Source organism: Williamsia maris (assembly GCF_024171815.1).
GTDB classification, from domain to species: Bacteria; Actinomycetota; Actinomycetes; order Mycobacteriales; family Mycobacteriaceae; genus Williamsia_A; species Williamsia_A maris.
Genome location: NZ_JAMTCJ010000002.1, coordinates 168235 through 224523, shown reverse-complemented (window position 1 = coordinate 224523; position 56289 = coordinate 168235). Strand labels below are relative to the sequence as shown.

The window sequence follows — 56289 nt, the reverse complement described above, 5'->3', positions numbered from 1 at the left end:
CCATAGGCCTTGGAGAACGTCCGCAGCACGACGAGGTTCCGGTAGCGGCGATGCAGTTCGATCGCGTCGTAGCGCTGCTCGGCCGACGGGCGCAGGTACTCGATGTAGGCCTCGTCGAGGGCGACGACGACCTCGGGCGGCACGCGGTCGAGGAACGCGATGAGGTCGTCGGCGTCGACGACGGTCCCGGTGGGGTTGTTCGGGTTGCAGACGAAGATCAGGCGCGTCCGCTCGGTGATCGCGTCGGCCATCGCGGGCAGGTCGTAGGTGTGGTCGCCGGTCAACGGGATCTGGACCGGCGTCGCACCCACCACGCGGGTCGCGAGCGGGTAGGTCTCGAACGACCGCCATCCGAACAGGACCTCGTCACCGGGCGCGCTGGTGATCGCGATCAGGTTCTGACACAGACTCACCGACCCGCAGCCGGTCTGGATGTTGTCCGGGGTGACGCCGAGTCGCTTGGCCAACGCCTCGGTGAGCGCCACCATGGCGTTGTCGGGGTAGCGGTTGAGGCCGGCCGCGGCGTCGGCGATCGCGGCGGCGACGCTGGGCAGGGGACCGAAGGTGACCTCGTTGCTCGCCAGCTTCACCGCGCCCGGAAACGTCTTGCCGGGAACATAGGCGGGGAGGGTGGCCAGATCGGGTCGGATGCGCGGTGTCACACCGTCAAATCTAGGCGGGTGTCCTGCGGGTTACCAACCGGTTTGCTCCGTGCGACGCACGCTGTGTAACCTTTGCTCTCGGCAGTTCGTAAGGACTCCGCTGGAGGCGTGCCAGAGCGGCCGAATGGGATTCACTGCTAATGAATTGTCCCGCTAAAACGGGACCGGAGGTTCAAATCCTCTCGCCTCCGCCACGGCACCAGCGGCCGTACAACTGAACACGCACGACCACGCGCCCGTAGCTCAACGGATAGAGCACCTGACTACGGATCAGGAGGTTAGGGGTTCGAATCCCTTCGGGCGCACAACGAAGTCCCGCCGCATCTGCGGCGGGACTTCTCTGTTGTACGGCTGCGTCAGAACGGCAGACGCGCGTTCGTTCGACGATGGCTACGGCGCGGCGGCCATCGCCCGCTCGGCGACACGTTCGGCGTCGTGGGTGTTGATGTCGATGCCGGCCACGATCGCGCCGATCCGCTCGGCCTGATCGAGGGCCGAGAGTTCGGTGGAGCGGTAGGTACGACCCGCCTCACGGGCGCTGTCGCGGACCAGTGTGGTGCGGTCGCGGCGCAGACCCTCATAGACCCGCAACCGCGCCGGGATGTCGTCTGCGGCGCAATCGCGCAGGACCACGGCGAGCGTGGCGGCGTCCTCGATGGCCTGATTCGCGCCCTGACCCAGATGCGGCGTCACCGCGTGCGCGGAGTCGCCCAGGAGTGCGACGCGATCGGTCGACCACCGGTCGAGGGGCTCGCGGTCGTAGATGCCCCAGCGGAACGTGGTGTCCATCGTGGCGATGATGTCGAGGACCCGCTGATCCCACCCGGCGTAGGAGGCGGCGAGTTCGTCGACGTCGCCGGGGGCCGTCCACGACTCGACGACGTCGAGGTTGGTCGGCGCGAAGGCCACCACGTTCAGCAGCGAGCCGGCCGAGACGGGGTAGGCCAGGAAGCTGCGCTGCGGTCCGAGCCACATCGCGCACATGCTCATGTCGACGATGTGCTCGACACGCTCGGTGGGGATGAGTCCCCGGTAGGCCATGACGCCCTCACTGACCGGCTCTGCAGGCGTGCCCACCAGCCCCTGCAGCCGGGAGTGGATACCGTCGGCGCCGATCACCAGATCGGCCTCGACGATGCTGCCGTCGGCGAACTCCACCGTCACGCCGCTGTCGTGTTCGGTGACTGCGACGACCTTGTGGCCCAGCCGAAGCGCATCGGTCGGGAGTGCGTCGGAGAGCACCTGTTGGAACTCGCCGCGATGCAGGAACAGGGTGTGCGCGGGATCGCCGAAGGACAACTCGGACGGCTCGCCGGCGATCGGATCGCCCTGCCAGGTGCGGAACGCATACTGCGTGAACCTGCCTGCGACCGCGCGGAGCTGCTCCCCGAGCCCGAGTCGGGTCAGGATCCGAGAGCCGTTGGTGGCGATGGAGACCCCGGCGCCCAACGCCGTGAGCTCTGATGCCTGCTCGTAGACGACGGCGTCGATCCCTTCGGCACGCAGCGCGATGGCGGCGCTCAGTCCTCCGATGCCGGCTCCCACGACCGCCACGCGGAGTGTTCGATCCCGATTCACGATCCGACCTCCTCCTGGATGCATATCTGTACCGATCGGCACACCATTGACCGTAGGCGTACCGATCGATACATTCAAGCAATGCCTCGAATGCCCGATCTGGACAAGCGCGCCGAACTCCTCCGCGCGGTGGTGGGCTATCTGGAGGACAACGGTGTCAGCGACCTGTCGTTGGCGCCGATGGCCGAGGCGTTGGGCACGAGCAAGCGAATGCTGTTGTACTACTTCGGCGATCGCGGCGGCCTGCTGTCGCAGGCGTTGGACGCGGCCCGACCCGACGCCGGCGAGATCTTCGCCGATGTCACCACCGAGGAGGAGTTCGTCGCCGCAGGGAGAACGCTGTGGCGTGCGATCACCCGGGGCGAGCAGCGCCGCAGCGTCAAGATGATGCTGCAGGTGCTGAGCCTGGCCAGCACCGACCCCGACACCTACCAGCAGTACGCGCGCATGACGGTAGAGGTGATGCTGGGCCCGATCGCCGCGGCGTTGGTCGCACTCGGGCATCCGCGTGCCGATGCGAGAGTCCGCGCCACGCTGGTGGTCTCCGGGCTGCGTGGACTGTGCCAGGACGGGCTGGTGACCGCGCAGCGCACCCGTGTCGACGCGGCGGCCGAACTCGTCATCGCCGCTGCTGTTGCTCCGGTGCGCTGAACCGGGTCAGGGCAGCGTGTGCCCGGCGGCGCGGAAGATCCGGTACCACTGCTCGCGGGTGAGATCCACGTCCGAGCCGGCGGCGGCATCGGCCACGCGAGAAGGGTTCGTCGTGCCGAGCACCACCTGGATTCCGGCGGGGTGCCGCGTGATCCAGGCCGTCGCGATGCCCGTCGGGGTGAAGCCGTACTCGGACGCGAGCTCGTCGAGCACGTCGTTGAGTTCCGCATAGTTCTCGCGGTCGCCGAAGAAGACGCCGTCGGAGGTGCCCTTCTGGAACGGTGACCACGCCTGCAGCGTCATCCCGTGAACACGCGAGTAGTCCAGGAGCCCGTTGTCGCGGCTCACGGACTGGTCGAGGCCGCCGATGTTCGCCGCCACACCCGCGGCGACGAGAGGTGCATGGGTGATGCTCAGCTGCACCTGATTCGCCACCAGCGGCTGCGTCACCGCGGTCTTGAGCAGCTCGATCTGCCCGGGGGTGTGATTGGAGACGCCGAACGCACGCACCTTGCCCGCCGACTGCAACGCGTCGAAGGCGGCGGCGACCTCGGCCGGCTCGACCAACGTGTCCGGGCGGTGCAGCAGCAACAGGTCCAGGTGGTCGGTGCGCAGCGCGTCCAACGACTCGTCGACCGTGTCGAGGATGTGCCGGGTGGAGAAGTCGTAGAACCCGTCGCGGATACCGACCTTGCTCTGCAGCATCACCCGCTCGCGCTGCGACGCCGTGAACGACACCGCAGCGCCGAATCTCCGCTCGCAGGCGTGCCGTTCGCTGCCGTAGATGTCGGCGTGATCGAAGACGGTGACGCCGGAATCCATCGCGGTCCCGACGAGGGTCCGGATCTGTTCGTCGTCGAGCGGCTCGATCCGCATGAGGCCGAGGATCACGGACGAGGCGGGTGCGGTGACGGAGTCCATCTCGACAAACTTCATGTCACCAGCATGCCTGCCCCGCCGTCACTGCCCAACTGGCGGCGGTACGTGCCCAACTGGCGGGCTTTTGTGCCCACCTGGTGGCCGTACGTGCCCACCTGGCGGGGCGGGGTCAGGGGTTCGAGTCCCCTGACCCCTCGGCGGTGACGGTGTCCGCGGGCATCCGGTCGGCGCCCCAACTACGTTCGATGAACCCGATGATGCGGTCGATGTCCTCGGCGGGCACGTTCTCGGGCTCGCCGTTCTCCAGCGGGTCGGCGTGGAAGATGTAGAGCCGCGACGCGAACTGGTCGAACGGCAGCGATCCCTCGCCGGCCCGTTCGCCGTTGCCCGCGGTGCCGACGACGACGCCGTCGCCCCAGTCCTGGCCACTGTCGTTGTTGGGGTTGAAGAAGTAGACCCGCATCACGCCGTCGGGGTCGGCGGCGACGCGCAGGATCGTGATCGCGTGCCAGCCGACGTAGCGGGCTGCGCTGTCGGTCACGGCGACACCGGCGGGCTGCGGGTGGATCAACGGCTGATCCCCGTTGTACGCCGGGTGGTACGACGCGTGGAACTGTCGTAGGAAATCGTCGAGATCGATCAGGTTGCCGGTCTCCACATCGACGTCGATGTGGAATTCGCGTGCGGCCCACCAGCCGTGGAACTCGGGGTTGACCCAGCGATGCGGATCACCCGGCCGTCCGGCACACCGCCGGACCATCTCGGCGTAGATCCGGTCGAGGTGCGGGACCAGCAGCAGCGACACCGGGTCGAGGTCGATGGGGTCGCTGGTCGCGACACCGCCGACACTGTCGGTCGACGACAACGGCTGACCCTCGAAGTGCATGACGATCTCGTCGTCGCGCGCCGCCCAGACCACCATCTGCAGCAGGTAGTCCGGGTCGTTGTAGGCCCACATCGACAACGCCCGCGCCGACTGGCAGGTCGGGTTGTCACCCTGTCCGACGCCCAGCGGCTGACCGAGCATGGACAGCAGCCCGCCGAGCAGCCGGGACGCGGGGTCGGGGGAGGGCCCGAACGCCAACGTCATCCGCTCGCGGACGGCGGGGGAGAGCTTCAGTGCGATCTGACGCCACAGCGACGGCACGATCGGCGGCTGGTGCAGGATGCCGCGGTCGAGCAGCAGTGCGAGCCCGTAGAGGCACTGCGCGGTCTCGGGATGCACGGCCTCGAGAACGAGGCGGTGGACCAGCTCGGGATAGCGCTGCAACGAGATCCGGCCGGTCTCGGACAAACCGAGGGCCTCGGGCAGCCCGTAGGAGTTGTTCTCCACGAGGAACCGCACCAGCGTCGCGTGGTACGGCGAGACCAGCCCGGTATCGTGCATCGCGCGCGCGAAGCCACCGGCCTCGAACTGCAGGGCACCGGCGTCCATGTTCTCCAGGCGTGACCGGTAGACGTCCACGCCGGGGTCCTCGCGACAGGAGTCGGTGGTCCCGAACAGGGCGGTGATCAGGCGGTCGAGGCCCTGACCGGAGTTGCCCAGATCGACGCTCGGGTCGTCGCGGTAGATCGCGATGCGGGTGACCATCGAGGTCACCTGCTCGACCTGGATCGGGCGCTGCCGCAGGATGCGCCAGATCTCCTCGACGAGTTCGTCGAGGACGCTGTCGTAACCGATCTGCTCGGCCACGTACGCGAACAGGTCGCGGATCAGATACGCCGTGCGGCCCAGACGAACCCGCTCGGACTCCGACGGCGGCGTGAACAACACCTCGAGGTTCATCGCGAGAACCTGCGACAGGAACCGCCGCGCGTCGTCCGCGGAGATCGACGGGTGGGTGAACTCGCCGGCGGCGATGGCCACCAACCGCAGTTCGCTGGTCGCCTCGAGCACGACGGTGTCGTTCTGGCCGCTGCGCAGGCTCGGCCCGACGAAGCCCGGGACGAGGATGTCGGGCTGCGACCAGTCGGTGCCCTCGAACAACCCGGCACCGTCGAGTTCGGCCGCGCGTTCCCGGATCGCCGCGCACCCGCCCTTCTGTGCCAGCACACGGTGCAGGGAGTCGAGAACGCGCCGCACCTTGGAGTTCTTGGTGAAGCTCGGCGCGTCACGCAGTGCGGCGGTCGCATGGTCGAGCTGCGCGAGCCGCGACGTGAGAGCCGGATCCTGCGCAGGCGTGGGATCCCCCTCTGTCGAGGAGGCATCCATCGTCTGCGTCGGTCCGGTCAGGTCGTTCCCGAGTTCCTGCTTCACACGTAGAAGTCCAGTTCTTCCTGTTGTTTGAGCAGGTCCCGCATCCGATACGGGTCCTCACCGAAGAAGTACAACAGACCCCAGTGCGTCCCGAAGGCGGTCCGCTTGGTCACGGTCTCCTCCAGCGGCGGGGCGAGGTCGTTGGTCTCGTAGTAGTCGTCGTCGAGGGTGACCTCGGGGATCTCGAGGTTGCTGACCACGCGGCGACGCGGGTAGACACCGAAACACCCTGCGACACCGGCGGCGTCGACGACCTCGCGCGGGAAGAACGCGTCGATCTCCTCTTCGGTGGTCTTCGGGTCGAAGGCCAGCGCGAGCCCCTGGTAGGCGTTGAAGCCGTAGGCGCGCTCGAGGAGTTCGAACACCTTGAAGCCCGGCGGCCGGTACGCCACCTCACCGAAGTACATCTCGCCGTCGCTGGTGACGAAGTACTCGGGATGCACGAAACCGAACTCGATGTCGAAGGTCTTGATGAGCTTCTCGATCTGCTCGGTGATCGCCGGACGGTACTTCTCCAGTTCCGGCGTCGCCGGGACGAACACCGAGTACCCGAGCGTCACGTACTCGGAGATGTTGAGGAACTTGATCTTTCCGTTGTGGATCCACGCCTCGACGGCGAACTCCCAGCCGTCGAGATGTGACTCCATCAGCACCGGGAACTCTTCCTCCGGGATGGAGTCGACCTCGTCGGGGGTGCGGATGACGCGGTGCCCGAGGCAGCCGGCCTTGTCGAACGCCTTGAGGTGGATCGGGTCGTTCGGATCGCCGTCGAGCTTGAGCAGCGTCTGGTTGACGCGCCGCAGGAACCGGATGACGTCCTCGCGGTCGTGCGCCTCCTCGAAGATGCCGACGCGGATGCCGCCCAGCTGGGCGCGCCGCTTCATCAAGGCCTTGTCGCGCAACAACATCGCCTGTCCGAACAACCGCGGGTTGTCCAGCAGTACCGAGTTGATGGCGCCCGCCCACTCGACGGTTTCCTCGTACAGCGGGATCGCGACATCGACGCCCTTGTCGCGCAACGTCTCCGCGATCTCCAACGAACGGTCGTTGAGCCGTTCGAAGTTCCACGGCAGGAACGGGATGTCGTTCGCGGTGCAGTACTCCTCGGCCCATTCGGGGGCGACGACGAGGTATCGGCGATCGAAGTTCTCGAGGGCTTCCACCGCGGCGAGACTCCAACCCAGCAGGGCGACGTAGCCCTTGTCCGGGTTCTTCGGCAGCTTTGTGGGCTGCGACATAAAGATCCTTCCTTCGCGTCGAACGGTCGGAGATGATCGTTTTCAACGGTACAGAAGGCGTTTTGTCGGCCCGGGGCCCACCCGACCGCAGGTATAACTCGGTTCATGTATTCCGCCGACCGGCTCGCCCGTGACGCCATCGCGACGGTCGGGACCCACCGACGCGCGATCCTCGGTGTCGCGGGTGCACCCGGCGCCGGCAAGACGACCCTGGTCGAGGCGCTCGTCGCCCGCATCGACGAACTGCGGGGGCCGGGCTGGGTGGCCCACGTCCCGATGGACGGCTTCCACCTGGGCGATGCTCAGCTCCGGCGGCTGGGCACCCTCGACCGCAAAGGCGCGCCGGATACGTTCGACGCCGCCGGCTACACCGCGCTGCTGACCCGCGCGCGCCAGGAGACCGAGACACCGCTCTACGCACCGGGATTCGAGCGCGAACTCGAACAGCCGCTGGCCGCGGCGCTGGTGGTGCCGCCGACCGCCCGACTCGTGATCACCGAGGGCAACTATCTGCTCCTCGACGAACCGGAGTGGCGTGCGGCGCGCGCCCGGATGGATTCCGTGTGGTTCGTGACGACCGACGATCGAACTCGAACCGACCGCCTCGTCGCGCGGCACGTCGAGTTCGGCAAAGCACCCGACGACGCCCGCGCGTGGGTCGCCGAGGTCGATCAACACAACGCCGATCTGGTCTCGGCGACGGCCACGCGCGCCGATCGTGTCATCGCCGGCGACGACGACGGATGGGACGACAGCGGGTGGTCGTCCCGATGAACTCCCTGGTCAGGGCTTCGCGCGCCACTCGTCGGTGCGCTCGTTGCTCGCCTCGGCGAGAGCCGCGCGAACCTTATCGGCGTTGTAGTCCTTGCCGTAGACGGGCGTACCGGGCTGCTGACGCCATGAATCGGTGATCGACCCGGCGTCGACGGGATCGAAACCGATCTGATCGACGAGGTCGGAGACGATCTTCTTGTGGTCCACGTCGTCACCGGCGATGGGCAGTGCGATCCGGCCGTCGGTGCCGGCGTCGACACCCTTCTCCAGCAGGTGCTTCCAGTAGATCCCGTTGAACACCTTGATGACCGGTGCGCCGATGTGCTCGGAGACCCAGGCGCTCTCGGGCTGCCCGTCCTCGATCGCGGCGATGAGGCCGTCCCGCTGCTGCGGGTAGTAGTTGTTCGTCTCGATGATCGGGGCGCCCGGCTTGCGTGCCGCGAACAGGTCGTCGGCGAGGTCGGGGACGTTCTTCTGGGGGATTGTGAGGATGACGAGGTCGGCGTCGGCGGCCGCGTCCTTGGCCCAGACCGCCGTCGCGCCGGTCTCCGATGCGAGGTCGGCCAGCGTCTCGGGGTCACGCGAGTTGGCGACCGCGACCTCGTGCCCCACGGCCGTCAGGCGCCGCGTCAGCGATCCGCCGATGAAACCTGCTCCGATGATTCCGATCTTCATATGCCCTGCTCCTGTGGTTCGACGACGTCATCTGGTGTCGCTTCTCCACAGCATCGTGAGCAAGCCGAATATTCCGGCCGGGTCAGGCGTCCCGCGCCTCAATCGCCGGTGCGGGTGAGTGTCGAGGCAAACCGGACAGTGCCGGCGCACGCTCCCGACCAGGTGAGTGTGGACTCGCTGTCCATCCTCGCGATCGGCGATGACGCATCCTCGGGGACCGTCGTTCGAGACGTGACGGTGGGGCGGTATCGATCGGGCCTGCCCGGACACTGCCGCTCCGGCAGCGTGGCGGTCTGGGTGAACCCGTTGTCGGTGTACGCGACGACCGTCTGGCCGGGTGTGGACGGTTTGTCGAGCATCACCACGACGCACTGCTTGCCGTCGCGTGTGCAGGTGGACGTGGCCGAGATGTCGGTCGTCTGCGTCGTGGGGCGCGAGATCAGCGACGGCGGATCCCACGACACGACCGTGGTGCTCTGTCGATAGGACCCACGGAACCCGTTTCCCGCTGTGGTCGCGGCGTCGGGGACCGAGACGGCGTCGAGGTCCGGCGTGCCCGCGGGCAGATCGCCCTTGCGGGTGAGCGTGACGGTGCCCTCGCTCACGCGGGAACACGAACCGCCCTGGATCGAGCTCGTCGGACCGGACAGGGTGGCGGGGGCGCCGCCGGACGGTGACCCCGAGCGCGGCGTCACCGTCGTGCTGTCCATGGCCACCCACGGCTCGTCGACCGGTGCGGTCGTACCGGGCAGGACGCACGTGCGCTCCGGCGGTACCGCGACCCGCGACCAGGAACCGTTGCCGAATACGAACTCCATACGGTCGAGGTCGAGGCCGGAGGAGGCGTTCGGCGCTGTCGACCGCGCGACCGCGACACACGTCCCGTCGTCACACCGCGACTGCACCACCCAGGTCGAGGTCGCCGGCTTGGCGTCCGCGCCGGTCGGAGGTTCCCGATTCACCGAGGAGGTGGTCCGGAACATCGCGTACGTGCCCTCGAACACCGCGCCCGACGATGCCGTCGCGGAGTCCGCGCCGTTGTTCGTGTCGGAGCCGCCGCACGCACCGAGTGATCCGGTCACGACGACGGCGGCCAGGCAGGACGTGACAACCCGGCGAAGGCGCATGCTTCGCAAAGTAGGCGAACCGGCCGCCGGGTGCAGGGGTAAGCGGAGAACTGCCCGCCTAGGGTGGGTCTGCCGGCATGTCTCCCGGCGTCGTCGATCCCAGGAGAACGCGATGCACATCGATCTGTCCGGGCGCACCGCGCTGGTCACCGGCTCCACACAGGGCATCGGAGCGGCCATCGCCGCCGGTCTCGCTCGTGCCGGCGCGCGGGTGGCGATCAACGGTCGCAGCGGCGACTCGGTCGACTCGGCCATCGCCACTCTGCGGGACGAGCTCCCCGACGCCGAACTGATCGCGGCGCCCGCCGATCTCGGCGACGCCGACGCGGCCGACGCGTTGTTCGAGCAGCTGCCCGGAGTCGACATCCTGGTGAACAACCTCGGGATCTTCGGGGCCACACCGGCCCTGGAGATCACCGACGACGAGTGGCGCCGCTACTTCGAGATCAACGTCCTGTCCGCGGCCCGACTCATCCGTCTGTACCTCCCCGGGATGATGGAGCGGCGCGACGGTCGGATCGCCAACATCGCCAGTGACTCGGCGCTGGTCATCCCCGAGGAGATGATCCACTACGGGATGTCGAAGACCGCGCTGCTGGCGGTGTCGCGGGGCTACGCGAAGGAAGCTGCGGGCACCGGCGTCACGGTGAACTCGGTGATCGCCGGCCCGACGCACACCGGTGGCGTCGAGGACTTCGTCTATCAACTGGTCGACAAGGATCTCCCGTGGGACGAGGCGCAGCGCGAGTTCATGCGCAAGCACCGACCACAGTCGTTGCTGCAGAGGCTGATCGAACCGGAGGAGATCGCGAACCTCGTCGTCTATCTGAGCTCGCCGTTCGCCTCGGCCACCACCGGTGCCGCGGTGCGGGTGGACGGCGGATACGTCGACTCCATCGTTCCCTGACCTGGCTCGTCGTCAGGCCGCGGCGGGAAGCACGCCGCTTCGGACTGCACCCACCGTGCGGGCCGCGACGACCGCCCAGGCGGTGAACAGCAGGACGTAGAGCACCACGGCGGTGGTGTGGATCTCGCCGACCCCGGTGGCGGTGCCGAGCGCGGTCGCACCGGTGACGCAGGTGCCGACGGGGAAGGTGAAGCTCCACCAGGTCAGCGAGAACGGCAGACCGGAGTGTGCCGCCCGAGCGGTGACGGTGGCCGACACGATGAATGCGACGACCCCGAGCATGCCGACGAAGATCCCGTAGGCGACGCCCGCGGTGTGCAGATCGGTGGCAACGGATGCGTGTGATCCGGTGAACTCACCCCTGCTCGCGGTACCGAGAGTGATTGCTGCGGTGATCGACTGGCCGATCATCCCGAGCGGGATCCACACGGTGGGAACCGCGGCGCGGGCGGGCAGGCCCACGCGGATCATTCGTCGGTAGACGAAGAACGCTGTGACAGTGCCGAACACGAAGCTCAGCAGGAACATCGCGTAGCAGAGCATCAGGAAGGCGGTTCGCATGTCGGCGCCGGCGATGTGGGGCACCAACAGAGCGCCGGTGGATGCGGACACCATGGGTGCCACCACCGACATCATCCGTGCGGGAAGGGCCTCACCGCCCCGATCGGCGCGTGTCAGCAGGCGAACGGCCACGAATCCGACGGCCACGACGCCGATGACGGTTCCGATCGTCCAGAGCGCCGCATCGATCCAGACGGCGGCATCCAGACCGATCAGGTCCTTGCCGAAGAGGAGGGTGCCTGCGCCGACTGTGAGGGCGGCCATCGCGGGCGCGCCGTAGAAGTGCGAGACCACGGTGTGGTTCAGGTAGCCGCGAGCGTTGTCCCGGTGCAGTACCCAGTGGGCCGCGAACGCGCTGCTCACCAGGAGCAGAGCGACCGATGCAAGGATCCAGACGACCGTCGCGACGGTGTGCAGCCCCGTCACGTGCGCCGGCAGGGTTGCTGCGGCGGTCGCGACTATGCCGGTGCCCATCACGGTGGTGAACCAGTTGGGCTGGATGTGTGCGAGACGGGCCCACCGGGTGCCGTCGACGGACTCGATGGACATCGAGCTGGGCGGCGCTGTCGTGGTCATGTCCTCACTGTCGTCGGATCGGGATTCCGCTGGTAGATGCCTCGATGTTGTGGAGACACAAACAACGGTTGTACCCACTCGGTGTCGGCTGTAGCGTCGGCGGTGATGGCCGTACCCGCGCACGTCCCCGAACTCGCCACCCTCGACGCCCTTGTCGCGGTCGCGGTGGCCGGCAGCATGAGCGCCGCCGGACGCGCGCTCGGCATGAGCCAGCAGGCGGTGAGCGCTCGTGTCCACAGCGCCGAACGGGAGATCGGGATCGCGGTGTTCCGGCGATCCCCGTCCGGTGTCGAGCCCACCGCGGAGGGTGTCCTGATCCTCGAGTGGGCGGGCGCGGTGCTCGAACGGGCCGAGCGTCTCTCGGTCGGCGTCGATTCGCTTCTCGGACATCGCAACGCGGAGCTGACCGTCGCGGCGTCGATGACCATCGCCGAGTACCTCGTCCCGGAATGGGTGGTGGCGCTGCGTCGCGCGAGCCCCGACGTGAAGATCCGGGTCCGCCCGATGAACAGCGCCGACGTGATCACCCGCGTCGTCGACGGCTCGTGTGACGTCGGTTTCGTCGAGGGATCCGGCGACCTCCCCAACCTTCAGGAGCGTGCGGTCGCGACCGATGAGCTCATCCTGGTTGTGCCGCAGGGGCATCCGTGGGCGCAGCGGGCGAGCGTCACCGCGGCTGAACTCGCCCGGACGGCGCTGGTGCAACGCGAGCCCGGGTCCGGGACACGGGTGGTCTTCACCGAGTCCCTCGCCGCTGCGGGTTACGAACCGGCCGAACCCATGCTCGAACTCACGTCGGTGTCGGCGGTGCGGGCGGCCATGCTCAGCTCCGACAGCCCGGCGGTCCTGTCGTCGATGTCGGTGGCCGACGACCTGCGTCGTGGCACGCTCGTCGCGGTGCCGATCGACGGCATCACGATGCCGCGGCGTCTACGTGCGGTGTGGGATCGCGACCGTGGTCTGCGCGGTCCCGCACGCGACCTCGTCGACATCGCCATCCGCCATGCCGAGCCCGGAAGTGTGTAGTTCCGGCGACGCCGACCTGGACTCCTTATCGCCGAAACCGCACATCATCGGAGTACGGACGGCCGCCCGAAACGCGTGCGGACGCCCGGCGAGAACAGGGCGCGTAGACGCTCCCCGGCCGGTTCGACACCGCTCGCCTCGAGCAGGTCGTCGCGCAGTTCGACCACCTCGGCGGCGTGCAGCGGCCACGGGTCGTGTTCGTTGGGCACCCACCACGTCCGGCCGGCCTTGCGGGTGTGCGCACCCCAGCGCGCCGTCAACCAGACCTCCAAGGGGGTCGGGTCGACCGGGTCGCCGATGCGCACCGTCACCCGGCTGCGCAGGCCGCGGTTGGGCCAGCGTCGGACGCTGTCATAGGTGATGAGGTCGCTGTCGCGGGTCAACCGCATCTTCGCCCAGGTGTAGGGGATGCCGAGTCCGATACGGGTCATCGGGACCACGGCCAGTCGTTCGGTCTCCAGCGACCGGAACAGCACGCCGTGCCTGCCCGCGTCGTCGACCGAGTAGAGGCGGATGTTCGTCTCGAGGAACGTCCCCAGGTACGGAACCGGCCGCGACGGTCCCAGCCCGATGCCACTCATCGCGAACGGCACCAGCGCCACGTAGGTCATGCCGTCGGCGAAGACGTCCGGTCGGGTCCCCTCCGGGAACAGGTGTGCCACCGACTCGGGGTCCACCGGCCAGTGGACGAAGGTCAGGTCGCCCCACGTCTGGTCGAAGACGACCGGACGCGGCAACGTCTCCGGGGTGACGGGATAACCGGCGAGGGCGTCGGGAGCGGCGTCCGGCCGGGCTGCGGGGTCGGGCGCGACGGTCATCAGTCCATCGTGGCACGGGTCGGGGATGTGCGACGTGTGCGTCCGGACACTGTTCGCCCTGCGCGAAGTCGCAGGTGACGGGCCAGAATCGGCGCGCGCGTGCGGTGCGGCGAGTCCATACTGGACCAGGTTCACCTGCGCGATGAGAGGCTCTTCGTGTCCCAACCCGTTCCCGGCAAGCCCGCACTGCTGACCGTCGACGACGATCCGTCGGTGTCACGGGCGGTTGCCCGCGATCTGCGACGTCGCTACGGCGAGCGCTATCGCATCGTCCGAGCCGAGTCCGGCGACGCGGCCCTCGAGGCGCTGCGCGAGCTCAAGCTGCGCGGTGGCGCGGTCGCGCTGATCCTCGCCGACTACCGCATGCCCGGCATGAGTGGCATCGAGTTCCTCGAGCAGGCGATGGACCTCTACCCGATGGCGCGGCGCGTCCTGCTGACCGCCTACGCCGACACCGGTGCCGCCATCGACGCCATCAACCTCGTCGATCTCGACCACTACCTGCTCAAGCCGTGGGATCCACCGGAGGAGAAGCTCTACCCGGTGGTGGACTCGCTGCTCGAGGCATGGGCCGCGTCCGATCGCCGCCCGGTCGACGAGACGCGGGTTGTCGGACACCGATGGTCGCCGCGGTCGTCGGCGGTGCGAGAGTTCCTCGCGCGCAACCAGTTGGCCTACACCTGGTACATGTCCGACGAGTCGGAGGGACGTCGCCTGCTGGCCGCCGCCGACATCGACGACCGCTCGCTTCCCGTGGTGATCTGTGCCGACGGGACCGTCCTGGTCGAGCCGACCGACACCGAACTCGCCCAGCACCTGGGGTTGCGCACCGATCCGTCCGGCGATTTCTACGACCTGGTGGTCGTGGGTGGTGGCCCGGCCGGCCTCGGCGCCGCGCTCTACGGTGCGTCCGAAGGACTTCGGACCGTGCTCGTCGAACGCACCGCCGCCGGCGGTCAGGCCGGGCAGAGCTCCCGCATCGAGAACTACCTCGGATTCCCCGACGGCGTGAGTGGATCTCAGCTGGCCGACCGAGCCCGCCGCCAGGCCACCCGGTTCGGCGCCGAGCTGATCACCACCCGCGACGTCATCGCTCTGGAGTGCAACGGATCCGCGCGCAGCGTGCGCTTCGCCGACGACACCCGGATCCATGCGCACACGGTGATCCTGGCGACGGGTGTCGCCTACCGCAGCCTCGCCGCCGAGGGGCTCGACGAATTGACCGGTCGGGGTGTGTATTACGGCTCGGCGGTGACCGAAGCGGCCCGATGCGCCGACCAGGACGTCTACATCGTCGGCGGTGCGAACTCGGCGGGCCAGGCCGCGCTGTACCTGGCGCGTGGCGCGAAGTCGGTGACCATCGTGGTGCGCGCACCGTCGCTGACCGCGTCGATGTCGCACTATCTGATCGCGCAGATCGACCAGACCCCCGGCGTGCACGTCCGGACCTGCAGCGAGGTCGTCGGGGTCGCCGGATCCGACCATCTCGAGTCGATCCGGTTGCGCAACAACGCCACCGGTGAGGTCGAGACGGTCGACGCGGGATTCCTGTTCCTGTTCATCGGCGCCGCACCCCGCACCGACTGGCTCGATGGTCTCGTCGCCCGCGACGATCACGGGTTCATCCTGTCCGGCCCCGATCTCGTCGAGGACGAGAAGGCGCACGCCACCTGGCCGTTGGACCGCGCGCCGCACCACCTCGAGACCAGCGTTCCGGGGGTGTACGCCGCGGGCGACGTCCGCTCGCAGTCGGCCAAACGCGTCGCGTCCGCGGTCGGTGAGGGAGCGATGGCCGTGATGCTCGTACATCGCTACCTGGGACAGCTGTGAACGATACCCGCACTGGGACAACAGAAATCAGACGATCATGACACGAACGACGTGCAGCCCGGACGAACTCAGGACGCTCTTCCTGTTCGAGAAACTCCGTGACGACCAGCTCCAGACGCTCTGCGAGAACGGTCACGTCGAGTGGATCGAACCGGGGCCGGTCTACGCCGAGGGAGAACCGGCGACGTGCTTCTACGTCCTCATCGAGGGCGAGATGATCATGAGCAAGCTGTCCGGCGGCGAGGACATCGAGATCAGCCGCACGACGCAGAGCGGCGTGTACTCCGGTGCCTGGCAGGCCTATCTGGGTGACCGCGCCTCGCAGACCTACCCCGCATCCGCGCGGGTGCTGGTCCCGTCGCGGTTCTTCGTCCTCGACGCCGACGTCTTCGGAACCCTCGTCCGCGACTGGTTCCCGATGGCGGTGCACCTGCTCGAGGGGCTGTTCTTCGGCAACCAGAACTCGCGACAGATCGTCGACCAGCGTGAGCGCCTGCTCGCGCTCGGCTCCCTGTCGGCTGGACTCACCCACGAGCTGAACAACCCGGCCGCCGCGGCGGTCCGGGCCACGTCGTCGCTGCGGGACCGGGTGTCGCACATGCGACGCAAGCTGGGGGTCATCGCGTCGGGTGTCTACGACCACGACACCATCGCCACCCTGATCCGTCTGCAGGAGGAGGCGGCCGAGCTGGTCGCGAAAGCGCCCACCCTCACCCCGATGGAGGCGGCCGACCGCGAGGACGAGCTCGGCGAGTGGTTCGACGAGCGGCAGATCAGCGGCGGATGGGATCTTGCGCCGTCGTTCGTGCAGGCGGGAATCGACGTCGGCTGGCTGAACAAGGTGAGCGCAGGCGTCGACAACGACGAGATCCTCGAGAGCGCCATCCGGTGGTTGAACTACACCATCGAGACCGAGCTGCTGATGAACGAGATCGCCGACTCCACCACGCGGGTGTCCACCCTGGTCGACGCGGCCAAGCAGTACTCCCAGATGGATCGCGCGCCGTATCAGCGAGCCGACCTGCGGGAGCTGCTGGACAGCACGTTGGTGATGCTCGGTCGCAAGATCGGTGGATCCATCACGGTCGTCAAGGAATACGACCAGTCGCTGCCCGCCATCCCGATGTACGCCGCCGAGCTGAACCAGGTCTGGACCAACCTCATCGACAATGCCGTCGCGTCGATGGAGGGTGTCGGGACACTGACGATTCGCACCCGCCGCGACGGCGAACAGGCACTCATCGAGGTGGGCGACACCGGGCCGGGGATCCCCGAGGACATCCGCACCCGCATCTTCGAGCCCTTCTTCACCACCAAGCCGGTGGGGCAGGGGACCGGGCTCGGTCTCGACATCTCGTGGCGGATCGTCGTGAAGAAGCACCGCGGGAGTCTGCGGGTGGATTCGCAACCGGGACAGACGGTCTTTCAGGTCCGCATCCCCATCGAGCCCCGCGTGGAGGAGGCCCCGGTCGCCGAGACGACCGATACCATCGCCGGGTGAGCCGACCCCACGACGCCGATGCCAGCCGCCTCGCGGCCCGATCCCTCGCCCGCGGTGACGTGACCGGGTGGTTCGAGGATCTCTACCTCGAGGCCGCGGGCGGTCACGCCGTGGTGCCCTGGGACGCGCCGGAGGCCAACCCGATGATCGTCGACGCGCTCGCCGACGCGGGCGCGGCGGCCGGACGATCGGCGCTGGTGGTCGGGAGCGGACTCGGCCGCGACGCCGAACACATTGCGTCGCTGGGTTACCGGACGACCGCGTTCGACGTGTCGCCCACCGGTGTCGACGGCGCTCGCGCCCGGTTCCCGGAATCCGCAGTCGACTACGTGGTCGCTGATCTGCTGGATCTGCCGAGCCGGTGGCACAATGCCTTCGACCTCGTCGTCGAGTCCATCACAGTGCAGTCGATGCCGCCCTCGGTCCGCGACGACGCGATCGCAGCGGTCGCTGCCACCGTCGCACCGGGCGGCCGGCTCCTCGTCATCTCCGGCGTGCGCGCCGACGGAGTCGAGATCGACGGCCCGCCCTGGCCGCTGACCCGTGCGGAGGTCGATTCCTTCGCGGCCGGAGGACTCACCACGACGTCGATCGAGCAGATCGAGCGCGCCGACATCCCCGGCGCCCGCCGTTGGCGGGCCTGGTTCGGTCGGGCCTGACCGCCGACGCCGCCGTACGGGCACCCGATAGTGTGACGGCATGTCGTCTCCGATGGAGTGGTCGCGTGGTCGGTACGAGGCGGTTGCGGAACGTATCGCCGCGATAGCGGGCGAGGTGGTGTCCCGCACCGACGACGTGAGTCCACTCGAGGGTGCCGATGTCGTCGATCTCGCGTGCGGCACCGGAAGTGCAGCGCTGGCCGCGCACGAACGCGGCGCGCACGTGACCGGTGTCGATCTGACGGGCGAGCTCGTCTCCATCGCCGAGGGCAAGGCGCGCGACGCCGGCGCCGACATCGCATGGATCACCGCGGACGCCTCCGACACCGGCCTGGACACCGACTCGTTCGACGGCGTCGTGTCGAACATGGGGATCATCTTCGTCGACCCCGACCGACAGCTCGCCGAACTGGCCCGGCTGCTGCGGCCGGGCGGCGTCCTCGGCTTCTCGGCGTGGGTGCGCGCCACCCACAACCCGTTCTACGACCCGATCGTGTCGGTCCTCGGCCGACCCGCGCAGACCGGGCCGTCGCCGGACCAGTGGGGCGAACACGACACGATCCACGCCCGCCTCGCCGACGACTTCCAGGACGTCGACGTCGTCACCCGCACCCACACATGGGAATTCGAGTCCCTCGAGTCGGCGCTGACGTTCATCTCCGATGAGTCCCCGATGCACGTCAACGTGCTGCACCAGATCAACGAGATGCAGCACGACCGGTTGATGTCGGCGTTCGAGGTGGCGTTGACGCGGCACGTCGGCAGTGACGGCCGGGTCGCGTTCGAGTCGCCCTACGTGATCGTGACCGCCCGACGACAATGACGCCCGATCCCCGCGCGCGGGCAGGTGCAGTCGTGTTTCATGGTGGGGTGGGGACATCTCTGAACCGATCGCACCTCCGGCACGCGGTCATGGTGGTGGTGCTGGTCCTCGTGGCGGCACTGGCCACCGCGTGCTTCGATCCTCTCAACCGTGCCGGATCCCGCGACACCGATCCGAACCACATCAGTGTGGGCTCCGGCGGGGTGCTCGAAGCGCAGATCATCGGCCAGATCTACATCGATGCACTCGAGGCCAACGGCTTCGTGGTGACCGATCAGCTCAACTCCGGGACCCGCGAGCGCTACATCCCCGCGCTGCGTGCCGGCGACATCGACCTCGTCCCCGACTTCGCAGGCAACCTGCTGCAATACCTGGCCGCGAACACCCCGACGATCAGTGCGCAACGCGCCGAACAACTCTCCTCCGTCACGAGCCTTCCCGAGATCACGAAAGCCTTCCCCGAGGTGCTCGGCGACGATCTGGCGGTACTGACCCCCGCACCCGGGTCGGACGCCGACAGCGTGACCGTGACGTCGGAGACCGCGAAGCGGTACGGGCTGAAGTCGATCGCCGACCTGGCAGAACTCTCGAAGAGGCAGACCGTGAGCTTCATGGCGAACAGCGAGTTCGCGACGCGCTCGGTCGGTGTTCCCGGGCTCGAGAAGAACTATGGCCTGCGAGTCGATTTCAAACCCAACAACGACAGCGGCGGGCAGGCCACGATCAACGAGTTGACCAGCGGACGGGTGACCGCGGCCGACATCTACACCACGACCCCGGCCATTGCGACCGAGAACCTGGTGGTCCTCGAGGACCCGAAGAACAACTTCCCGGCCAACAACATCGTGCCGCTCATCGCGAAATCAAAGGCGACGCCGAAGGTGTCGAAGGTGATCGACGCCGTGTCGTCGAAGATGACGGTGGAGGAGCTGCGCGATCTCAACTACGCGGTGTCCGGTCCCCGCAAACTCGAGGTGGAGCAGGCCGCCTCGGAGTGGGTTGCCAAAGAGAACCTCGACAGGTCGTTCGCCTGACGTCGGCCCAGCGCCGTCGGAGAAGACAAGGATGTCCATGATCACGTTCGATTCGGTGACGAAGACCTACCCGGACGGCACCACCGCCGTCGACACCCTCGATCTCACGATCGAAGAGGGGTCGTTCACCGCGTTCGTCGGACCGTCGGGCTGCGGCAAGACGACGTCGATGCGAATGATCAACCGGATGATCGAGCCCACCAGCGGCACGGTCAGTGTCGGCGGGAACGACGTGTCCACGGTGAACCCGGTGACGCTGCGTCGTGGCATCGGGTACGTGATCCAGAACGCCGGGTTGATGCCGCACCAGCGGATCGTCGACAACGTCGCGACGGTACCGGTGCTGCAGGGTGTCTCACGCAAGCAGGCCCGCAACGACGCCATCGGGCTGCTGGAACGCGTGGGACTCGACCCCGGCCTGGCCAACCGTTTCCCGGCTCAGCTGTCCGGCGGGCAGCAACAGCGGGTGGGGGTCGCACGAGCCCTGGCCGCCGACCCGGCGATCCTGCTGATGGACGAGCCGTTCAGTGCGGTCGACCCGGTGGTTCGCGAGGACCTGCAGAACGAGATGCTGCGTCTGCAGGGCGAATTGCGCAAGACCATCGTGTTCGTCACCCACGACATCGACGAGGCGGTCAAGCTCGCCGACCGGATCGCGATCTTCGGATCCGGTGGCCGACTGCACCAGTTCGACACCCCCGAGCGCCTGTTGGCTGCTCCCGCAGACGATTTCGTATCCGGTTTCGTCGGCCGTGACCGCGGATACCGGCTGCTGCAGTTCAGCTCCGGCAGCGACATCGTCCTCGACCCGCTGACGCCGATCACCGAGTCCGGTATCGACGCCCTCGATCTCGGCCCGGACGAATGGCGCCTGGTCCTCGTCGACGGGCGACCGTTCGGATGGGTGGATGCCGACGGGGTCCGCGCGCACGCCGGCGGTGCCGGGATCTACGACAGTTGTTCGGCGGGTGGGTCGCTGTTCGTCGAGGGCGGCACCCTGCGTCAGGCGCTCGACGCCGCGCTGTCGTCGCCGTCGGGTCTGGGCGTGGTCGTGGATTCCGGCGGCACGGTCACCGGCGGGGTCCGCGCGGCCGACGTCCTCGGAGTCATCGAGCGCGAACGGAAGTCGGCGCGATGACCTACCTGTTCACCCACTTCGACAAGGTCTGGAGCCTGCTGCTCGAGCACCTCAAGCTCTCGCTCATCCCGATCGTCGTCGCGTTGGTCATCGCGATCCCGCTCGGTCTCGCGGTGCACCGGTCGTCGGTGGCCCGCCGGATCGCGGTCGTCGTCGGATCGGTGGTGTTCACCATCCCGTCGATCGCGCTGTTCATCGTCCTGCCGTCGCTGATCAACACCCGCATCCTCTCCGACATCAACGTCATCGTGGCGCTGGCGTTGTACGCGACCGCGCTGCTGGTCCGGTCCATCCCCGAGGCACTCGATGCGGTCCCGGCCGCCTCCCTCGACGCCGCCGAGGCGGTCGGCTACAAACCGTGGGAACGCGTTGTCAAAGTGCAACTACCGCTGGCGATCCCAGTACTCATCGCATCGATCCGGGTCGTGTCCGTCACGAACATCTCGATGGTGTCGGTCGGGTCGGTGATCGGGTTCGGCGGACTGGGCAAGCTCTTCACCGAGGGATACAGCCGCAACTACACCGGGGAGATCATCGCGGGTATCGTCACCACGGTCGTCCTCGCCCTGGTGATCGACGTGATCCTGGTGGCGATCGGACGTGTGCTGACCCCGTGGTCGCGGGCATCGCGTCCGACTCGACGACTGCGCCGCCGCGCGGTCCCGGCGACGACACCGCAGACCACCGGCATGGCCGCCGAGGGGGCCACGGCATGAGCGGAATCCTCTCCGACACCGTCTCCTACCTGACGACCGGTTCGAACTGGTCGGGCACCGCCGACGTCGACGGACTGGGGCTGCTGATCGGCCAGCACCTGGAGTACACCGTGATCGCGGTGGCCATCGCCGCCGTCATCGCGGTGCCGCTCGGCCTACTGGTGGGCCACACCGGCAAGGGCGAGGTGGTGGTGGTCGGGCTGGTCAACGTGATGCGATCGCTGCCCACACTCGGACTCCTGCTGCTGTTCATCCTGTGGATGGGCCTGGGCCTGACCCCGACGATGATCGCGCTGATCCTGCTGGGCATCCCACCGATGCTGGCCGGCGCCTACTCGGGCGTCGCCAACGTCGACCGGATCGTGGTCGACGCGTCGCGCGCGATGGGACTCAGCGAACTACAGGTGTTGCTGCGGGTGGAACTGCCCAACGCATTGCCACTGATCCTCGGCGGCCTGCGCAATGCGACCCTGCAGATCGTCGCCACCGCCGCGATCGCCGCGTATGCCGGACTCGGTGGACTCGGTCGCCCGATCTTCGACGGCCTCGCCACCTACGACTACCCGCCGATGATCGCGGGGTCGCTGCTGGTCACGATTCTCGCCCTCGTCCTGGATTCGCTGCTCGCCGGGTTGGTGTGGCTGTCGATGCCGGGAACAGGGCGTCTTCGGCCCGCACCCACGCTGGTCCGCGGCTGATCCGACGGGTTCTGCGGACGGTTGGTCGATATGTCCGGCAGTCGCCTACCGTAGGGGCGTGAGTTCTTCTCAGGTTTCCCCAGCCGGCGGTTCCGTCCCCGCCGGCGGCTCGGCTCGGTCAGCCCCGACCGCGAGCGACGCCGCCGGCTCCTCCGATGACTTCAAGTCCATCTTCACGTGGCGGGGGGCGAACAAGACGCGCCTCGAGCAGGCACGTGTGCAGGTCACCGGCGACCGGATCAAGGTGTACGGCCAGATCATCGGCGCCGCGACCGACGAGCACGAGGCGTTCAGCGCCACCTACGACCTGCTCACCAACGACGCCGGCATCACGCGCCGGCTCGCGGTGCACCTCATCCGGGCGAGTGGCGAGACGCAGATCTCGATCACCCGCGACGGCGAGAACACCTGGTTGGTGCAGACGCCGCAGGGAATGGAGCGCGGCGATTTCGACGGGGCCGAAGACGTCGACCTGGCGCTGAGCCCGCTGTTCAACGCGTTGCCCATCCGCAGGCACAACCTGCACCGCGAACCCGGCGAGGTCGAGGTGCCGGTGGTCTACCTCTATCTCCCCGAGGCGACCGTCACCGCCGCGACGGTGCACTACACCGCCACCGCGGACGCCATCACCGTCGTGTCGCCGGTCTCGAACGGCGCCACCATCACCGTCGACTCGACCGGATTCGTGCAGGACTACTCGGGGCTCGCCGACCGCGTCTGAACGCCGCGCCACACCCGGCCGAGATGCGCCTGATGTCGTAGATCGCCGGTCCATCCCGGAGCGCCGATCTCGACCTCGACGATCGGGTCGGGTTCGTCGCCCGCCATCTCCTCGTAGCGCAGCCGTGCCCGATGTCCGTTGTCGGCGACGACCTGCACCGACCCGTGATTGCGCAGGTCGTCCCGCGCGCGGGTGAGCCGATCGATGGTCTCGCTGAGCGTGATCAACAACGCCGGCGCATTCGCCTCGAGCATCGCCCGCTGCAACGGAACCGCGGTCCCCGCGACCCGGGTGCCGTCGCGGAAACTCCCCGCGGCCAGTCGTAGCGCGAGCGCACCTTCGCCTCCGCCGACGGCCGCGGTCACCGCCGCCGTGAGGTGCGGCAGATGCGAGATGGCGGCAACCGCCCGGTCGTGGTCGTCGGTCGCGACCGGCACCACGACCGCGCCGACGTCGCCGGCCAGAGCCGAGACCGACTGCCACACATGCGGGTCCACGCCGTCGTCGGTGCCGACCACCCAGGTCGCCCCGGTGAACAGTGCCGGATCGGTCGCCGCCCAGCCCGACTCGGCGGTCCCGGCCATCGGATGTCCACCGACGTAGCGAGTAGACAGACCGTGCGCAGCCACCGCCTGTGCCACAACGGCTTTGACGCTGATGACATCGGTCAGTGCGCAGTTCGGCGCGCAGCGGACGATCGCGTCGAGGATCGGGTCGAGTGCGGTGACCGGTGTCGCGATCACGATCAGCGCGTCCTGTGCCGCCGCGCGGGCGAGGACCGCGTCGAGATCGCCGTCGGCGTCGAACCCGGCGGCGCGTGCCTCGTCGACGGTCGCAAGCGACCGGTTGTAGCCGAAACCGACACGTCCGGCCGCGGTGGCCGCGCGCAGCAGCGACCCCCCGATCAGACCGAGTCCGAGTACGCAGATGCTGTCGTTGGCAGACATGGCTCCTACAGTGGCACATCGACGCCGCCGCCCGAACGCGGCGGCTCGCGCAGCCCCAGCTCACAGGCCCTTTTCGATTCCGGATGAGGCGCTGATGACTTGGGATAACTCCAGCGGTGCGACTACGGTACGGACATGGCTGCTGCGAGTTCGGACGAGCTGGATGGTTTTGCCGTTGCTGTGGTCCGCGAAGAGGGCAAGTGGACCGTCACGGCGATGGACAACAAGTCCCTGTCGAGCCTAGAGGACGCCGAGAACCTGCTGAGGGAGATGCGCAGCGCCGGAGCGGTGTTCGGTCTCCTCGACATCGATGACGAGTTCTTCGTGGTCATCCGTCCAGCCCCGTCGGGATCGCGTCTGCTGCTGTCGGATGCGACCGCGAGCATCGACTACGACATCGCCGCCGACGTCCTCGACGCCATGCACATCGACGTCCCCGACATCGATTCCGACGACCTCGACGACGTCGAGCCGTGGGAGGAGGGCGACCTCGGTCTGCTGGCCGATCTCGGGTTGCCCGAACCGGTGATGAGCGTGATCGTCGGTGACACCGACCTCTACGCCGACGAACAGATCGGCATGATCGCCGCCCGTCTGGGTTTCGCCGACGAACTGTCGCGCGTGCTGGACACCCTCGGGCACTGACCGACCGAACCGGTCACCGATGGCGCACACCGATCCCGACCTGATGCTCCTGGCCCTCGAGGCCGCGAAACTGTCCGGCCCGCAGGACGTCCCGGTCGGTGCCGTCGTCCTCGATCCGCACGGTGTCGAACTCGCGCGCAGCGGCAACACCCGCGAGCGTGACGGCGACCCCACCGCGCACGCCGAGGTCCTCGCGCTGCGCGCGGCGGCCGCCCGCCACGGGGACGGTTGGCGTCTGGAGGACTGCACGCTCGTCGTCACCCTCGAGCCGTGCGTGATGTGCGCCGGCGCGATCACCATGTCCCGGATCGGCCGTCTGGTCTTCGGCGCCTGGGAACCCAAGACCGGAGCCGTCGGATCCCTCTGGGACGTCGTCCGGGATCGGCGGCTGACCCATCGGCCCGAGGTGATCGGTGGGGTCCTGGAGGAGCAGTGCGCCGAGATGGTGCGGGCGTTCTTCGTCGAACGCCGTACCGACCGAGCCTGAGCGGACCGCCCGACCGATCACGGTGATCACATGGTGGCCGAGTCCGCACACCGTGTGGCACGGTTGATGGCGGGTGGCAGTCGTCACCCCGAGCGCCGTGGTGGAAAAGACCGCCGAAGAGCACTCGAGAAGAACGGCCCGGCGATCGTCGGGCCCTTCGAATTCAAGGAGTTGCGCCAATGGGTATCGCAGACGACGCGAAGAACAAGGCCGAAGAGCTCAAGGGACGCGGCAAGGAAGCAGCCGGCAGCGCCACCGACAACGACGACCTCAAGGCCGAGGGCAAGGGCGACCAGGCGTCGGCCGAGACCAAGCAGAAGCTGACCGACGCCGCCGATGCAGTCAAGGGCAAGATCGACGACGTCAAGGACAAGCTCACCGGACACTGATGACTCCTCCGCAGGTCTGTGACCAGACGATTTAGGGGTCAACCGGCCCTGCGGTAATGTCTTCGGCGGTGGCGTGTCCGAGCGGCCGAAGGTGCAACACTCGAAATGTTGTGTGCGGTTACCCCGTACCGGGGGTTCGAATCCCCCCGCCACCGCCACAATCCCCCATCTGCTCCCGAGCAGGTGGGGGATGTGTCGTTTCCGGGGGAGAACGCGGAGTCCGTCGCAACCGATGCGAACGACTCGTATGGTTGAGCGATGCGCGGTCTTGTCGATCCTAAAGACGCACTTTTCTGGCTTGGAACCACTGACGCGATGCCGACCGACCAGTATTTCGTGTTCGCCTTCGACGCCCCGGTGCCCGAGCACGCACCGTCGTGGGACGAGGTGTGCGCCCACATCAAGACCCGGTCGGCCGCGATCCCGGCGTTCAACAAGCGACTCGTCGAATCCCCGTCCGGCGTCGACTATCCCGTCTGGGTGCGCGAGGAGATGTCGGTCGAGGACTGCGTGACCCGACTCGGAGCGCCCGACGCCACCTGGGAGTCCTGCACCGGCGCCATCGCCGAGATGCTCGAGTCGACTGTCGACGCGACCGTCACCCCGTGGCAGCTGCACGTGGCCGAGCGGGTGCGCGGCGTTCCCTATGCGACCGGGACCTGCACGGTCGTACTGGTCCGATTCAGTCACGTGCTCACCGACGGACTCGGTGGCGCCGCTCTGCTGCGCGCGTTGTTCGGTCGCTCGCCTCGGCCGGCCGACGTCGATGTCGCGGCCGACGCGTCCACGGTCACGCCGCACGGGATCGCGTTCTGGCTGCGCGCCTGCGGCCAGGCCGGCGCGAAACTGATCCGCCTGCTCCCCGCGCTGGTGTCGGTGACCGGCGCCGGCCGACGGGCCGCGGGACTAGTCGCACGCGGCGACGTCGTCGCACCGACCCCACACCCGCGGCTGTCGGTGAACCGGTGCGCGGAATCTGATCGTCGGGTCGCGGTGATCCCGGTGCCGGAGAACTTCACCGGGTCGTCGGAGTACACCGTCACCCAGCTGGCGTTGACTGCGGTGTCGCTGGCCACGGAGAAGCTGTTGCGCGGCCGCGGGGAGAACGCGGACTCGCTGACCGCCATGATGCCGGTGGCGTTCGGGCCCGACGCCGACTGGCGGGGCGCGAACCGGTTCGCGACCGGGATGGTGTCGATGGGCGGTGGGGCCGACGACCTCGCGGCCCGCGCCCAGACGGTGCGGTCATCGATCACCGCCGAACGCCGTAGGCTCGCGATCCCCGACATCGTGAAACAGTTCCGACTCGTGGAGACCGTGCCGTGGCCGATCCTGCGTAGAGTCCTGCGTCGGCGTCAGCAGGCCGATTCCGGCGAGGTGGCCGCGAATCTCGTGTTCACCAGCGTCAATTGCGGCGACGGCGACATGGAGTTGCTGGGCTCGCCCGCGGTGATGGTGGCGGGGTTCCCCTGCCTGTCGGAAACCCTGGGGATCGGCGTCGGTCTCTACGGGATCGGTTCGGCGCTCACCCTGGGTGTGCTCACCGCCCCGAACGCGGTAAGCGCCGACGACGGTTACGTCGAAATGCTGGAGTCGGCGCTCCACGACGTCGCCGGGATGGTGGCCCCGAGCCGACCGGGCCGTTAGCTCCCCACCGATCAGTCCCTACTGGGGGATGAGTCCGAACGAGTCCGACCCGCGGGTGCACTTGGCGAGCACGCCGGCGGTCTGCGACGGGCCACAGTTCCAGCCGTCGACGGTCTGGTTCCGCCCGGTCGAGATCATCGGTCCGTACTTCTTCGCGACGGGCATGACGGCCCCGCACCCGGCAGACCCGCCGGGGAAGACGACCACGCGCAGAGCGCCCTCGGGTCCGTTGGCCGTGTCGCAGCGGGTCCCCACGATGTTCGGCCCCTGCTTCGACGGCGGCACCGCGGTCGCGGCCGGCAGCTGCGGGCCGGGAACGGCCTCGGCGTTGGGGTCGGTGGTGGTCGGGGCGTCGGGGTCGAGCGCAGGCGCAGACGACGAGGGCACCCCCGGTGCCGACGACACCGGCGCGTCCGTGGTGTCGGCGACCGACGACGAACTCGCGCCGGAGGCGGTGGACGAGTCGCTGTCGCCACACGCGCCGAGTCCGACGGTCAGTGCGGCCGCGGCGCAGAGCAGGGTTCCGGTTCGCCTCAGATGCATGATTGCCACCGTATCGAACGGGGATCCGAGACCCCGCGCATGAGCGGGCCCACACCGTGGTCGTCGAGTGACGCGTCTCATATAACTTCACTCGACTGAAAAATTGCAGACGTGCGCAAGTTCTTCTACGGTTGCGTCATGACCTCAGCCGGACTGCGCGAGACGAAGAAGGCGGCCACCCGCCAAGCTCTTGCCGTCGCAATGCTGCGTCTGTCGGCGCGCGACGGTTTCGACACCGTGTCGGTGGAGGCCGTCGCGGCCGAGGTCGGCGTCTCCGCGCGCACCTTCCACAACTACTTCGCGGGCAAGGAAGAAGCGCTGCGCTTCTATCTCGCCGAGGTCATCAGCGCGATCTTCTCGGCCCTGGAGGCACGTCCCACCGACGAGAGCTTCTGGGACTCCACCGCCGCCGCGTTCATCGAGGTCGTGTGCGACCGCGCCGAGGACCCGCGGGAACTCGTCCACCTGATGACCCTGATGGACACCGAGCCCAGCGTCGCGATGAAGAAGAACGGCGACGACGTCGACGGAGACGCCGTGGTCGCCCGATTCGAGGAGCTGTGCCGCAAGCGGTCCATCGACTCGGCCGGTGTCGGGTACACGCGTCTCGTACTCGGTTGCGCCGCAGTGGGAGTGCGGGTCGCACTCGAGAGCCACGTCGATGTCATGCCGTCGCGCGCAGAGCTGCGCATCACCCTCCAACACACCTTCGACCAGATCCGGTCGGGTCTCGGGACTCCGTTACCCACCAACTGATCGACCCCTCGCTCGTCGTCCCCCCGCGGCTCACGCCGTCGAACAGGAAGAAATCTCATGGCCACATATCTGTACCGAATCGGTAGGTGGGCGTTCACCAACCGGTTCAAGGTGATCGGCATCTGGCTGCTGATCCTGGTCGGCATGGGCGTCGCGGCGTCGACGCTGGCCGGGCCCACCAGCTCGAGCTTCTCGATCCCCGGCATCCCGTCGGAGAAGGCCCAGGATGCACTTGTCGAGAAGTTCCCGGAGAAGCCGAAGTTCTCCGAGGACATCAACCTCAAGTACGTCATCAAGGCGCCGGCGGGCAAGACGCTGCTCGACTACCAGCCGGCCATCAACACGATGGTCGCCTCGATGAAGTCCTTCGACGGCGTCAAGTCCCCGGACACCATCATCAACCCGTTCGTCCCCGAGGCCTTCGGTACGCCGAACGCGCCGGGTGAGGTGACGCAGGCCGCCATCGACTTCCAGCAGAAGACCTTCGGCAAGTCCGCACAGGAGGCGCGCACCGATGCGGCGGCGAGTTCGCCGATCAACCCCGACGCCACCGTCGCGCAGTTGGGGGCGTCGTACAACGTCACCGAGGCCGACAAGGTCACGCAGAAAGCGCACGATCAGCAGACCGCGGTCGCCGACGCGGCACGGCAGGCCGGGTTGACCGTCGAGATGAGCGGAACGGCCCTGCCGCAGCCCGCGATCGGTGCCACCTCCGAGCTCATCGGTGTCGGCGTCGCCATCGTGGTCCTGATCATCACGTTCGGGTCGTTCATCGCCTGGGGCATGCCGATCCTCACCGCCCTGATCGGTCTCGGTATCGGTCTGTTGGCCGTCACCGCGGCGTCCGGGTTCTTCACGCTCAGCGCCGAGACCCCGATCCTCGCGACCATGATCGGTCTCGCGGTCGGTATCGACTACGCGTTGTTCATCGTCTCGCGTTATCGACACGAGCTGTTGACGGCCAAGTCCAGGGCTGATGCCGCCGGACGTGCCGTGGGTACCGCGGGATCGGCGGTGGTGTTCGCGGGCCTGACGGTCATCATCGCGCTGTCGGCTCTGTCGATCGTCAACATCCCGTTCCTCACGGCAATGGGTCTGGCCGCTGCGGTCACGGTTCTGGTGGCGGTGCTCGTGGCCCTGACCCTGCTGCCCGCGGTCCTGGGACTGTTCGGCAGCAAGGCATTCGGCGCGTCCATCTCGTTCCTGAACGCACCGGACTCGCCGAAGTCGGCGAAGGCCACCACGCCCCGGGTCTCGAACGGCACGCGGTTCGTCAAGCAGATCGTCGCCCGGCCTGCCATCGCATTGGTTCTCGCGATCGTGGTGCTCGGCGTGATCGCGGCACCCATGGTCGGCCTCAAGCTCGCCCTGCCCAACGACGGCACCGGCGATCCCTCGACGACGCAGCGCAAGGCCTACGACCTGGTGGCCGAGGGCTTCGGAGCCGGCCAGAACGGTCCGCTCGTGGTCGTCCTCGACGGCACGAATGTGGCTGCGGCCGATCGCACCTCGACGTTCAACAAGGTCGTGAACGACATCAAGCGGCTGCCGGACGTGAAGAACGCCCTCATCAGCTCGGCGGACATCAACAAGGCCGGCGACACCGCCGTGGTGTCGGTCCTGCCCAACAGTGGCCCGAGCTCTTCGGAGACGCAACAGCTGGTGAAGGACCTGCGCTCGGCCGAGGGCGGTATCACCGATGAGTACAAGGTGACCTACGGAGTGACCGGTCAGACCGCCATCGAAAGTGATGTGTCTGACCGACTCTCGCAGTCGCTGATCCCGTACCTGGCCATCGTCGTCGGCCTGGCGTTCATCCTGCTGATGCTGGTGTTCCGCTCGGTCCTGGTCCCGCTCACCGCGGCGCTCGGGTTCCTGCTGAGCATCGTGGCCACCTTCGGTGCGACGGTCGCGATCTTCCAGAACGGCGACCTCGGGCTGATGGGCAACCCGCAGCCGATCGTCAGCTTCCTGCCGATCTTCCTGATCGGCATCGTGTTCGGGCTGGCGATGGACTACCAGGTGTTCCTGGTGACCCGAATGCGCGAGGAATACGTGCACGGGGCGTCGGCGCGAGACGCCATCGTGAAGGGCTTCTCGCACAGCGCCCGGGTGGTGGCTGCGGCCGCGGCCATCATGATCTCGGTGTTCGCAGCGTTCATGCTGCAGGACAACTCGCTGATCAAGTCGATGGGCTTCGCGCTCGCCGCGGCGGTCTTCTTCGACGCCTTCGTGATCCGCATGATCGTCATCCCGGCGGCGCTGGCCGTGCTCGGCGACAAGGCGTGGTGGTTGCCGAAGTGGCTGGACCGGATCCTGCCGAACGTCGATGTCGAGGGCGAGAAGCTGGGCGAGTACCTCGCCGAGAAGGACAAGCGTGACGATCGGGACCGTGAGGCCGTCTCGGTCTAGTCCCACCCTCGCGCGAGATTGACGAAGCGACGACGGTTGCGAGCGATATTTCATCGCCGCAATCGTCGTCGCTGTCTGTGTATCGAGGGTTAATCTGCCGCCATGGACACCGCGAGCGTGACGAGACAGTTGACCCGTACGGCGATCGTCGCGATGGGCTGCGCGCTCGCCGCGGTCGCCCTCCCGGCCGGAACAGCGGGTGCGACACCGAGTTCGGGGATCAGCGCGGTGAATCTCGCGCAGGCCGACGTCCCCGCCGGCCTGCTGCCGTTCATCACCGGACCAGGACAGGCGACGGTCCGTGAGATCACCATCGCGCCGGGCGGCACCACGGGATGGCACTTCCACGACGGCCGGCTGGTGGGGATCGTCAAGCAGGGAACGCTGACCCACCCGGGTGCGGACTGCAAGCCCGTCGTCTACCGCCAGGGCCAGTTGATCATCGAGCCCGAAGGTGAGAAGAACACCCACGTCGGACGCAATCTCACGAAGACCCCGGTGGTCCTCGACGTGCTCTACCTGCTGCCCAAGGGCAAGCCGTTCTTCGAGGACGCACCGGCGCCTTCCTGCGACGCTCCGCGGTGACGCGCGTCGGTCTGGCCATCGCCGACGTCTGAGATGATCACGGGCGTGACCACGCCCGACGACACCGACCACGCGCCCGACCGCAGTTTCGAGTTCGGCACCCCGCTGGAGGGGACACTCGGCCGGACGGGTGTGATCCACACGCCGCACGGTGACATCGCGACCCCGGCCTTCATCCCGGTGGGCACCAAGGCGACGGTCAAGACCGTGTTGCCCGAGGCGGTTGCGGATCTGGGGGCCCAGGCGGTGTTGGCCAACGCCTATCACCTCTACCTGCAGCCGGGCCCGGCGATCATCGACGCCGCCGGTGGGCTCGGTCGGTTCATGAACTGGCCCGGCCCGACCTACACCGACAGCGGCGGGTTCCAGGTGATGTCGCTGGGCGTCGGGTTCAAGAAGGTCATCTCGATGGAGGTGCGCGACGCCGAGAACGACGATGTCATCGCGCCGGGCAAGGAGCGGCTCGCGCGGGTCGACGACGACGGCGTGACGTTCAAGTCGCACCTGGACGGGACGACGCACCGGTTCACCCCGGAGGTGTCGATGCAGATCCAGCACCAGCTCGGTGCCGACATCATCTTCGCGTTCGACGAGCTCACCACGTTGATGAACACCCGTCCGTACCAGGTCAATTCGCTGGAGCGCACGCGGCTCTGGGCGATCCGGTGCCTGGCCGAACACAACCGGCTCACCGCCGAGCGCAACCACCGTCCGGTGCAGTCGCTGTGGGGTGTGATCCAGGGGGCGCAGTACGAGGATCTGCGACGGCTCGCGGCTCGGGATCTGATGGAGGCGAGTCGTCGCGATCAGGACGCCGGCGGCCGCGGCTTCGGCGGCTACGGGATCGGTGGCGCACTCGAGAAGGAGAACCTCGGGCGCATCGTCGGCTGGGTCAACTCCGAACTGCCGACCGAGACAGCCAAACACCTGCTGGGGATCAGCGAGCCGGACGACATCTTCACCGCGATCGAGAGCGGCATCGACACGTTCGACTGCGTCTCGCCGTCACGAGTGGCGCGCAACGGTGCGATCTACTCGTTCGACGGTCGTTACAACGTCACCAACGCACGCTTCCGCAGTGATTTCAGCTCCCTGGACCCGGAGCTCGACAACTACGCCACGCAGTACAGCCGCGCGTACATCCACCACCTGTTCAAGGCGAAGGAGGGGTTGGCGTCGACGTTGTGCACCATCCACAACGAACACTTCATCGTCACCCTGGTCGACCGTGCCCGGCAGGCCATCGAGAACGGGACCTACGCCGAGTACCGCGACGGGTTCCTGGCGCGCTACTACGCGGGCAGCCGGTAGGCCGCCCGCGTAGCAACGCCGGCTCAGAGTCGTGCGGTGGTGATCAGACCTTCACGACGCGGGTGCCGCCCGCGAACTTGTCGTGCAGTCCCTGCTTGTTGGGGTCGTTGTTGATGGTCACGCCGATGGCGATGAGCAGCGCCAAGGTGGCCAGCCCGACCAGGAACGGCAGGAAGAAGATGAAGCCGAGCAGCGACGACAGCACCGAGAGCAGCAGCCAGATGTTGCGCTTGAACGCGATGTCCTGTGCGGGGAGGTTGCCGTCCGGTCCGACGGTCCGCAGCTTGAGGAGCTGCTTGCCCAGGGTCGCGCCCTTGCGGGACTCGAAGTACGTGAAGTACGCGATGGCCGCGAAGCTGAGGATGACCGACGCCACATAGTAGGCGATGTTGCCCGCGGCGACACCGATGATGCCCTCGACGATCGCGACCGGGATACCGACGATCAGGCCGTCGATGATGCGTGCACCCAGACGGATCCCGGCACCGGCCGGCTGACCGGCCGTGGAGTAGATGCCCTGGTCGTAGGCGGACTGCCCGACCGGCGGGGGCGGCGGGTAGGCGCCGGGCTGGCCGTACTGCCCGGGCGGTGGGTACTGGCCGGCAGGCGGCGGGTACTGCCCGGGCGGCGGGTAGCTGCCCTGGTCAGGTGCGCCGTACTGCGGCGGCTGCTGGTTCGGGTCGGATTGGCCGTACTGGGGCTGCTGCCCCTCCGGCCCGGTTCCGGGGTATTGCGGTCCGCTCATGTCTGGTCCTCTCGTCGTGACCGACTCCACCCGATGGCGGGGCGGTGCTCCACGAGTCTAAGTCAGACGTAACCGGCATCTCGAGAGTTTGGTGGGGACCTGACCGCAAGTCAGGGCGTCGCGATTCACCAGAGATCGTGCGGATCGAGGATCCACGGGCCGTCCGGGAGTCGTGTCGGGTCAAATCTGTCGAGAAGGGTTGCCGTGGTGACGCTTTCGTCCTTCTTTGCCATCAGTAATGACCTCGCCATGAGGGACAACACCTGAGCGGTGTCGACGCCGACGAGCGCGAGATCGGCCAGGGTGACGGCGCCGTCGCGCTTGGCGAGCCGCTGTCCGGCGGGGTTGAGCACCAGTGGGACGTGCGTGTGGTCGGGGACGGGCAGCCCGAGCAGCGTCGCGAGGTAGGCCTGGCGGGGTGTCGAGGAGAGCAGGTCGTCGGCCCGGACCACCTGGTCGATGCCCTGCGCGCCGTCGTCGACCACCACGGCGAGGTTGTAGGCGGCGGTGCCGTCGCCACGTCGCAACACGAAGTCGTCGACCACGCCGGTGTAGCGGCCGCACAGATCGTCGACGATGGTGAAACGCGATGTGTTCGAACGCAGTCGGATCGCAGGCGAGCGGCCCTCGGCGCGGTGTCGGATGCGCTCGTCGTCGTCGAGATCGCGGCACGTCCCGGGGTAGGCGCCGGGTGGGGCGTGCGGTGCGGTCGGTGCGGCCTGGATCTCCTTGCGACTGCAGAAACACTCGAACGTTCGTCCGGCGGCGGTGAGGGTGTCGATCGCAGCGTCGTGTGCCGTCCGGCGGTCGGACTGCCGCATCGGCTCGTCGTCCCAGTCGATGCCGATGGACCGCAGGTCACGCAGTTGGGCCTCGGCCACGCCTGCCTTTGCGCGGTCGTCGAGATCCTCGATCCGCAGGAGGAAGCGGCGACCGCTGTGGCGGGCGAAGAGCCAGGCCAGCAGCGCGGTCCGGAGGTTACCGATGTGCAGGTCACCCGAGGGCGAGGGTGCGTAACGGCCGGCGCCCGCGGGGTCGCTCGACGTCTCGGCCATGGTGTCGAGGATATCGACGCCACCGCCCAGTCGACGTCCGCATCCGCCCAGTCGGCGTCCACATCCGCCCACTCGACGGGGGAGGTGATGCAACGATGGGGGTGTGGACCTCCCAGTGCTCCCCCCGGTGTCGCCGATGCTGGCCAAGGCCGTGACCTCGGTACCCGACCAGTTCGACGGCGATCAACCCGTGTTCTCGCACGAACCCAAGTGGGACGGATTCCGCGCCCTGATCTTTCGTGACGGCGACGAAGTGGTCATCGGGTCACGCAGCGGCAAGGACCTCGCCCGCTACTTCCCCGAGCTCGTCGAGGCGGCCCGCGTGGAGCTGCCCGATCGCGTGGTCGTCGACGGCGAGATCGGGGTCCAGAAACTGATCGGCGGGGTCCGGCGTCTGGACTGGGACTCGCTGAGCCAACGCATCCACCCCGCCGATTCCCGGGTGCAGATGCTGGCGGAGAAGACACCGGCGATGTTCATCGGCTTCGATGCACTCGCGCTCGGCGACCGCGACCTGACCGGCGAGAGGTTCGACGTCCGGCGCGACGCGCTCACCGAGGCCATCCCCGGGGCAGGCAGCCTGCGCGTGAGTCGCGTGACCACCGACCCGGCCACCGCCGTGGACTGGTTCTCCGCGTTCGAGGGCGCCGGTCTCGACGGGGTCGTGAGCAAACGGATCGCCGGCCACTACCTCCCCGGCAAGCGCGAGATGCTCAAGGTGAAGCACAAGCGCACGGCCGACTGCGTCGTCATCGGGTACCGAATCCACAAGAGCGGCACCGGGCTCGGGTCGATGCTGCTGGGTCTCTACCGCGACGGTGAGCTGCACAGCGTCGGAGGGTCGAGCGCCTTCACCGACGCCAAGCGCATCGAGCTGCAGCAGCAGTTCGAGCCGCTGCGACTGAACCCGGACAAGCTCGCCGAGGGCGAACCCAACCGATGGAATGCGTCCGGAACCGGCCAGTGGGTGCCGATCCGACCGGAGCTCGTCGTCGAGGTGGGCTACGACCAGATGGAGGGCGACCGCTTCCGCCACACCGTGCGGTTCCAACGCTGGCGGCCCGACCGGGACCCGGAGAGCTGCGGCTACGACCAGCTCGAGGTCCCCCTGACCTACGACCTGCACGACGTCCTGGAAGGGGCCGACTGATGGCCAAGACCCCCGCGGCGATGGTCGCCGTCGGCGACCGCGAGGTGCGTGTCTCCAGCCCGGACCGGGTTGTCTACGCGTCGACCGACCGGACGCCGGACATCACCAAACTCGATGTGTGCGAGTACTTCGCGGCGGTCGGCGACGTGCTGATGTCGGCGGTCGGCGAGCGCCCCACCGCGATGGAGCGATGGCCCGACGGGTGGCGCGAGGGCATGCGGTTGGCCACCGGTCCGCAGGACCGCGAGGGCGACGGTTTCTATCAGAAGCGTCTGCCGAAGGGGGCGCCCGATTTCGTCGACACCGTGACGATCGCGTTCCCCAGCGGTCGCAAGGCCGACGAACTGTGTCCCACCGAGCCGGCGTCGCTGGTGTGGGCCGCGCAGATGGGCGCCCTGACGTTCCATCCCTGGCCGGTCCGTCGCTCGGATGTCGATCACCCCGACGAGCTCCGCATCGACCTCGACCCACAGCCGGGGACATCGTTCTCCGACGCTCAACGCGTGGCCGCGGTGGCCGAGGAGTTGTTGGAGGAGTTGGGGTTACGCGGCTTCCCGAAGACCAGTGGCAACCGCGGGATCCACATCTACGTCCGCATCGAGCCGCGGTGGACGTTCGACGAGGTCCGGCACGCCGCCATCGGGCTGGGCCGCGAGCTCGAGCGCCGCGACGACGGTGTGACCACCGCGTGGTGGAAGGAGGAGCGCGGCACGCGGCTCTTCCTGGACTACAACCAGAACCTGCGGGACCGGACGATCGCCAGTGCCTGGAGCCTGCGCGCCCAGCCGGGGGCTCCGGTGAGCACGCCGGTGTCGTGGTCGCGGCTCGCCGAGATCACCGACGCCCGCGACTTCAACCTGACGACCATCCGGGACTATGTGGCCGACGGGGATCCGTGGGCCGAGATCGATGCGGAGTCGTACTCGATCGAACCGTTGCTCGAGCTGTGGGAGTCGTTGCCGGGTGGCGAACTGAACTGGCCGCCGGACTATCCGAAGCAGCCGGGTGAACCGCCGCGCGTGCAACCCAGCAAGAAGGTCGCCGAGCACTGGGACTCCGAGGGCAACCGCATCGAGGAGTGAGCCCCGGCGGATCGGCTCAGGAGAAGAAGCGGTGCAGCGCCTCGTCCCAGAGCACGTCGCGCTTGTGGTCGTAGCGACGTCGGATCCAGGTCATCGTCGCGATGACCGCTCCCATCAACACCCCGAGCAGGACCACGACCACCATCACCGCGGTCACCCCGGCGTCGGCGGGGATCGGGACCGCCGGCCGCGGATTGCCCTGCGCGTCGACGGTGATCGGGAGCCGGGTGCCCGCGTCGGTCCCGGGCGGCACCGTGATGACCCCGGTCTTGTCGCCGCCCTGCCAGGACCAGTGCGCGGCGACCTTGTTGGAGTTGTCGGCGCCGATGGTCGACGTGATCGGGGCGATGGGTGCCGCACCGGCCGTGGTGGTCGCGATGGCGGTGCTGGTCTCGATGCGGGGCGCGTCGTCACGCGTCTGCCAGATCAGGACGCCGGGGGCGATGATCGCGGGCAGCAGGAAGATGGCGAGGATGAAGACGAGCTTCTGCAGCCGACGTTCGGTGATGTCGACACTGCGTTCGAGGGGGTTCGTGGCCGCAACCGGGCGCCCGGTGACACGACGGGTCTCGAGCCGTCGGTTGTTCGGTTCCTGATGCTGGGGCATGTGTGTCGCTTCCGCTCGATCTCTCCCTAGGAGTTTATTCGACGCGACACGGGCCGCAGATGTCGTTTGTGGGCCACGGCTTTTCTAGGCGACGGCACCGGTGGTCCGCCGGGCGGCCAGTATCCGCTCGATGTGGTCCGCGGCGCGGACGGCCGAGCCCTCGGCGGACACGATCGATGCGACGCGTCGGGCGTCCTCGGTCCGGCCCAGAGCGGTGGACACCGCCGCCCGCAACGTTTCGGGTGTGAGGTCCCGAGGGTCGAGACGAACGCCCGATCCGCCCGCGTGCACCCGGACCGCGACATCGCGTTGATCTCGCCCGAACGGCACGATGACCAGCGGGATTCCGCGAGCCAACGCCTTCTGGGTGATGCCCATGCCGCCGTGGGTGATGACCACCGAGGCCGTGGCGAGGACCTGCTCGTGCGGGACGAACCGGGTCACGGTGGAGTTCGCGGTGGAGGTGAACGTGTCGGGGTCGAGGGCGCCGGTGGTGACCACGGCATGCAGTCCGCTGTCCTCCAGAGCCGCCAGCGCGGTGCCCGCCAACGCAGAGTCGGCCTGCAGTTCTGTCGAACACGTCACCAACGCGATGGGGTCGGTGATCGCATCGATGACCGGGTCGGGCTCGGTCGGCGGTGCCCACGAGGACGGTCCGACGAGTTCGACGGTGTCCGGCCAGTCCCCGTGCCGGTTCTCCAGCGGTGGCCCGCAGAAACTCATGATCAACGGCGCCCGACGGAGAGGCTCGTCGCAGTGGGCGACCGCGGGCAGGTCGTGGGTGAGACGCCATCGGTTGAATTTCTTCTTGAACGCGAACTCCCAGATCGCCCGGGACACATGGGCCAGCCCGACGTCACGCATCCGCGCCGCCCGGGTCGTCCCCGGGCGCAACCCCAGTCCGATGGGCGGTCCGTCGGTGCTGAACAGCGGGAGGAACGTCGGGCACCAGATCGCCCACGGCAGGCCGGACGCCTCGGCGGCGCATTGTGCGCCGGTCGCGCTCACGTCCGTGAGGATCATGTCCGGCCGATAAGTCGACACAGTCGAGGTGAGGTGTCGGAATTCGGCCTCGGCGCGGTCGATGAGTCCGTCGGTCAATGCGCCGACGGATCGGCGGCCGTCCCCTTTCCAGTCCCCGGGGTGTGCGTCGTTGAGTTCGGGTGGCAGCGCGGAGGCGGTGAAACCGAGGTCCTGCATACGAACGACCTCGTCGGCGAGGGTGATGACGTGGACCGCGGCACCGCGGCGTCGCAGCGTGACCAGGGTTTCGACGACCGGATACAGCAGTCCTCGCGCCGGGGATGTCATGACCAGAATTCGTGACACCACGCGTCCTTTCCCGAACAGGAATCGGGAATTCAACGGTGGAATTCGATCATTTCGCGAATTCGGTGAATGCCCGACCATTCAGCGTATGGAGAAATGAATTGAATCCACAGGCTACGGGCGCTCAAAAATACGCGAGAGGGAATCGGCCGGTACATACATGTAATAAAAGCCACAGTTTGCCAAAGTGCAGAACTGCCGGGCGCGTGTTAGCGCCCGGCAGTTCTGTTCTCGATGGTGCTCGGTGGAGCGGGCGATCAGCTCCAGCGCGCGAGCAGTTCGTTCGAACGCTCCGCGAGAACGGCCTGCCAGATCGGTCCGAAGCTGACACGCGCGACGCCGAGAGCCGCGAATGCCGACTTGTCGCTGTTGGCCGGGTGGCCGATGGCGTTGACCGGCAGGGGCAGCTCGGACGTCAGCCGCTTCTGCACGTCGTCGCTGTGGAAGCCGACGGGGTAGAGGACGTCCGCGCCGGCCTCGGCGGCGAGCTTGAGGCGGGCGATCGCGCGGTCGACACGGTCGGCCTCATCGCCGATCTCCTTGACGAACAGGTCGGTGCGGGCGTTGATCACGACGTGGACGTCGGTCGCGTCGGATGCCGCACGCAGTGCGCCGACGAAATCGGCGTGCTCCTGGGCCTCGCGCAGACGGCCACCCTCGCTGTGCACGGTGTCCTCGATGTTGAGGCCGACGGCGCCCGCGTCGATCAGGCCCTCGATGAGGCGCTTGGGGTCTTCGCCGTAGCCGGCCTCGATGTCGACCGAGATCGGCAGGTCGACGGCAGCGGTGATCTGCTTGACGCGCGTGAGCACCTCGTCAAAGGTCAGGCCCTCGTTGTCGGACTTGCCGATCGAGTCGGAGATGGGGTGGCTGCCGATGGTGAGTCCGCTGAAGCCGGCGGACGCCGCGAGGTTCGCCGACCATGCGTCCCAGACGGTGGGGAGGATGACCGGGGTACCCGGCTTGTGCAGTTCGAGGAGCGTGGTTGCCTTCTGGCTCAGTGAGGTCATGCATCACACAACACCACAGGCGGGGGTCTATTTCCGCCCGTCCCACGATGTGAGAACGATCGTTCTCCCCTCTCCGCCGACCGTGCCGAAACAACCCGCCGAACGTGCCGAAATCACCCGCCGAACGTGCCGAAACAACCCGCCGAACGTGCCGAAACAACACGCCGAACGTACGGTGACGGGTCGGCTCAGGTCGGTGTGCCCCGCATGTCGCACGGAACCACATGACCGTCGTCGATCAGGCTGAGAGTGACCCGCATCTGTTCGGGCTGCAGGCTGCCCGACCAGTTGTCATACGGGTGGTCGAGGAACCCCACGACGAGCAGCGCCGAGGTGATCAGGGCCGAGACGAACGCGATGGGAACGGCCTGGATCACAGCGCTCTCCCGGCGGTCGGCCTGCACGCACATGTAGGCGAGGATCGCGCTCGCCCCGATGCCGAGGACGATCCACAGCGGGATCGGGACCGATGGCGCGGCCTCGGCGGCACGAGCGCGGCGACCGTCCCTGCGTTGGGCCTGCTGGTCGAACCACTGGGCGTAGGCGGCTTCCTGCTTGGCGTTGGTGGGGTCGATGGCGGCGAAGTCGGTCACCGTCGTGTCGACCCAGTGCTGCACCGTCGGCGACGACTTCCCGTCGCGCATGGCCGGCCACTCGTCCTCGACGACCGCGCGGGAGTAGCAGATGAGGTCGCCGTGCAGACGGGATCCGTCGTGACCCTCCAGAACGTCGGCGACGTTGTGCAGTTCGGTGACCGCGATGGCCTCGGAGCTGCCGCCGTCACGCGCCTTCTGATAGTTCTGCAACGCGTAGAAGATGGTGAACGCGAGCAGCACCGCGAACATCGTGCCTATCACCGTGAGGGCACCCGCGGCGCGGGTGCTGTCGATGAACCAACCGGGGTCGGGTGCGCGTCTGCGCGCGTGCAGCTTGATCACGACCACGGTCGTCACCACCACGAGGAGCACCACGACCGCAAGCCAGTTCAGCACTCGCTGATTGTGTCGTACGCAGGGCATCTCGGTGCGGCAACGAGCTACGTGGCGGCACGCTCGGTGGGTGGTTTGGGCACGATCGGCGCGTCGTTGTAGCCCGCTCGGCGGGTGATTAGGGCGCGGTCGGCGGTCAGAGACCGAGGCTGCGCGCGATGAGCATGAGCTGCACCTCGGTGGTGCCCTCACCGACCTCGAGGATCTTGCTGTCGCGGTAGTGCCGCGAGACGGGGTAGTCGTTCATGAAGCCGTTGCCGCCGTGGATCTGTGTGGCGTCGCGGGCGTTGTCCATCGCGGCCTCCGACGACACCATCTTCGCGATCGACGCCTGCGTCTTGAACGGCTTGCCCGCCAACATCAGGGCGGCCGCGTCGTAGTACGCGGTGCGGGCGGCATAGGCCCGCGCTTGCATCCGGGCGATCTTGAACGACACCGCCTGGTTGGTTCCGATGGTGCGCCCGAACGCCACCCGCTCGTTGGCGTATTTCACGCTCTCGTCGACGCAGCCCTGTGCGACGCCGACCGCGAGAGCGGCGATGGCGATACGTCCCTCGTCGAGGATGCGAAGGAAGTTGGCGTACCCACGACCCTTGTCGCCCAGCAGGTTCTCGCGGGGCACCCGGACATCGCTGAAACTCAGCGGGTGGGTGTCCGACGCATTCCACCCGACCTTGTTGTAGGCGGGGCCGGCCGTGAACCCGGGGGTGTCGGTGGGGACGATGATGGTCGAGATCGACTTGTTGCCCGACGCGTCGGTGTCGGTGACCGCGGCGACGGTGACGATCTCGGTGATGTCGGTACCGGAGTTGGTGATGAACTCCTTGGCGCCGTTGATGACCCATTCGTCGCCGTCGAGCTTCGCGGTGGTCTTGGTGCCGCTCGCGTCGCTGCCGCAGTCGGGTTCGGTGAGTCCGAACGCGCCGAGGGCCTGCCCGGAGAGCAGGCGTGGCAGCCAGGTCTTCTTCTGCTCGTCGGTGCCGAAGCGGAAGATCGGCATCGCGCCGAGCGACACCCCGGCCTCGAGGGTGATGGCCACACTCTGGTCGACCTTGCCGAGCTCCTCGAGCGCGAGGCACAGCGCGAAGTAGTCGCCACCCATACCGCCGAACTCCTCGGGGAACGGCAGGCCGAACAGGCCCATCTCGGCCATCCCGGCCACGACCTCGTACGGGAAGCTGTGTTCGGCATCGTGTTTCGCCGAGACCGGTGCGACGACGGTACGGGCGAAGTCGCGTACCGACTTCACCAGCTGCTGGTACTCGTCGGGCAGGTTCTCGGTCGCGAGGAAGTCGCTCATGGGGTCTCTTTCACTGCGGGGTCGTCGTTCTCGGATGTCGTCTCGTCGGGGATGATCCGGGCCAGCACGTCTCCGACACCGACCTGATCGCCTGCACCGACGAGCAGTTCGACGGTGCCGTCGACGGACGCGGTGAGGGAGTGCTCCATCTTCATCGCCTCGACGACGAGGACCACCGTCCCGGCTGTGACCGTTGCACCGTTGTCGGCTCCGACAGCGATGACCGAACCCGGCATCGGGCTGCGGATGTCGGTGTCGGCATTCGTGTCCGCGGCACCGGCGGCGCCCGGTCCGGCGTCGCGGACGAATCGCCACACTCCGCCCGGTCGGTGGACCCAGATGATCTCGTCATCGGAGACCACACGGTAGTGGCGGCGTCGGCCGCTCACGGTCAGATCCGCGCCGTCGTCGGTCAGGGCGGCCGACACGTCGACCGGCTCGGCCTCGTCGACGCTCGCCGTGGCGGCGGACGGCGTTCCGCGGAGTGCGACGACGAACGCCGTGTCCTGATCCGGCGTCGGTGAGCCGGTATCCGCTCGCAGGCGGATCGTCGTGGGTGCTGTGACGCCACCGGGCCGCCACCCGCTCGGAACCGACCACAGATCGTCGGCATCCGACCAGGGCCTCGACCACTCGTGCACGGCGGCGGCGATCACCGCATCGTCCGGAGCGGTGGTGGCGGCGTAGGTCTCGACAAGTCGGTCGAGAAGGCCGGTGTCGAGATCGCCGTTGCGGACGTCGGCGTCGGACAGCAGGAACCTGAGGAAATCGATGTTGGTGCCGACGCCGAGCAGCGCGGTGTGCTCCAGCGCGCGGTCGAGTCGGGCCACGGCGGTCGCTCGGTCCGGACCGTGGGCGATGACCTTTGACAGCATCGGGTCGTAGTTGCTGCCCACCACCGACCCGGTCGCGATGCCGGAGTCGACACGCACGCCGGTTCCGGTCGGTTCGTCCAGGCTGAGGACGGTGCCGCCGGTCGGGATGAACCCGTGGACGGGGTCCTCGGCGTAGACCCGGGCCTCGATCGCGTGACCGGTCAGCGTGACGTCGCTCTGTGCGATGTCGAGGACCTCACCTCGCGCGACGCGGATCTGCCACTGCACCAGGTCGATCCCGGTGACCATCTCGGTGACCGGGTGTTCGACCTGGAGTCGGGTGTTCATCTCCATGAAGAAGAACTCGTCGGGCCGGTCGGCGGAGACGATGAACTCGACCGTTCCGGCGCCGCGGTAGCCGACGCTACGGGCGGTGTCGCAGGCAGCGGCACCGATCCGGGCGCGGGTGGTCTCGTCGAGAAGTGGCGACGGCGCCTCCTCGATCACCTTCTGGTGACGACGCTGCAGGCTGCACTCGCGCTCGCCGAGATGGATGACGCCCCCGTGGCTGTCGGCGAGGACCTGCACCTCGATGTGCCGGGGCCGCAACACGAACCGCTCGAGGAACAGGGTGTCGTCGCCGAACGACGACGCGGCCTCGCGTCGTGCGCTGACCAGTGCGGCGGCCAGGTCGGAGGACTCGTGCACCACCCGCATGCCCTTGCCGCCGCCACCGGCGGACGGCTTGACCAGGACGGGATAGCCGATGTCGCCCGCGGCGTCGATCAGTTCGTCGTCGGTCAGGCCCGGGCGCGCGATGCCGGGAACCACCGGCACCCCGTGACCCGACACGGTGTTCTTCGCGGTGATCTTGTCGCCCATGACCGTCATCGCGTCGGGGGTCGGGCCGATGAACACGATTCCGGCCTTGTCGCAGGCGAACGCGAAGTCGGCGTTCTCGGAGAGGAATCCGTAGCCGGGGTGGATCGCGTCTGCGCCGGTGCGGGTGGCGGCGGCGATGATGGCGTCGATCTTGAGGTAGCTCTCGCGGGCCGGCGCGGGGCCGATCAGGATCGCATCGTCGGCGGCGTGCACGTGGGGCGCGTCGGCATCGGCCTCGCTGAACACCGCGATCGACCGGATGCCCATGTCGCGCAGCGTGCGGATGACGCGGACGGCGATCTCACCGCGGTTGGCGACCAGGACTGAATCAACACTCATCTGTTCGGTCACATCCTGAAAACGCCGTAGGAGACCGGTTCGAGTGGCGCGTTGGCGCACACGCCCAGAGCCAGTCCGAGGACCGTGCGGGTGTCGGCGGGGTCGATGATCCCGTCGTCCCACAGTCGCGCAGTGGAGTAGTACGGGTTGCCCTGCGCCTCGTACTGGTCACGGATCGGAGCCTTGAACGCCTCCTGGTCGTCGTCGGACCATGGCCTGCCCGCTGAGTCCAGCTGGTCGCCGCGCACGGTCGACAGCACCGACGCGGCCTGTTCACCACCCATCACCGAGATGCGGGCGTTGGGCCACATCCACAGGAAGCGAGGCGAATACGCGCGACCACACATCGAATAGTTGCCCGCACCGTAGGAGCCGCCGATGACCACGGTGAGCTTGGGGACGCGCGCACAGGCGACGGCGGTGACCATCTTCGCGCCGTGTTTGGCGATGCCGCCCGCCTCGTAGTCGCGGCCCACCATGAACCCGGCGATGTTCTGCAGGAACAGCAGCGGGATCGAGCGTTTGTCGCAGAGCTCGATGAAATGAGCTCCCTTCAGGGCGGATTCGGCGAACAGGACCCCGTTGTTCGCGATGATGCCGACGGGATGGCCGTGAATGTGGGCGAATCCGGTGACCAGGGTGGTGCCGTAGCCGGACTTGAACTCGTCGAACTCGCCGGCGTCGACGAGCCGGGTGATGACCTCGTGCACGTCGTACGGGGTGCGCAGATCCGTCGGCACGACGTCGTACAACTCGTGCTGATCGGCGACCGGCTCACGCGGTTCGGTCATCGTCCACGGAACCGCGGTTCGCGGACCCAGCGTGGAGACGATCCGTCGCACCCGGTGCAGGGCGTCCGCGTCATCGTCGGCGAGATGGTCGGTGACGCCGGAGACGGTCGAATGCAGTTGTCCGCCACCGAGTTCCTCAGCGGTGACGACCTCGCCGGTCGCGGCCTTCACCAGCGGCGGCCCGCCGAGGAAGATCGTGCCCTGATTGCGGACGATGACGCACTCGTCGCTCATCGCCGGCACGTAGGCGCCGCCCGCGGTGCAGGACCCGAGCACTGCGGCGATCTGTGCGATACCGCGGGCGCTCATCGTCGCCTGGTTGAAGAAGATCCGCCCGAAGTGCTCGCGGTCGGGGAACACCTCGTCCTGACGGGGGAGGAATGCTCCGCCGGAGTCGACGAGGTAGATACACGGGAGGTTGTTGTGCAGCGCCACCTCCTGCGCCCGCAGGTGCTTCTTGACGCTGAGGGGGTAGTAGGTCCCGCCCTTGACCGTGGCGTCGTTGGCGACGATCACACATTCGCGCCCGGACACCCGACCGACGCCGGCGATGACCCCGGCGCCGGGACATTCGTCGTCGTACAGCCCGGTTGCGGCGAGCGGCGACAACTCGAGGAAGGGGCTGCCGGGATCGAGCAGGGTGTCGACGCGGTCGCGGGGGAGGAGTTTGCCGCGCGCGACGTGCCGCTCGCGGGACTTCGTGCTCCCGCCGAGAGCGGCCTGCACGGTCCGAGCCGACAACTCGCCGACGAGGCGCTCGTGTTCGGCCCGGTTGAGGGCTCGATCGATCGGCATGTGGGAGAACCCCCTGGGAACGCTCTTAGTTAATCGCGAATAACTTAGTCGTCAGAGTAGGGGGTCCGGTTCGGTCTGTCCAGAACCGTGGACGAGGGCGCCGGTACATCCATCACGGGGTGTCAGAGAGCCGAGCCACGACTTCTGGGGTGACCGCCGAGGCGGTGTCGGCAACCCCGGTGGCGAGTGCATGGGTATCGGCAGTCGCGAGTAGACGCCGAAGGCGGCCGGACGCGGTGTCCTTGCTGATCGGCGGGTCGGACGAGCGACCGAGCTCGTCGATGGTCGCACCGGGTCGGTCGATGCGCAGGCGCCCGATGGCGGCGAGATGGTCGGGTATGTCCTCGCCGAGGATCTCGAACGCCCGCCGGACGCGGGCTGCGGTGACAAGAGCGCTCTGATGCGCTCTTCGTTGATTGGCGTTGTCGAAGTTCGTGAGTGGTGCAAGCAGTCGGTGGCGTTCCCCCTCGGCCCGTCGCCTGTTCCACACCGCCACGGTTTCGGGTGCCCCGATGCGGGTCAGCAGCGTGGATATGGCCGCGGGATCGCGGACGAGGACCTGGTGGCGCGACGAGTCGGCGTCCTGTGTGGGGGTCTTCGTGGCGACGTCGAGGCGGCGAGCGGCGCCGGCCACGGCGAGTGAGGACTCGAAACTCGGACAGATGATCGCCGCCGTGGATCGGCGCGGGGCGAACAGGTCACCGGCGGCCAGGAAGGCGCCACGCACGATGGCTTCGGAATCGGTCGTCGTGCCGCCGACGATCCGTGCGGGAAGTCCCCGTGTCGGGCGACCACCGTGATCGACGAGTCCGCATTGGCGGGCCAGCCGCGCACCGTGGTGGGCAAACCTGACCACGTATCGGCCGGGTGTGGTCTCGGTTGCGTGGCGCATCGCTCGCACCTGGCCGTGCGACCCGAACAGTTCCGAGATCTCGTTCCGCAGGCGGTCTGCCACCGTGCCGCGATCCACCTCGGCTTCGATGATCACGGTCCCGGCGTCGAGGCGCAGTTCGCCGGCGAACCGCAGCAGCGTGGACACCTCGGCGACACGGACACTGTGGTGCGCTGTTCGTACACCGCAGAGCTCGTCTTTCAGTGCGGCTGTCATGTCTGTCGGGCCTGCGCCGTTCTTGGCGAGTCGGGGGCGGTGTGTGGCCTCGTCCACGGGCGGACTCCCTCCTGACGGTGGTGCGGTTTCAGTCCGCGACCGGGTGGTCGCTGAACTGTGGCTGGGCGATGGCGATCGCGAATTGTTGTGCGAGGAACTGTATGTCGGGACGCATCACACCCCTGAGCTGATCGGTGCTGGTCACGGAGTGCTCGAGGTAGTAGCCCGGTCGATGCGCGGTGGGGGTGAGTACGACCACAGATGTTATTGCGCTCCACCAGGATCCGTCCCGCTGATACGAGCCCTGCGTGCTCCACCACAGGCCGACTCCGCGCTCCGACTGTGCCGGGACGACGCGGTCGGTTATCGCGACCGCGTCGAGATTGGCGAGCGCGTTGTGCCGGTGCTGGGCCAGGTCCGGCGGCATGTCCTCGAACGAGTACCCCGTGATCACCTCGCTGCTGGCACGTCCACGATCAGTGGGGTTCGCGTTGGCGGCGAGGAAAACGGTTCCGTCCGCACCGGCGATGTCGTCGTCGATCGGATGCCAGCCGGGGGGCAGCGCGAACTCGTCACGCGAGTTGACCCCGACGAGGCGGGTTCCGAAGTCCAGCGGCTCCGCGCCGGCGCTGGATGCCACTGCCTCAGCGGTTGTCACCAGCAGGGCGTGACGGTCGAATGTCTGACGATGCGTCATCAGAAGACCGCCAGTCTCGAGGCGAAGGTTTCGCCGGCGCCACCGGCGTCTGCGGAGCCACCGGTCGGCACACTGCTCTCGGGCGCAGACGGGTTGCGTGCCGCGAACTCGGCGACGGCCCCCGCCACGTGGGCCGTCGGATCGCCGGGCCCGGCAGGTGACGGTGTGAGCACCACGGGATAGGCGGTCGACTCGTCGACGTCGACGACCTGGACGACGCCGCCGCCGCCCTCCGTGACGAAGTAGACAGGCACAGGACGGCCAGCGGCATCGAATGCCGTTACTGCACCGTAAGTTTGCGCAACCGCGCCTGATGCATCGATGACCACCACCGACCCATCCGGACCCTGAAGTGCTCGACCTCCGTCCGGGACCGCGTCGGCGATCGGCTGATAGGGCGAGTCGTTGCGATCGGAGACGAGGATGTCCCGGTCACCGTCGGGGTGGGTTGGAGGCGCGGGCGGATTCGTTCGCTGGTGTCGGCCGGCATTCCACCGGCCGACGAGGCCGCCGGTGCTCGCGACGGCCAGTCGCATCGTCCGGCCGGCGCGAGGATGTGCCGCGGTGAATGCGGCGACCGCGACGATCAACCATGCGACCGTGTCGGGATCGCGATCACCGTCCGGGGCCCGTCGCGGCGGGGTGCCGGAAGGCACATCCGAATCGATCTGTCGCGGAACCGGTGGCGCGTTCGGTGCCCGCGTCGGCGACGGCACCGGCGATGAAGGCCGTACGGGCGCCGACGGGCTGGAGCCTCCGGGTGTCACGCCGGTCGGTCCCTCCTCGGCGGTCGGCGGTGTTCCGCCGCCGGTCTGTGGAACGGCTCCAGGGGCAGGAGCGGGACCGGGAGCGGTAGGGACCGGCACGATCGGCGTGCCGTTCCCGACACCCGGTCCCGGGCCGACATCGATACCGACGCCAGGTCCGCTCGTCGGTCGGGTGGTGTCGTCGTTGCCGGGAGTGGGCAGGGTGGCGGTCGGAACGGACGGTGGGGTGAAAGTGTTCGTGGGAACGCCGACGCACGGATATCCGGGACCGTACTGCGCGCGCAGCGCATCACACAGGGCATCGGCATTCGCCGCCGGTGAACCGACGATCGTCAACCACAGCAGGAACATCGATGCGAGCACGCCGGCAAGCGCCCTGTGCGCGAGTGCCGCGCGAGAGCGTCGAGAGGTGGGACCGCAATCGTGCATTATTTTCTGCTGGTGCCGTGGAGCACGAAGCCGATGGCGGCGTCGGCCCCCACCCAGAACCAACGACCCGCAAGCGACATCACCAGGAAGAATGCGAGAAAGACCAGAACGGTTCCGTAGTCCTGCATCCACTGGCTGAGGTGGTTGACGGAGAACGCGCAGCCCACCAACAAGGCGCAACCGACCACGAACAATGCCGCGCGTCCGATGAGTGTCCACGTCGAACCGTCTCGGTCGTCGCCTGTGACCGGCTCGTCGACGGCGTGCACACCAGGTGGGACAACGCGTGACGTCGGCTTGTCGCTCGCGGTCATGGCAATGTCTCCCTGTTCAGAGGCGATGCGGTAGGCCGTAGACATTGACGGTGTCGTCATTGAGGGGGGTGGAGACGGCCACGGTGACGTACGCCCGCAGGGTCACCGGCCCGAGGCAACCGTCGACGCGGATGTGAACGTCGTCCACAGTGATCGAACCGGATGCGGCGGTGAGACGTTTGGTGCCGAGCGCGACATCGGTGATGGTCCCTGGCTTGAGCGTCGAGGAGATGCTCGGTTGCAGGTTCGCTCCGACCCCGAGCGCCGGTGGGTATGAGATGTTCAGCGTGGCGTTGGGCCCACCCGCGATACCGACCGTGGCGCCCGAGGTGACATCGGTGTTGCATCCCACCTGGAATCCACCGGTGACCGTACCCGCCGATACCGGTGACGAACCGGTTCCACTGATCCGGCCGGACGCCTTGAGTGAGAGAAAACCCTCACGACTCCAGGGGGATTGGTTGAGCGGCGGAACCGATCGCACTCGTTCGCGCGCCTTTGACGCGGTGACGGTCCACCCGTCATCGGTTGTCCGTGACACGGAGCGGTCGCTGAACGTCGACTTCGCCGGCGAGGCGCCTGCGATGCCCATCGACGAGACGGGAAGAAGGCCGCACGCGACGACCACTCCCGTAAGCCCTGCAATGCATCTCACCGTGACCACGTGTACTTCCTGCCTCTTTTACCGACCCTAATGGTCGCTAACAGTGTCATGGACATCCGGCGGCGACAATCGCAAAAGTGCGATCAGTGATCCAAGAACCGGCGGCCGTCGGGGATCGTTGCAGCTAGCGGCGCCGTGACGTCCGTCAGGTGCGGCGTGTGAGCACGATTGGTAATCAGATTGTGACTTGTCCGCGTTCCACAATGAGCCCCGGCCGGCGGCAGTGTGCCGGCGGGAGTCCCGTTCTCCCATGGCTCGAGCACCGACTTCACCTGTGACGTGGACGACAACCTGCAGAGAACTGTGGGCTTCGACTTCGGTGGGCGGGGCAACTCGGTCCGCTCTATAGTGAAACGATTACGTTTACCAAAATCGCATCGACTTCGCGGATCGTGCTCGGGGAGCGTGGCGGGGTGAGAAGGAAACCATATGCCTGACAGGGACTCACGGGGGATCGGTTCCGAGGAGCGTCGCCGAGCGCCCGACAATGTGGCGATCATCGGTTTGGCCGAGCGGTGGTTACCCTACGGCGGACCGGACAGCTTCGAGACGCTCGTGTCTTTCGGCCTGCCGCCTGAGGCGTTCGCCGACAGACTCCTCGACGCACTCGACTCCGACGGGGCACGTGATTCGGAGATTTCGGCGGAGACCGAACAAGGCCTCCGGCGGTACGCGCATCGGTGGTCGCGTCGAGAGTGATGGTCGCACCCGGCCGAACCAGATCGCCCGTGACGCGAAGCGAGGGCCGGGATCGTCGGGGACATGACGCGAGTCCGTCGATGGCGCCGAAACTGGACGCCCATACTGTAACTGCGCGATCATGCTGGTCCGAGTCACAACATCGGGTCGAGTGCGTGTGAGATCGTCGCACGCCTCCTGACGGCTAGAATCGGGCGGTGTCCCCCGACAAATCGCGCCAGTATGCGGGGCGACCTGTAGCCGAGAGGGGTGACGAGCGCCGTCGGCGATTCCTCGATTCGGCTCTGGACGTTTTCAGCCGACGCGGGTACAGCTCGAGCACGGTCGTCGACATCTGTCGGGAGGCGGGACTCTCGACCCGCCAGTTCTACCAGTGCTTCGTCGACAAAGAAGCCGTCCTGTCCACGCTGTACGACGAGGCAAACGCGCGGGTTCAGAAGGCGGTCCTGTCGAGCTTTGCGGCGGGCTCGGAAGGCTTTGCCGGCAGTCTCCGCACCGCGGTGCGTGCATACGTCGATGCCCTTACCGCCGATCCGCGCGTCACACACCTCGTGGTCACCTCTGTGGTCGGGGTCAGTGACGAGTTCGAGGAGAAGCGAGACCGCCAGCGTCAGCAGTGGCTCGACGGGCTGAACGGCTTCGCCGAGGCGGCGATGGCAAACGGTGACCTGCCCCGACGTGACTACACGCTCGCATGGATCGCGTTGGTCGGTGCAATCAACGCCCTGGCATCAGCTTTCATCAAGGCGCAACCTTCTTCGGCGGCGCTTGACAAGCTGCTGGATCAAGTCGACGCGCTGCTGTGGGATGGACTGCTCGGATAACGAGCCCTCAAAACCTCTGCCGGGCAGTGTCATCCCGGTCCCGGGGTGGGTGTCCGTGAGAGGGGGTCTGCCCCACCCCGGGGCCGGCGATCGTCGGTCAGGGCGATCGACCTCTGAACCTTAGCAAAGATCACGAGTGGTGTAAACGCATGTGTTTCAGATTGCGGGAGGCGGGTTCGCCGTCCAGGTGTCGTGACGACAACCCCTCTGTGCGACCGTGATGAAAGCGACGCGGTGCAGCGCCGTAAGTCTTTGGCCTGCACCGCGCCACCCCTCGAGGATCGACGACGCCGTCCGAGCCGAGCCCATCGCCTCGCGGTCGGCCGTCCCGATCCTGAACATCATAAATGACAACGTTTCACTCTGAGTGGCGGCCGAGGACCGGGTCCGGGTACAGTCACCGTTCAGCTGAGCAGTCATCGCTCGAGATGCTGCGTCCCGTGAACGGAATGAGGTTGCTGTGCTGCGTCGATGCGTATACGTGATGACAACGGTGGCGGCGGCCGTGGTCGTCGTGGTGACGGGATCGGGGAACGCCGCGGCCGCGACCCCACAGGTGCGGTCAGGTATCGAGATCGACATCGACGACACCGTGTTCACCACCGCGGTATGCACTCTGGGTGCGGTGATCACGCCGAGCAAGGCGGTGACCGCGGGTCATTGTGGTGAGGTCGGCAAGTCGGTGTACGACCGTAACGGCGTACGCATCGGCAGTATCACGGCGAACCTGCTGTCGCGGCAGGCCGACCTCGCGGTGATCAGTCTGGCCCGGGGAGTCCACGGCCGGGTCGATGCAGTTGACTACGCATCCCGGTTCGACCGTGGCCAACCGGTGTCGAAAAACGGTGCCACAAGCGGATTCACGACCGGCTACGTCACCGATCCGGCCTTCCGCAAGCGCGTCGCTCGCGGGTTCGTCCTGCGGCCGCCGTTTCTCGAGGCCCACACGACGGTGACAGTGGACAGCCGTTTGCGGTCGGTCTCCGGTGACAGCGGTGCCGGAATCCGCTCGGGAGGACGAATCGTTGGCATCTTGTCGTCCGGCACCGATCGGGATGACACCGCATTCGCACCGCTGTCCCTGCTGCCGCCCCGTCTGCGATAGCACCCGTGACGACGTCTGCGCGTGCACAGATCCCGGCTGTCACCACAGCACCACATCGAAGGATACGACGATGAGCGTTGCCCAGGACGTTGACCACGGCGACGCGTCCATGCGTGCGCTCGTCCAGCACGAGTTCGGCGATCCCGCTGTTGTCCTCACGACGGAGGAGCGCCCCCTACCAGAGCCCGGTCCTGGACAGGTACGCGTTCGAATGCTTCTGTCGCCCATCCACAATCACGATCTGTGGACCGCGCGAGGAGACTACGGGGTGACCCCTGACCTCCCAGCACAAGCTGGAACCGAGGCGGTCGGCCTCATCGACGCGCTCGGTGACGGCGTCGACCGCCTCGCGATCGGCCAGCGGGTGGTGAGCGGCAGTGCCTTCGGGGTGTGGGCAGAGTACTTCGTGGCGCGCGCATCGGATGTCATCGCGGTGCCGGATGAACTGCCGGACGAGGTCGCGGCCCAACTCGTGTCGATGCCGTTCTCCGCGATCGGCCTCCTGCATTCACTCGACCTGGCCGAGGGGGACTGGATCATCCAGAACGCCGCGAACGGCGCTGTCGGAAGGATGATCGCCCAGCTCGGTGCAGCGCGCGGCCTGAACGTCATCGGTCTGGTCCGCCGCGCCGCCGGCGTCGACGAGCTTCGGCAGCAGGGCATCGACAACATCGTCACGACCGACGCGAGTGACTGGCGTCAGCAAGTTGCCGACATCGCCGGTGACAACCCGATTCGCGTGGGAATCGAATCGGTGGGGGGTCGAGCGGCCGGGGATCTGCTGTCTCAACTCGCGGTCAACGGCACGCTCGTCGTGTTCGGGGCGATGGCCTCGCCGACACTCGAGATCTCCTCCGGTGACGTGATCTTCAAACAGGCTGTGGTCAAGGGCTTCTGGGGAAATGTCGTCAGCCGCGAGATGCCGCGCGAGATCAAGAGGACTCTGTTCGGTGAGCTCATCGGACGCGCGATCGACGGCACGCTGACCCTTCCTGTCGCCGGTGTCCATGGCCTGGACGACTTCGACGCCGCTGTCGCTGCCAGCCTCGAGCCCGGACGGATCGGGAAGGTGCTGCTGAGTTCCTGACTCAGGCACCACGCGCCCAGCGACGGTGCGCGCCCGTCACGGCGGCACCACTGCACATCAATCTGGTCGGTATCTCACCGACATACCCTGGTACAGGAGAACTGCAATGAGACAATCACGCATCAGCAGGATCGCCGTCGGTGCGATGGTCGCCGCCGCGGCAGCAGCCGGAACGGTCATGGGTGGTGGCGCCCCGGCCACCGCGGCACAGGTCTACACGGTGAATCATTCCCGCACTTCGGTCGTGGTCTTGAACCACGCCGAAACGGTGGCCGCCGCGCAAGTCGGTGCCGGACACCTCATCAACGCCGTTCTGGGCAACGATCACTGGGGCGTGACCCTCGAGTCCGACTCGCGCTATTCCGATCGCTGGTACTACCGCCCCGACAAGGGCCGTGCGTGGAACAACGTCACCGGGCAACAACTCGTCGCCGAAGCGGCGGCGCATCCCGGCGGGCGCGTGGCGCTGGGCTACACCCCCAGCATCCCTGATCACCCGCTGTGGGTCCAACAACTGTGGTGACCGACCAACGCGTCCCCGCCGGTGGCGACGCTTCGGATGAATACCACTGTTCGGCTTCGGATGACGACGATCCTCGACCGACTGACGCCGACATCCACGAAGCGCTGTTGGCCCCGTACAACGGCTCCACGGTCATCGACGAGATCGTCCGGGTACTAGGCGGATTGGTCGAAGTCGGCGCCGAGCGGAGAGCCTCGCACCCGGCGTGATGTCGGTGGTGTGTTCGGTCCGCCGTTGCAGGAGATCGGATCCCCACCCGGCGGGTACGAGCAGCAGTAGCCACCACACGCCGGACTCCGGTAGGACGATCGTCGCCACGAGAGCGACGAGCAGGGCCGCGAAGGTGAGCCAACTGTTCGCCGGGTGAAAGTCGCTTCGATCATCGTCGATGCGGAGAGACCGATCGCGGACGACGAGTGCCTCCATGAGCGCAAAGGTGAGGCTGGCGACGGCGACAGTGCCGACGTACAGAGCGTTTGCGGGTGAGCTCTGCGCCGCGGCGGCGAGCATGTTCGACACAACTGGGAGAAAGACGATGCTCGCGATCCAGAACAGGTTGACCCGCATGAGGGCCGGGGACCAGGCGTTCACTCGTTCGAACAAGCGGTGATGCATCGTCCACATTCGGGCGATGACGGCGAAGCTCACGAAGAACGCGATCACGGTGCCGCGGTGCTCGTCGAGCAACTGCCACACGTGATCGGGTCGCGCGTCGGACACGGTGTCGACCAGGGGCAGCAGTAGCAGCGTGATCGCAATCGCAACGGTGGCGTCGGAGAGGTTCACGAGTCGATCCAGCCCTCGCGGTGTGCACGACTCCTGGGTGGTCGACCGCATCATTCGGGTCATCACGAAATCCTTTCCTCGCCCATCAGCGGAGAGCGTTCGAGGATGTCGACCGCGCTGTCGCCTCAGTCGGAGCAGTGCGCACGCCGGCGTCCGTTCGGCGACTGCGAACCGCGAGGATGATCATCACGGCGGGGATGGCCACGTCGTAGACGAGCACGCCACCTGTGTTGCCGGGTGAGAAGTTCCCGTGAGCGATGGACTGATAGACGTGGCCGAGCACCGCCCCCCACAGGAACATGCCGGCGGTCAGGCCGGTGGTGACACGCTCGCGTGGACCAGCATGAATGGCTCGGAACCCCGCGACTGCGAGTCCCAGGTTCGCGAAGGCGATCTCGGTCACGAACGGCGTGTGTGCGAAACCGATTGCAGTGGTCATCATCTCGGGCGCGAGCAGAAACGAGATGGTCATCCACGCGCTCCCGCAGCCGAGCGCCACCACCGCCCACCAGCGCTGCCAGATCTCCAGCCGCGGCAGTGACGTGGTGCGGGCCGAGTGGACGGTTGCTCCGATGATGGCTGCGAGCACCCAGACGGCGGGAACGGAGGTTTGCGTGACGAACATCGACGTGGACATATTCCGACCCTTGCATACGCAAGGTTGCGCGCGCAAGACTGTCCTGTAGGCTGCAGATGTGGATGACGGCCTTGCAGACCTGCTTCACCGTGTGGTCGCGACCTTTGGAGAGATAGCCCGTGGTCGCATCGCGTCAGAGTCCAGCTCGCCGCAGCTCACATACACGCAGACCCGCATCATCGGGACCCTCGAGGAGGCGCCGAGGATGACGCAGCGTCAATTGGCCGATGCTCTCGGCCTCTCTGAGGCTGCGACATCCCGTGCGCTACGGACTCTTCGAGAAGCCGGATTCGTGGAAACCGTCATCGACGAGACCCACGCCGGTCGCCGGCTCGCGTCGGCAACTCACGCCGGCCTGCAGACCTTTCATGCCTCCGGTGCTGCCATGGAAACCGAACTGCGTGACTGGCTCGTACGAGAAGGCTTCCCCTATGAGGACTACGTGGCTGATTCGAAGCGGTTGGCCGACCTACTGGCGTCGCTCACCCGGACTCCGGCCTCGACCCGCGACATCCCGATGAAGCCGGACGGTTCCGTGAACCTTTGAGGCGGAACGTCTGCCTGCAGTGGTGGCACGCCTTACAGTGCGCCCCTCCACGCTCGATTCGCGAACCGCGTTCTGCTGCATGTGCTTCGTAAGCACCTCTTTGGGCTAAGGCTGTCGTAGCATTGACGAACTATTGAGTTGTTTATTTTGAGTTGAATCAACGCTGCTGAAGCCCCAAGTGTAATTGCTATAGCGGTTAGCGCCAGCCAATGACTGCTAGGTTTCTTCGATTTAGCTGTCTCTGGTGATGGCGTCACCTAGGCCTGACCTGTGTGGTGGGGGTCGCCGTTGGCTTGGGCGGTGCTTATGGCATCGACAACCTTACTGATCTCGGCGTCGAGTTGCTGCTGAGTTAATTCGTTCGTTGCCATACTGCTGCCCGCATGGCAACGTCATCTTTTAGGGCGCGTCGGAGGATAATCCATGTCGGGTAGCTTTCTCTTCTAGAGAAGCGATTGCGCTATGCGCGTTCCCTAAAAAAAACGGTACTGTTAATATTGCTATCAAGGAAGGAGTTCCGAACTCCATGACTTCCGTTGTGGCCTTCTTTAGTCTTGCCAGTGTGGCGTAAACTTGACTCTCCGTAAGTCCGGAGGCAATGGAAGCGAAGTCCACTAGGTTACTTTCCATACCTATTCCTTT

56 protein-coding genes and 3 tRNA genes (2 of these 59 cut by a window edge) are annotated in these 56289 nt (G+C 67.4%); 31 read left to right on the top strand and 28 right to left on the bottom strand.

The annotated features are described in order from the left end of the window. Positions 1-662, bottom strand: partial view of a histidinol-phosphate transaminase gene (hisC, locus tag LX13_RS07970; protein WP_253660807.1) — the 5' portion only. 421 nt of this gene lie to the left of the window's left edge; 662 of the gene's 1083 nt are visible here — the first part of the coding sequence; it begins with the start codon at positions 660-662; its stop codon lies beyond the left edge, outside the window. Between the two features lie 102 nt (positions 663-764). Here hisC and LX13_RS07965 point away from each other — a divergent pair. Beyond that, positions 765-856 (top strand) — tRNA-Ser (locus LX13_RS07965). A 38-nt stretch (positions 857-894) separates the two neighbouring features. Then, positions 895-967: transfer RNA gene (locus tag LX13_RS07960), tRNA-Arg, on the top strand. A gap of 85 nt (positions 968-1052) precedes the next feature. On the opposite strand, the gene LX13_RS07955 is transcribed toward LX13_RS07960, so the two are convergent. Continuing rightward, positions 1053-2240, bottom strand: a complete 1188-nt coding sequence (locus LX13_RS07955) for an FAD-dependent monooxygenase (RefSeq protein ID WP_253660806.1) — start codon at positions 2238-2240, stop codon at positions 1053-1055. Positions 2241-2321: 81 nt separating this feature from the next. Between LX13_RS07955 and LX13_RS07950 the strand changes: the two genes are divergently transcribed. Further along, positions 2322-2891 carry a TetR/AcrR family transcriptional regulator gene (locus tag LX13_RS07950; RefSeq protein ID WP_253660805.1) on the top strand — a complete coding sequence of 190 codons (570 nt, stop codon included), beginning with the start codon at positions 2322-2324 and terminating at the stop codon, positions 2889-2891. Between the two features lie 6 nt (positions 2892-2897). On the opposite strand, the gene LX13_RS07945 is transcribed toward LX13_RS07950, so the two are convergent. The 3 genes from LX13_RS07945 to LX13_RS07935 all read right to left on the bottom strand — a co-directional run bounded on the left by LX13_RS07945 (position 2898) and on the right by LX13_RS07935 (position 7265). After that, a complete protein-coding gene (locus LX13_RS07945) occupies positions 2898-3827 on the bottom strand; it encodes an aldo/keto reductase (RefSeq protein WP_253660804.1) in 930 nt (309 codons plus the stop codon). Positions 3828-3939: 112 nt separating this feature from the next. Continuing rightward, positions 3940-5982 (bottom strand): hypothetical protein, encoded by a 2043-nt coding sequence (locus LX13_RS07940; RefSeq protein WP_253661784.1) that lies wholly within the window; start codon positions 5980-5982, stop codon positions 3940-3942. A 41-nt stretch (positions 5983-6023) separates the two neighbouring features. Then, positions 6024-7265, bottom strand: coding sequence for an ATP-grasp domain-containing protein (locus LX13_RS07935; RefSeq protein ID WP_253660803.1), 1242 nt, complete (start codon positions 7263-7265; stop codon positions 6024-6026). Positions 7266-7370: 105 nt separating this feature from the next. On the opposite strand from LX13_RS07935, the gene LX13_RS07930 reads away from it, so the two are divergent. Continuing rightward, complete coding sequence (locus LX13_RS07930) at positions 7371-8039, top strand: nucleoside/nucleotide kinase family protein (protein ID WP_253660802.1); 669 nt, start codon at positions 7371-7373, stop codon at positions 8037-8039. Between the two features lie 9 nt (positions 8040-8048). Here LX13_RS07930 and LX13_RS07925 read toward each other — a convergent pair whose 3' ends face one another. Further along, entirely contained in the window at positions 8049-8714 is a 666-nt protein-coding gene (locus tag LX13_RS07925; RefSeq protein ID WP_253660801.1) for an NADPH-dependent F420 reductase, read from the bottom strand. Between the two features lie 98 nt (positions 8715-8812). Further along, on the bottom strand, positions 8813-9841 hold the full coding sequence (locus tag LX13_RS07920; RefSeq protein WP_253660800.1) for a hypothetical protein: 1029 nt from the start codon (positions 9839-9841) through the stop codon (positions 8813-8815). On the opposite strand from LX13_RS07920, the gene LX13_RS07915 reads away from it, so the two are divergent. Continuing rightward, positions 9840-10748, top strand: coding sequence for an SDR family NAD(P)-dependent oxidoreductase (locus tag LX13_RS07915; protein WP_372499859.1), 909 nt, complete (start codon positions 9840-9842; stop codon positions 10746-10748). The two genes, LX13_RS07920 and LX13_RS07915, sit on opposite strands and share 2 nt — an antisense overlap. A gap of 12 nt (positions 10749-10760) precedes the next feature. On the opposite strand, the gene LX13_RS07910 is transcribed toward LX13_RS07915, so the two are convergent. Beyond that, entirely contained in the window at positions 10761-11885 is a 1125-nt protein-coding gene (locus LX13_RS07910; RefSeq protein WP_253660798.1) for a TDT family transporter, read from the bottom strand. A gap of 105 nt (positions 11886-11990) precedes the next feature. Between LX13_RS07910 and LX13_RS07905 the strand changes: the two genes are divergently transcribed. Then, positions 11991-12911: a LysR family transcriptional regulator gene (locus LX13_RS07905; protein WP_253660797.1), complete on the top strand. Its 921-nt coding sequence runs from the start codon at positions 11991-11993 to the stop codon at positions 12909-12911. A gap of 44 nt (positions 12912-12955) precedes the next feature. Here LX13_RS07905 and LX13_RS07900 read toward each other — a convergent pair whose 3' ends face one another. After that, entirely contained in the window at positions 12956-13729 is a 774-nt protein-coding gene (locus LX13_RS07900; protein WP_253660796.1) for a YqjF family protein, read from the bottom strand. A gap of 156 nt (positions 13730-13885) precedes the next feature. On the opposite strand from LX13_RS07900, the gene LX13_RS07895 reads away from it, so the two are divergent. The 9 genes from LX13_RS07895 to LX13_RS07855 are packed head-to-tail and all read left to right on the top strand — an operon-like array spanning position 13886 to position 22849. Further along, the gene (locus LX13_RS07895) at positions 13886-15559 is read left to right on the top strand and encodes an FAD-dependent oxidoreductase (protein WP_253660795.1); all 1674 of its coding nucleotides are present in this window, start codon (positions 13886-13888) and stop codon (positions 15557-15559) included. Positions 15560-15596: 37 nt separating this feature from the next. Continuing rightward, on the top strand, positions 15597-17060 hold the full coding sequence (locus LX13_RS07890; protein WP_253660794.1) for an ATP-binding protein: 1464 nt from the start codon (positions 15597-15599) through the stop codon (positions 17058-17060). Continuing rightward, entirely contained in the window at positions 17057-17719 is a 663-nt protein-coding gene (locus LX13_RS07885; protein ID WP_253660793.1) for a class I SAM-dependent methyltransferase, read from the top strand. The genes LX13_RS07890 and LX13_RS07885 overlap by 4 nt, the downstream gene beginning before the upstream one ends. A gap of 40 nt (positions 17720-17759) precedes the next feature. Beyond that, complete coding sequence (locus tag LX13_RS07880; protein WP_253660792.1) at positions 17760-18542, top strand: class I SAM-dependent methyltransferase; 783 nt, start codon at positions 17760-17762, stop codon at positions 18540-18542. 47 nt (positions 18543-18589) lie between these two features. Then, positions 18590-19576 (top strand): ABC transporter substrate-binding protein, encoded by a 987-nt coding sequence (locus LX13_RS07875; protein WP_253660791.1) that lies wholly within the window; start codon positions 18590-18592, stop codon positions 19574-19576. Between the two features lie 37 nt (positions 19577-19613). Further along, positions 19614-20714: an ABC transporter ATP-binding protein gene (locus tag LX13_RS07870; protein ID WP_253660790.1), complete on the top strand. Its 1101-nt coding sequence runs from the start codon at positions 19614-19616 to the stop codon at positions 20712-20714. Then, positions 20711-21430, top strand: a complete 720-nt coding sequence (locus LX13_RS07865) for an ABC transporter permease (protein WP_253660789.1) — start codon at positions 20711-20713, stop codon at positions 21428-21430. Before LX13_RS07870 ends, LX13_RS07865 begins: the two co-directional genes overlap by 4 nt. Continuing rightward, on the top strand, positions 21427-22128 hold the full coding sequence (locus tag LX13_RS07860; RefSeq protein WP_253660788.1) for an ABC transporter permease: 702 nt from the start codon (positions 21427-21429) through the stop codon (positions 22126-22128). Before LX13_RS07865 ends, LX13_RS07860 begins: the two co-directional genes overlap by 4 nt. Positions 22129-22186: 58 nt before the next feature. Continuing rightward, on the top strand, positions 22187-22849 hold the full coding sequence (locus LX13_RS07855) for a putative glycolipid-binding domain-containing protein (protein ID WP_253660787.1): 663 nt from the start codon (positions 22187-22189) through the stop codon (positions 22847-22849). On the opposite strand, the gene LX13_RS07850 is transcribed toward LX13_RS07855, so the two are convergent. Beyond that, on the bottom strand, positions 22822-23796 hold the full coding sequence (locus tag LX13_RS07850; RefSeq protein WP_253660786.1) for a prephenate dehydrogenase: 975 nt from the start codon (positions 23794-23796) through the stop codon (positions 22822-22824). The genes LX13_RS07855 and LX13_RS07850 overlap by 28 nt on opposite strands. Before the next feature lie 135 nt (positions 23797-23931). Here LX13_RS07850 and LX13_RS07845 point away from each other — a divergent pair, with 135 nt between their 5' ends. The 5 genes from LX13_RS07845 (at position 23932) to LX13_RS07825 (ending at position 26964) form a co-directional block, all read left to right on the top strand. Then, on the top strand, positions 23932-24441 hold the full coding sequence (locus tag LX13_RS07845; RefSeq protein ID WP_253660785.1) for a tRNA adenosine deaminase-associated protein: 510 nt from the start codon (positions 23932-23934) through the stop codon (positions 24439-24441). 19 nt (positions 24442-24460) lie between these two features. Next, positions 24461-24928, top strand: coding sequence for a nucleoside deaminase (locus tag LX13_RS07840; RefSeq protein WP_253660784.1), 468 nt, complete (start codon positions 24461-24463; stop codon positions 24926-24928). Between the two features lie 179 nt (positions 24929-25107). Next, complete coding sequence (locus LX13_RS07835; RefSeq protein ID WP_188488202.1) at positions 25108-25317, top strand: CsbD family protein; 210 nt, start codon at positions 25108-25110, stop codon at positions 25315-25317. Positions 25318-25384: 67 nt separating this feature from the next. Further along, a tRNA-Ser gene (locus LX13_RS07830) sits at positions 25385-25475 on the top strand. Between the two features lie 100 nt (positions 25476-25575). Continuing rightward, positions 25576-26964, top strand: coding sequence for a wax ester/triacylglycerol synthase domain-containing protein (locus LX13_RS07825; protein ID WP_301300767.1), 1389 nt, complete (start codon positions 25576-25578; stop codon positions 26962-26964). A gap of 18 nt (positions 26965-26982) precedes the next feature. Here LX13_RS07825 and LX13_RS07820 read toward each other — a convergent pair whose 3' ends face one another. Next, complete coding sequence (locus tag LX13_RS07820; protein ID WP_253660782.1) at positions 26983-27507, bottom strand: hypothetical protein; 525 nt, start codon at positions 27505-27507, stop codon at positions 26983-26985. Positions 27508-27645: 138 nt separating this feature from the next. Here LX13_RS07820 and LX13_RS07815 point away from each other — a divergent pair, with 138 nt between their 5' ends. The 4 genes from LX13_RS07815 (at position 27646) to tgt (ending at position 32571) form a co-directional block, all read left to right on the top strand. Next, positions 27646-28263 (top strand): TetR/AcrR family transcriptional regulator, encoded by a 618-nt coding sequence (locus LX13_RS07815; protein ID WP_253660781.1) that lies wholly within the window; start codon positions 27646-27648, stop codon positions 28261-28263. A gap of 57 nt (positions 28264-28320) precedes the next feature. Continuing rightward, positions 28321-30675: an MMPL family transporter gene (locus LX13_RS07810; protein ID WP_253660780.1), complete on the top strand. Its 2355-nt coding sequence runs from the start codon at positions 28321-28323 to the stop codon at positions 30673-30675. 102 nt (positions 30676-30777) lie between these two features. Next, positions 30778-31260 (top strand): cupin domain-containing protein, encoded by a 483-nt coding sequence (locus LX13_RS07805; RefSeq protein ID WP_372499858.1) that lies wholly within the window; start codon positions 30778-30780, stop codon positions 31258-31260. Between the two features lie 33 nt (positions 31261-31293). Next, positions 31294-32571, top strand: coding sequence for a tRNA guanosine(34) transglycosylase Tgt (tgt, locus tag LX13_RS07800; protein ID WP_372499857.1), 1278 nt, complete (start codon positions 31294-31296; stop codon positions 32569-32571). A 43-nt stretch (positions 32572-32614) separates the two neighbouring features. On the opposite strand, the gene LX13_RS07795 is transcribed toward tgt, so the two are convergent. Both LX13_RS07795 and gluQRS read right to left on the bottom strand, forming a co-directional pair. Then, a complete protein-coding gene (locus LX13_RS07795; protein ID WP_253660778.1) occupies positions 32615-33316 on the bottom strand; it encodes an RDD family protein in 702 nt (233 codons plus the stop codon). A 125-nt stretch (positions 33317-33441) separates the two neighbouring features. Beyond that, positions 33442-34371 (bottom strand): tRNA glutamyl-Q(34) synthetase GluQRS, encoded by a 930-nt coding sequence (gene gluQRS / locus LX13_RS07790; RefSeq protein ID WP_253660777.1) that lies wholly within the window; start codon positions 34369-34371, stop codon positions 33442-33444. A 103-nt stretch (positions 34372-34474) separates the two neighbouring features. Between gluQRS and LX13_RS07785 the strand changes: the two genes are divergently transcribed. Together LX13_RS07785 and LX13_RS07780 are read left to right on the top strand one after the other, a co-directional pair. Next, on the top strand, positions 34475-35521 hold the full coding sequence (locus LX13_RS07785) for an ATP-dependent DNA ligase (protein WP_253660776.1): 1047 nt from the start codon (positions 34475-34477) through the stop codon (positions 35519-35521). Then, the gene (locus tag LX13_RS07780) at positions 35518-36603 is read left to right on the top strand and encodes a DNA polymerase domain-containing protein (protein WP_253661782.1); all 1086 of its coding nucleotides are present in this window, start codon (positions 35518-35520) and stop codon (positions 36601-36603) included. Before LX13_RS07785 ends, LX13_RS07780 begins: the two co-directional genes overlap by 4 nt. Before the next feature lie 16 nt (positions 36604-36619). Here the strand turns inward: LX13_RS07780 and LX13_RS07775 are convergent, their stop codons facing one another. The 12 genes from LX13_RS07775 to LX13_RS07720 all read right to left on the bottom strand — a co-directional run bounded on the left by LX13_RS07775 (position 36620) and on the right by LX13_RS07720 (position 49367). Next, positions 36620-37210 carry an Rv1733c family protein gene (locus LX13_RS07775; protein ID WP_253660775.1) on the bottom strand — a complete coding sequence of 197 codons (591 nt, stop codon included), beginning with the start codon at positions 37208-37210 and terminating at the stop codon, positions 36620-36622. Positions 37211-37294: 84 nt separating this feature from the next. Continuing rightward, positions 37295-38521, bottom strand: a complete 1227-nt coding sequence (locus LX13_RS07770) for a nucleotide disphospho-sugar-binding domain-containing protein (protein ID WP_253660774.1) — start codon at positions 38519-38521, stop codon at positions 37295-37297. A 275-nt stretch (positions 38522-38796) separates the two neighbouring features. Beyond that, a complete protein-coding gene (locus LX13_RS07765) occupies positions 38797-39549 on the bottom strand; it encodes an isocitrate lyase/PEP mutase family protein (protein WP_253660773.1) in 753 nt (250 codons plus the stop codon). A 188-nt stretch (positions 39550-39737) separates the two neighbouring features. After that, positions 39738-40541, bottom strand: a complete 804-nt coding sequence (locus tag LX13_RS07760) for a bestrophin-like domain (RefSeq protein ID WP_253660772.1) — start codon at positions 40539-40541, stop codon at positions 39738-39740. A 133-nt stretch (positions 40542-40674) separates the two neighbouring features. After that, positions 40675-41838 carry an acyl-CoA dehydrogenase family protein gene (locus LX13_RS07755; protein ID WP_253660771.1) on the bottom strand — a complete coding sequence of 388 codons (1164 nt, stop codon included), beginning with the start codon at positions 41836-41838 and terminating at the stop codon, positions 40675-40677. Next, a complete protein-coding gene (locus LX13_RS07750; protein ID WP_253660770.1) occupies positions 41835-43874 on the bottom strand; it encodes an acetyl-CoA carboxylase biotin carboxylase subunit in 2040 nt (679 codons plus the stop codon). Before LX13_RS07750 ends, LX13_RS07755 begins: the two co-directional genes overlap by 4 nt. Positions 43875-43882: 8 nt before the next feature. After that, a complete protein-coding gene (locus LX13_RS07745) occupies positions 43883-45460 on the bottom strand; it encodes a carboxyl transferase domain-containing protein (RefSeq protein WP_253660769.1) in 1578 nt (525 codons plus the stop codon). Positions 45461-45572: 112 nt separating this feature from the next. Continuing rightward, positions 45573-46568, bottom strand: coding sequence for a DNA-binding protein WhiA (whiA, locus tag LX13_RS07740; protein ID WP_253661781.1), 996 nt, complete (start codon positions 46566-46568; stop codon positions 45573-45575). Positions 46569-46656: 88 nt separating this feature from the next. Next, positions 46657-47265, bottom strand: a complete 609-nt coding sequence (locus LX13_RS07735) for a hypothetical protein (RefSeq protein ID WP_253660768.1) — start codon at positions 47263-47265, stop codon at positions 46657-46659. Continuing rightward, a complete protein-coding gene (locus tag LX13_RS07730; RefSeq protein ID WP_253660767.1) occupies positions 47265-47921 on the bottom strand; it encodes a hypothetical protein in 657 nt (218 codons plus the stop codon). The genes LX13_RS07735 and LX13_RS07730 overlap by 1 nt, the downstream gene beginning before the upstream one ends. A gap of 539 nt (positions 47922-48460) precedes the next feature. After that, positions 48461-48775, bottom strand: coding sequence for a hypothetical protein (locus tag LX13_RS07725; RefSeq protein WP_253660766.1), 315 nt, complete (start codon positions 48773-48775; stop codon positions 48461-48463). Between the two features lie 16 nt (positions 48776-48791). Next, on the bottom strand, positions 48792-49367 hold the full coding sequence (locus LX13_RS07720) for an MspA family porin (RefSeq protein ID WP_253660765.1): 576 nt from the start codon (positions 49365-49367) through the stop codon (positions 48792-48794). Between the two features lie 968 nt (positions 49368-50335). Between LX13_RS07720 and LX13_RS07715 the strand changes: the two genes are divergently transcribed. The 4 genes from LX13_RS07715 (at position 50336) to LX13_RS07700 (ending at position 53677) form a co-directional block, all read left to right on the top strand. Continuing rightward, positions 50336-50962, top strand: a complete 627-nt coding sequence (locus LX13_RS07715) for a TetR/AcrR family transcriptional regulator (protein ID WP_253660764.1) — start codon at positions 50336-50338, stop codon at positions 50960-50962. 484 nt (positions 50963-51446) lie between these two features. Next, positions 51447-52067 (top strand): chymotrypsin family serine protease, encoded by a 621-nt coding sequence (locus LX13_RS07710; protein ID WP_253660763.1) that lies wholly within the window; start codon positions 51447-51449, stop codon positions 52065-52067. Continuing rightward, positions 51958-53154: a zinc-binding dehydrogenase gene (locus LX13_RS07705; protein ID WP_253660762.1), complete on the top strand. Its 1197-nt coding sequence runs from the start codon at positions 51958-51960 to the stop codon at positions 53152-53154. Before LX13_RS07710 ends, LX13_RS07705 begins: the two co-directional genes overlap by 110 nt. 106 nt (positions 53155-53260) lie before the next feature. After that, the gene (locus LX13_RS07700) at positions 53261-53677 is read left to right on the top strand and encodes a hypothetical protein (RefSeq protein WP_253660761.1); all 417 of its coding nucleotides are present in this window, start codon (positions 53261-53263) and stop codon (positions 53675-53677) included. A gap of 132 nt (positions 53678-53809) precedes the next feature. Here the strand turns inward: LX13_RS07700 and LX13_RS07695 are convergent, their stop codons facing one another. Both LX13_RS07695 and LX13_RS07690 read right to left on the bottom strand, forming a co-directional pair. After that, positions 53810-54526 carry a TMEM175 family protein gene (locus LX13_RS07695; protein WP_253660760.1) on the bottom strand — a complete coding sequence of 239 codons (717 nt, stop codon included), beginning with the start codon at positions 54524-54526 and terminating at the stop codon, positions 53810-53812. Positions 54527-54548: 22 nt separating this feature from the next. After that, entirely contained in the window at positions 54549-55088 is a 540-nt protein-coding gene (locus LX13_RS07690) for a DUF6790 family protein (protein WP_253660759.1), read from the bottom strand. Between the two features lie 70 nt (positions 55089-55158). Here LX13_RS07690 and LX13_RS07685 point away from each other — a divergent pair, with 70 nt between their 5' ends. Beyond that, a complete protein-coding gene (locus LX13_RS07685) occupies positions 55159-55647 on the top strand; it encodes a MarR family winged helix-turn-helix transcriptional regulator (protein ID WP_253660758.1) in 489 nt (162 codons plus the stop codon). A 399-nt stretch (positions 55648-56046) separates the two neighbouring features. On the opposite strand, the gene LX13_RS07680 is transcribed toward LX13_RS07685, so the two are convergent. After that, positions 56047-56289 carry the 3' portion of a hypothetical protein gene (locus LX13_RS07680; protein WP_253660757.1) on the bottom strand. It continues 234 nt past the right edge of the window, so only the last 243 of its 477 coding nucleotides appear in the window; the start codon falls outside the window, past its right edge — the gene reads right to left on this strand; the stop codon is at positions 56047-56049.

Bases quoted from the DNA above. Each gene is read 5' to 3' on its own strand.
- LX13_RS07815 (WP_253660781.1), top strand. From the start codon at position 27,646: ATGACCTCAGCCGGACTGCGCGAGACGAAGAAGGCGGCCACCCGCCAA.
- LX13_RS07750 (WP_253660770.1), bottom strand. From the start codon at position 43,874: ATGAGTGTTGATTCAGTCCTGGTCGCCAACCGCGGTGAGATCGCCGTC.
- LX13_RS07795 (WP_253660778.1), bottom strand. From the start codon at position 33,316: ATGAGCGGACCGCAATACCCCGGAACCGGGCCGGAGGGGCAGCAGCCC.
- LX13_RS07840 (WP_253660784.1), top strand. From the start codon at position 24,461: ATGGCGCACACCGATCCCGACCTGATGCTCCTGGCCCTCGAGGCCGCG.
- LX13_RS07720 (WP_253660765.1), bottom strand. From the start codon at position 49,367: ATGGGCATCGCAGGCGCCTCGCCGGCGAAGTCGACGTTCAGCGACCGC.
- gluQRS (WP_253660777.1), bottom strand. From the start codon at position 34,371: ATGGCCGAGACGTCGAGCGACCCCGCGGGCGCCGGCCGTTACGCACCC.
- LX13_RS07925 (WP_253660801.1), bottom strand. From the start codon at position 8,714: ATGAAGATCGGAATCATCGGAGCAGGTTTCATCGGCGGATCGCTGACG.
- whiA (WP_253661781.1), bottom strand. From the start codon at position 46,568: ATGACAGCCGCACTGAAAGACGAGCTCTGCGGTGTACGAACAGCGCAC.
- LX13_RS07735 (WP_253660768.1), bottom strand. From the start codon at position 47,265: ATGACGCATCGTCAGACATTCGACCGTCACGCCCTGCTGGTGACAACC.
- LX13_RS07865 (WP_253660789.1), top strand. From the start codon at position 20,711: ATGACCTACCTGTTCACCCACTTCGACAAGGTCTGGAGCCTGCTGCTC.
- LX13_RS07695 (WP_253660760.1), bottom strand. From the start codon at position 54,526: ATGACCCGAATGATGCGGTCGACCACCCAGGAGTCGTGCACACCGCGA.
- LX13_RS07725 (WP_253660766.1), bottom strand. From the start codon at position 48,775: ATGACCGCGAGCGACAAGCCGACGTCACGCGTTGTCCCACCTGGTGTG.
- LX13_RS07905 (WP_253660797.1), top strand. From the start codon at position 11,991: ATGGCCGTACCCGCGCACGTCCCCGAACTCGCCACCCTCGACGCCCTT.
- LX13_RS07850 (WP_253660786.1), bottom strand. From the start codon at position 23,796: ATGTCTGCCAACGACAGCATCTGCGTACTCGGACTCGGTCTGATCGGG.
- LX13_RS07950 (WP_253660805.1), top strand. From the start codon at position 2,322: ATGCCTCGAATGCCCGATCTGGACAAGCGCGCCGAACTCCTCCGCGCG.
- LX13_RS07805 (WP_372499858.1), top strand. From the start codon at position 30,778: ATGGACACCGCGAGCGTGACGAGACAGTTGACCCGTACGGCGATCGTC.
- LX13_RS07910 (WP_253660798.1), bottom strand. From the start codon at position 11,885: ATGACCACGACAGCGCCGCCCAGCTCGATGTCCATCGAGTCCGTCGAC.
- LX13_RS07920 (WP_253660800.1), bottom strand. From the start codon at position 9,841: ATGCGCCTTCGCCGGGTTGTCACGTCCTGCCTGGCCGCCGTCGTCGTG.
- LX13_RS07810 (WP_253660780.1), top strand. From the start codon at position 28,321: ATGGCCACATATCTGTACCGAATCGGTAGGTGGGCGTTCACCAACCGG.
- LX13_RS07900 (WP_253660796.1), bottom strand. From the start codon at position 13,729: ATGACCGTCGCGCCCGACCCCGCAGCCCGGCCGGACGCCGCTCCCGAC.
- LX13_RS07870 (WP_253660790.1), top strand. From the start codon at position 19,614: ATGATCACGTTCGATTCGGTGACGAAGACCTACCCGGACGGCACCACC.
- LX13_RS07890 (WP_253660794.1), top strand. From the start codon at position 15,597: ATGACACGAACGACGTGCAGCCCGGACGAACTCAGGACGCTCTTCCTG.
- LX13_RS07765 (WP_253660773.1), bottom strand. From the start codon at position 39,549: ATGACCTCACTGAGCCAGAAGGCAACCACGCTCCTCGAACTGCACAAG.
- LX13_RS07820 (WP_253660782.1), bottom strand. From the start codon at position 27,507: ATGCATCTGAGGCGAACCGGAACCCTGCTCTGCGCCGCGGCCGCACTG.
- LX13_RS07940 (WP_253661784.1), bottom strand. From the start codon at position 5,982: ATGGATGCCTCCTCGACAGAGGGGGATCCCACGCCTGCGCAGGATCCG.
- LX13_RS07690 (WP_253660759.1), bottom strand. From the start codon at position 55,088: ATGTTCGTCACGCAAACCTCCGTTCCCGCCGTCTGGGTGCTCGCAGCC.
- LX13_RS07710 (WP_253660763.1), top strand. From the start codon at position 51,447: ATGACAACGGTGGCGGCGGCCGTGGTCGTCGTGGTGACGGGATCGGGG.
- LX13_RS07935 (WP_253660803.1), bottom strand. From the start codon at position 7,265: ATGTCGCAGCCCACAAAGCTGCCGAAGAACCCGGACAAGGGCTACGTC.
- LX13_RS07860 (WP_253660788.1), top strand. From the start codon at position 21,427: ATGAGCGGAATCCTCTCCGACACCGTCTCCTACCTGACGACCGGTTCG.
- LX13_RS07835 (WP_188488202.1), top strand. From the start codon at position 25,108: ATGGGTATCGCAGACGACGCGAAGAACAAGGCCGAAGAGCTCAAGGGA.
- LX13_RS07930 (WP_253660802.1), top strand. From the start codon at position 7,371: ATGTATTCCGCCGACCGGCTCGCCCGTGACGCCATCGCGACGGTCGGG.
- LX13_RS07880 (WP_253660792.1), top strand. From the start codon at position 17,760: ATGTCGTCTCCGATGGAGTGGTCGCGTGGTCGGTACGAGGCGGTTGCG.
- LX13_RS07915 (WP_372499859.1), top strand. From the start codon at position 9,840: ATGCTTCGCAAAGTAGGCGAACCGGCCGCCGGGTGCAGGGGTAAGCGG.
- tgt (WP_372499857.1), top strand. From the start codon at position 31,294: ATGATCACGGGCGTGACCACGCCCGACGACACCGACCACGCGCCCGAC.
- LX13_RS07945 (WP_253660804.1), bottom strand. From the start codon at position 3,827: ATGAAGTTTGTCGAGATGGACTCCGTCACCGCACCCGCCTCGTCCGTG.
- LX13_RS07745 (WP_253660769.1), bottom strand. From the start codon at position 45,460: ATGCCGATCGATCGAGCCCTCAACCGGGCCGAACACGAGCGCCTCGTC.
- LX13_RS07700 (WP_253660761.1), top strand. From the start codon at position 53,261: ATGAGACAATCACGCATCAGCAGGATCGCCGTCGGTGCGATGGTCGCC.
- LX13_RS07755 (WP_253660771.1), bottom strand. From the start codon at position 41,838: ATGAGCGACTTCCTCGCGACCGAGAACCTGCCCGACGAGTACCAGCAG.
- LX13_RS07770 (WP_253660774.1), bottom strand. From the start codon at position 38,521: ATGACATCCCCGGCGCGAGGACTGCTGTATCCGGTCGTCGAAACCCTG.
- LX13_RS07845 (WP_253660785.1), top strand. From the start codon at position 23,932: ATGGCTGCTGCGAGTTCGGACGAGCTGGATGGTTTTGCCGTTGCTGTG.
- LX13_RS07825 (WP_301300767.1), top strand. From the start codon at position 25,576: ATGCGCGGTCTTGTCGATCCTAAAGACGCACTTTTCTGGCTTGGAACC.
- LX13_RS07775 (WP_253660775.1), bottom strand. From the start codon at position 37,210: ATGCCCCAGCATCAGGAACCGAACAACCGACGGCTCGAGACCCGTCGT.